Raw genomic sequence first — 57,671 nt, 5'->3', positions numbered from 1 at the left:
AACATGATTCGCACCGGCATTATCGTCGAAACCGACCTTAACGCCGGTCGCTGCCGCGTGCAGACCGGCGGCATGTGCACCGACTGGCTTCAGTGGCTGACCCATCGCGCAGGACGTTCGCGCACATGGTGGGCACCTTCCGTGGGGGAGCAGGTGCTGATTCTGGCCGTGGGCGGTGAACTCGACACGGCGTTCGTTCTGCCGGGGATTTATTCCGGCGATAACCCTCCGCCGTCTGCGTCGGCGGATGCCCTGCATATCCGTTTCCCTGACGGGGCGGTGATTGAGTATGAACCCGAAACCAGTGCTCTGACGGTAAGCGGAATTAAAACGGCCAGCGTGACGGCTTCTGATTCTGTTACTGCCACGGTGCCGGTGGTCATGGTGAAAGCATCAACCCGCGTCACCCTGGACACACCGGAGGTGGTCTGCACCAACAGGCTGATTACCGGCACGCTGGAAGTGCAGAAGGGCGGGACGATGCGCGGCAACATTGAACATACCGGTGGTGAACTCTCATCAAACGGGAAGGTACTGCATACCCATAAACACCCCGGCGACAGCGGCGGCACAACCGGGAGTCCTCTATGACAGCGCGTTATCTCGGAATGAATCGCAGTGATGGCCTGACTGTCACTGACCTTGAGCATATCAGCCAGAGTATCGGCGATATCCTGCGCACACCGGTCGGCTCACGGGTGATGCGTCGTGATTACGGCTCGTTGCTGGCGTCAATGATTGACCAGCCGCAGACCCCGGCGCTTGAGTTGCAGATTAAGGTCGCCTGTTACATGGCGGTACTGAAATGGGAACCCCGCGTCACCCTGTCATCTGTCACCACGGCGCGCAGTTTTGACGGGCGAATGACGGTCACGTTAACCGGCCAGCACAACGACACCGGCCAGCCACTTTCGTTAACCATCCCTGTGAGTTGAAACCATGCCGATTATCGACCTGAACCAGCTACCCGCACCGGATGTGGTCGAGGAGCTGGACTTTGAAACCATTCTCGCCGAACGCAAGGCGACACTGATTTCCCTTTACCCGGAAGACCAGCAGGAGGCGGTCGCCCGTACCCTGACACTGGAATCTGAGCCTCTCGTCAAACTGCTGGAGGAAAATGCTTATCGCGAGCTTATCTGGCGTCAGCGTGTGAATGAGGCCGCACGGGCGGTGATGCTGGCCTGTGCCGCCGGTAATGACCTTGATGTGATTGGTGCCAATTACAACACCACGCGCCTGACTATCACCCCGGCAGATGATTCGACCATTCCGCCGACACCGGCAGTGATGGAATCTGACACCGATTATCGTCTGCGTATTCAGCAGGCTTTTGAGGGCTTAAGCGTCGCCGGGTCAGTGGGAGCCTATCAGTATCATGGTCGCAGTGCTGACGGGCGTGTCGCGGATATTTCTGTCACCAGTCCGTCTCCTGCCTGTGTCACCATCTCTGTGCTGTCACGTGAAAATAACGGCGTCGCATCCGAAGACCTGCTGGCTGTGGTGCGTAACGCCCTTAATGGCGAGGACGTCAGGCCGGTGGCCGACCGCGTGACCGTGCAGTCTGCCGCCATCGTTGAATACCAGATAAACGCCACGCTTTACCTTTACCCTGGTCCCGAAAGCGAACCCATCCGCGCTGCTGCCGTGAAAAAACTGGAAGCGTACATCACGGCACAGCACCGGCTGGGGCGCGACATCCGTCTGTCTGCCATTTATGCCGCTTTGCATGTGGAAGGCGTGCAGCGTGTCGAGCTGGCCGCACCACTGGCCGACATTGTGCTCAACAGTACGCAGGCGTCTTTCTGTACCGAATACCGCGTCGTGACCGGAGGCTCGGATGAGTGATTCGCGCCTGCTGCCGACCGGCTCATCACCGCTTGAAGTTGCCGCTGCAAAAGCCTGTGCGGAAATTGAAAAAACGCCGGTCAGTATTCGTGAGCTGTGGAACCCGGACACCTGTCCGGCAAATCTGCTGCCGTGGCTGGCGTGGGCGTTTTCGGTCGACAGGTGGGATGAAAAGTGGCCGGAAGCGACAAAACGCGCCGTTATCCGCGATGCCTGTTTCATCCACTGTCATAAAGGCACTGTCGGCGCAATCCGGCGTGTGGTGGAGCCGCTCGGCTATCTCATCAATGTGACGGAGTGGTGGGAAAACAATGACCCGCCCGGCACCTTCCGGCTCGATATTGGTGTACTGGAAAGCGGCATCACAGAGGAAATGTATCTGGAAATGGAGCGACTGATTGCTGATGCCAAACCCGCAAGCCGTCACCTTATTGGTCTGAACATTACCCAGGACATTCCCGGCTACCTGTATACAGGCGGTGTGGTCTGTGATGGTGATGTTATTACTGTTTATCCCGGATAAGTGAGAAACAATGAGCACGAAATTTAAAACCGTTATCACTACTGCCGGAGCCGCAAAGCTGGCAGCCGCCACTGTCCCCGGCGGGAAAAAAGTAAACCTGTCTGCAATGGCCGTGGGTGACGGTAATGGCAAATTGCCGGTGCCGGATGCCGGTCAGACGAAACTGATGCATGAGGTCTGGCGTCACGCTCTGAATAAAGTCAGCGTGGATAACAAGAATAAAAACTATATCGTGGCTGAACTGGTTGTACCGCCAGAAGTGGGAGGCTTCTGGATGCGTGAACTTGGTCTGTATGACGATGCCGGAACACTGATTGCGGTCGCTAACATGGCAGAAAGCTATAAGCCTGAACTGGCTGAAGGCTCCGGGCGTGCGCAGACCTGCCGCATGGTTATTATTCTCAGCAACGTGGCGTCCGTTGAACTGAGTATTGATGCCAGCACGGTGATGGCGACGCAGGATTATGTCGATGACAAAATCGCAGAGCATGAGCAGTCCCGCCGCCATCCTGACGCCACGCTGACAGAAAAAGGTTTTACTCAGTTAAGCAGTGCAACAAACAGCACCAGTGAGTCATTGGCGGCAACGCCAAAAGCGGTCAAGGCAGCAAATGACAACGCAAATTCACGTCTGGCGAAAAATCAGAACGGTGCAGATATCCAGGATAAATCAGCTTTTCTGGACAATGTTGGCGTTACCAGCCTGACGTTTATGAAAAACAATGGCGAAATGCCGGTTGATGCCGACCTGAATACATTTGGTCCCGTTAAGGCTTATCTGGGGATCTGGTCTAAAGCTACCTCAACTAACGCAACACTGGAGAAAAATTTCCCGGAAGATAATGCTGTCGGTGTGCTTGAGGTTTTTGCTGCCGGCAATTTTGCAGGTACTCAACGCTTTACCACGAGAGACGGCAATGTATACATGCGTAAACTCGCCAATAAGTGGAATGGCACTGATGGTCCGTGGGGCGTATGGCGTCACACTCAATCTGCTACCCGCCCTTTGAGTACGACTATAGACCTGAATACGCTTGGAGCCGCCGAACATCTTGGTTTATGGCGTAACAGTAGCTCGGCTATAGCTTCATATGAACGCAATTATCCAGAGGAAGGCGGCTTTGCTCAGGGGACGCTTGAGATCCTCGAAGGCGGGAATTATGGAAGAACGCAACGTTATACCACTCGCCGTGGAAATATGTATGTCCGCTGCCTTGCGGCAAGCTGGGATGCATCAAATCCGCAGTGGGAACCGTGGTTAAGAGTCGGTCATCAGTCAGAGAGTCGTTATTACGACGGGGATTTGAATGATGTGACTTCACCAGGTATTTACAGCGTTACAGGTAAAGCGACCAACGGTCCAATACTGGACGGAAACGGCGTGACAGTCCTCGGTATTCTGGAAGTGTTGAGGCGCTTTGATGGTGTTAACGTATGGCAGCGTTATACAACTGCCGGAACAGGTGCAACCCTTAAAGGTCGCACGTTTGAGCGCGTCTATACCGGCAGCTCGTGGAGCGAATGGCGGGAAGTCTACACCTCGTATTCACTTCCCCTGAATCTGGGTATCGGCGGTGCAGTGGCAAAGCTCACCAGCCTGGACTGGCAGACCCACGACTTTGTGCCGGGCAGTCTGATAACCGTTCGGCTTGATAACATGACCAACATTCCCGACGGTATGGACTGGGGCGTCATTGATGGCAACCTGATAAACATCGCAGTTGGTCCGAGTGATGATTCCGGTACGGGGCGCTCAATGCATGTATGGCGCAGCACTGTAAGTAAAGCGAATTACCGCTTTTTTATGGTGCGTATTTCAGGAAATCCGGGAAGCCGCACGATCACGACAAGACGTGTGCCAATTATCGACGAAGCTCAGACATGGGCGGCGAAACAAACCTTCAGCGCCGGTATTTCAGGCGAACTGTCCGGCAATGCGGCTACAGCTACAAAGCTGAAAACGCCAAGGACAATTAACGGCGTAAAATTTGACGGCTCGGCAAATATTGAAGCGTTTCCGCCAGGTGTTCCGCTGCCGTGGCCATCAGATATACCACCTGCAGGCTATGCGATCATGCAGGGGCAGACGTTTGATAAGGCTGCATATCCGAAACTGGCTATTGCCTATCCTTCTGGTGTTATTCCTGATATGCGCGGCTGGACAATCAAGGGCAAACCCGCCAGTGGGCGTGCCGTATTGTCACAGGAACAGGACGGGATTAAATCGCATACTCACAGCGCCAGTGCGTCAAATACGGACTTAGGAACGAAAACGACCAGTTCATTTGATTACGGGACAAAAACAGTCAGTACGTTTAACCACGGCACAAAATCAACCAATACTTCTGGCAATCATACACATACCGTCGGTTTTGCTGTGAGCGTGCAATCAGGCGGTGCAGATTATGGTGTTCCGCGAAGTGATAAAGGTGCTACGACTACAAGTTCATCAGGCAATCATGCACATACAGTCGACATTGGAGCACATAACCATACTGTTGGTATTGGTGCACATTCACACACTGTTGCTATTGGCTCACACGGGCATTCCATTACCGTAAATGCTACTGGTAATACCGAAAACACCGTCAAAAACATCGCATTTAACTATATTGTGAGGCTTGCATAATGGCTTTCAGAATGAGTGCAGAAGCACAAACTATCCGCGTTTTCAATTTACTTGATGGAACCAATGAGTTTATTGGCGAAAGTGATGCATATATTCCGCCGTATACTGGCCTGCCTGCAAACAGTACAGATATTGCACCACCTGATATTCCTGCTGGTTATGCAGCCGTTTTCAATGCAGATGAAATGAAATGGGAGTTGATGGAAGATCATCGCGGAAAGACTGTCTACGAAACGAAAACGGGAGCAGCCATTTATATTTCTGAACTTGGCGCATTACCTCCAGACGTGACAGCCATTTCCCCGGAGGGGGATTATCAGAAATGGAACGGAAATGCGTGGGTGAATGATGAGAATGCAGAGCGTGATGCGCTTGTCAGAGCGGCGGAGTCTCAGAAGAAAGAGCAGATTGCATATGCAGGTGAAATCATTGCCACGCTGCAGGATGCTGTCGATTTAGATATGGCTACCGAGGAAGAAAAGTTAAGCCTGACACACTGGAAAAAATACCGTGTGTTACTGAATCGCGTTCAGCCGGAAGATGCTCCGGATATAGAATGGCCGGAAATGCCGCAATAAATTGTATTAGATCTGGTGTGAGATTACTCATCTATGGCACAGAGTAAAAACTAATCTGACAGTCCGCTCTGTGCCAAGAGTAGACGTCGCCAAGATCATTATTCATTCCTTGATGAGGCACAGAGCGACCAGACTTGCATGAACAGTACAGTCCATCATCATCGGTTTTTAATTTCAGACTATTCGCTGCATTGTAGGCCAAATCTGATGAAGGTTTATGCGATGCAGAACGACATTTTCGACGCAATTTGCGCCGGTATTACAGGTACAGAGAACGTCGTTGAGAGGGTGTTGTAGGTGAATCGGGAGCGGTGAATGAATTGGACTCAATGTGGAAAAAGTACGATATTTGTCATATATAGACTGGTAAAACGCCATTCAAGGGAATGGACTAACTACGTTAGCGATGAAAAACTTTAAATGTGTGATAGACAAGCAGGCATGGCTAATCAGTCAAGTAGTGCAAAGTCGTCTTAACGGAAACAGCTTCACGACGTGCTTAGTACTTGATGTTAAGGCTCCCGTATGTGGTATATGAGAGCATGAAGATACGCGGATGAATATTTTATATCTATTTGTTTTGTTTAGATTTAATAGGTATAATGCACGTATGGAAAATGTTCAAAGGTGATTGTTATGTTTCACTGTCATAAATGCTATCACATCGATCATGTTGTACGAGTCACTATTTTTCGGACATGACCAAAGGGCTGTTTAGTACTATCACCAGTGTGCAAATATTCACTAACGATCGTTTCAGTGTTTCTCCACACAGTAGCTCCCGACATGTTCAGTTCTGCAAAGAGAGAACTAAATGGGCGTAATATTATTCACTATAAATTTAAAAGAGGTATTTCCAAACTATTAGGGCAAGAAATTATTTGCAAAAACCAGGAGTTTATTAATTTTAATCACGGATTTAGCATTGATGTTGGGGCATATGTTTGAAATGCAACGCATGACAATGATATATTGCATTTCATATGCGCCATGTAATAAATGGTTATAATTCATCGTCTGCGAGGTTGATATGAAATTGATACATTTAAAAGTAAAAAAACTATTTGGTCTCCTTGATTATGAAATTCCCTTGGATAACAATGAAATTACTATGCTTACTGGTCCAAATGGATATGGTAAGACAATGATTCTTAAAATCATCAATAGTATTCTTACAAATGAATTAAATGCTCTCTGTAAACTTAATTTTGATTTTATTAAAATTGATTTTCAAGGTGGCTCTGTTTCAATTACTCATGACACCAATAAAGATGGTTTAATATTGAATCATCTGGATAATAGCTCAGGAAACAGAACGGAAGAAAGACTCAAGTTACAGACAGATGAATCTATTATGGAAGAATTATTTTATGTAAGCTTGCATAGGGGGGATGTTAAACCAAAACAAAAATTACGAACTGATAAACCATTATCTTCGGATGTGTTAAGTCATATTACATCGAAAGAAGACGTATCTTTTATATGTGCAGATCGATTACAAGTCAAAGCTGTTGATGAAACAGTCATTGACTTATGTGCTAGAAAATTAAAATATTTAATGAAAAATGCACAAGATGATTCCGCTGCATTATCACAAAAATTAGACGCTACATTTCCTATTCGATTATTTGAGCGTTTAGAGCAATCAAAACGATTTTCATCAGAAAATATTCAAGATCGCTTAAATGGTATTCAAGATAAACGTCGACATTATATGCGTTATGGCCTTATTCAGGCTGATAACGAGCTAATGCCTCAAAAAAGCACAAGTTTTTATAGTAGCAATGAATATCTAAGTGTGTTGGATCTATATATTGAAGATGCCCTTGGAAAATTGTCACCGTTTCAGACATTACATCAAAAAATTGATTTATTTGAATCAATTTTGAAAGAAAAGGTTTTAGCTTTTAAAAAAGTGATGATTGATAGAGATAACGGATTTTATTTCAAAAGTCACAATGGCGATGTTATTGATCGTAATTTGCTTTCATCAGGTGAACAGAACCAAATAGTTCTTCTTTTTAATTTGATTTTCGATTTTGTTTCACAAAAAGTAATTCTTATAGACGAGCCAGAAATATCATTACATGTCGCCTGGCAACAAACTTTCTTGGATTCTCTCAAAAAAATACAAAAGATTAACAAGTATGAAAAGGTCATTATTGCTACTCATTCACCACAAGTAATTAGTAAGAATTGGGAATTAACATACGATCTATATGAAATGATTAGAAATAGAAATGAAAGCCAACAGCTTTCAGAAGGAAACGAGTAAATGATGTCATTACGCAATGCTGTTCGCGAAGATGATTGGTTGAGTAGTATGATGCTTTTATTCAGAAATGAAATGTATCAACGTTGTATATTGATTGTGGTTGAGGGCATTTCAGATATCCGATTTTTCAATGCATATCGGCTTGATAATAGAATCATTTATGAATCACCTGAAAATGGAAAACGTGAAGTAATATTGGCTGTTAGTCAATTACGTCGTGCAGGTAATAATGCTGTGTATGGTGTATGTGACGCGGACTTTGATGAGTTAAGCGGAATAAATCACGAGGGGATTTTTTATACTGATGCTCATGACCTTGAAATGATGTTAGTAAAAGGTGGTGCGGTTGATAAATTCATTATGTCACATACAGATAGAAAATTAATTCAAGGGGAATTGGCCGATATATTCTGTCAGGATGTAAAGATGAACATCCTTTGTGCATGCTATAAAATCGGACTTCTCAAATGGTACAATTATCTTACACATAGCAATCTTAATTTCAAAGGAATGAATTACAGGAATTTTGTAAGTATTAACAGGACAGATGTTGTAGTTGATGAAACCAAATATATAAATCATGTGCTTAGCAGGAGTCGTACTGATAAGGATTTTAATGCGAAAAATTTATATAATGAAATACGTAAATTAGAATTAATGTCGCCAGATCATTTTTCTATATGCAATGGTCATGACTTTACATGTATATTAAAAATGATGTATGAAACTGATATATCTGTAAATAAGAACATGCGTCTGGATGAGATAGATAGTTATATGCGTATGAGTTACGATCATCATACATTTAGAACCACAAAATTACATAAGCGTCTGAATCAATTGTTAATTTTACATTAAGGCTAAAACTAACACCTATTGCGGTTTATGGAAGAACAAGCCTTGATGAGAGTAGTGCTATCTCCGGATTAGCACTACAGGGGCGGTGATGTATAACAGCTTCTACCTGCTGGTACAGATTACCGCAGTGGAAATATACATAGCTGTTGCAGTACCGCCCCAGTACAGATTACCACCTCATCTGCAAATTCTAGGCAATGAATATCTTTTGGCTCCCCGTGAGCCGATATAAGTCTTATTGTGCAGAAACCATACTTCCTAGAGCCCTTCGGCAGTAGATAGTTTTGTACTATTTACTACTCAAGATGTTAAGTGGCAGAAAAGTTGAAAATTGAGATGATTTATTATGTATCTCAATACCTGTTTTTCGCTCAAAGCAGACTGTCAGATTTGACAGAGTTTTGGTTACGTAATTTGTCAGTTGGAAACTGAGAGAGTACAAATCAAGGCAGGCGGGCTGATTGCTCGCCTTTTCTTTATCTGTTGTTTCATCCACTGACCAGCCAGGTCAAATAGCGTCTCATGCTCTGCACAACAGAAAATAGTTGCACCCATTAACCACGGAGTTAAACGGATGAGTGACTATCATCACGGCGTGCAGGTGCTGGAGATTAACGACGGCACCCGCGTCATTTCCACTGTATCCACTGCCATTGTCGGCATGGTCTGCACGGCCAGCGATGCGGATGCGGAAACCTTCCCCCTCAATAAACCTGTGCTGATTACCAATGTGCAGAGCGCAATTGCAAAGGCCGGTAAAAAAGGCACGCTGGCGGCGTCGCTGCAGGCCATCGCTGACCAGTCAAAACCGGTCACCGTTGTCGTGCGTGTGGAAGACGGCACCGGCGACGACGAAGAAACGAAACTCGCGCAGACCGTTTCCAATATTATCGGCACCACTGACGAAAACGGTCAGTATACCGGACTGAAAGCCCTGCTGGCGGCAGAGTCGGTAACCGGTGTTAAACCGCGTATTCTCGGTGTGCCGGGACTGGACACCAAAGAGGTGGCTGTTGCACTGGCATCAGTCTGCCAGAAGCTGCGCGCTTTCGGGTATATCAGCGCATGGGGCTGTAAAACCATTTCCGAGGTGAAAGCCTACCGCCAGAATTTCAGCCAGCGTGAGCTGATGGTCATCTGGCCGGATTTCCTCGCATGGGATACGGTCACCAGTACCACCGCCACCGCGTATGCCACCGCCCGTGCACTGGGGCTGCGTGCCAAAATCGACCAGGAGCAGGGCTGGCATAAAACGCTGTCCAACGTCGGGGTAAACGGTGTTACCGGCATCAGCGCATCTGTATTCTGGGATTTGCAGGAGTCCGGCACCGATGCTGACCTGCTTAACGAGTCAGGCGTCACTACGCTGATTCGCCGCGACGGTTTCCGATTCTGGGGTAACCGTACCTGCTCTGATGACCCGCTGTTCCTCTTTGAAAACTACACCCGCACCGCGCAGGTGATGGCCGACACGATGGCTGAGGCGCACATGTGGGCGGTGGACAAGCCCATCACCGCAACGCTGATTCGCGACATCGTTGACGGCATCAATGCCAAATTCCGTGAGCTGAAAACAAACGGCTATATCGTGGATGCGACCTGCTGGTTCAGCGAAGAATCCAACGATGCGGAAACCCTCAAGGCCGGAAAACTGTATATCGACTACGACTATACACCGGTGCCTCCTCTTGAAAACCTGACCCTGCGCCAGCGTATTACCGATAAATACCTGGCAAATCTGGTCACCTCGGTTAACAGCAATTAAGGAGCCTGACCGATGGCAATGCCGCGCAAACTCAAGTTAATGAACGTCTTTCTGAACGGCTACAGCTATCAGGGCGTCGCGAAGTCCGTCACGCTACCAAAACTGACCCGTAAGCTCGAAAACTATCGCGGTGCGGGGATGAACGGCAGCGCACCGGTAGACCTCGGCCTTGATGACGATGCGCTGTCAATGGAGTGGTCGCTCGGTGGCTTCCCGGATTCGGTTATCTGGGAGCTTTACGCCGCAACCGGTGTGGATTCCGTACCGATTCGTTTTGCAGGCTCTTACCAGCGCGACGATACCGGCGAAACGGTGGCCGTCGAGGTGGTCATGCGTGGACGTCAGAAAGAAATCGACACCGGCGAGGGTAAACAGGGAGAAGACACCGAGTCGAAAATCTCCGTGGTCTGCACCTATTTCCGGCTGACGATGGACGGTAAGGAGCTGGTCGAAATCGACACCATCAACATGATTGAGAAGGTGAACGGCGTCGACCGGCTGGAGCAACACCGCCGCAATATCGGCCTGTAATTTTCATCCGGTCAGTCAGGCTGACCGGTTAACCCCGATTCAGAAGTGAGAAAACCATGAACAAAGAAAATGTCATTATCCTGGACAATCCGGTTAAACGTGGTGAGCAGGTTATCGAACAGGTCACGCTGATGAAACCCAATGCCGGGACGCTGCGCGGTGTCAGTCTGGCTGCGGTCGCAAACTCCGAAGTCGATGCACTGATTAAGGTGCTGCCGCGCATGACGGCACCGATGCTGACCGAGCAGGAAGTCGCCGCGCTGGAACTGCCTGACCTTGTGGCGCTGGCCGGTAAGGTGGTCGGTTTTTTGTCGCCGAACTCGGTGCAGTAACGTTCCCGAAAAATCTGTCGGTCGATGACCTGATGGCGGATGTGGCAGTGATATTTCACTGGCCGCCATCAGAACTGTATCCCATGAGCCTGACCGAACTCATCACATGGCGCGAAAAGGCGCTCCGGCGAAGCGGAAACACGAATGAGTAACAATGTAAAATTACAGGTATTGCTCAGGGCTGTTGACCAGGCATCCCGCCCGTTTAAATCCATCCGCACAGCGAGCAAGTCGCTGTCGGGGGATATCCGGGAAACACAAAAATCACTGCGCGAGCTGAACGGTCACGCATCCCGTATTGAGGGATTTCGCAAGACCAGCGCACAGCTCGCCGTGACTGGTCATGCACTTGAAAAGGCACGGCAGGAGGCCGAAGCCCTTGCCACACAGTTTAAAAACACTGAACGTCCGACCCGTGCTCAGGCGAAAGTGCTGGAATCCGCAAAGCGTGCGGCGGAGGACTTACAGGCGAAATATAACCGCCTGACAGATTCCATTAAACGCCAGCAGCGGGAACTGGCCGCTGTGGGAATTAATACCCGCAATCTTGCACATGATGAGCAGGGACTGAAAAACCGTATCAGTGAAACCACCGCACAGCTTAACCGTCAGCGTGACGCGCTGGCGCGTGTCAGTGCACAACAGGCAAAACTTAACGCAGTAAAACAGCGTTATCAGGCCGGAAAGGAACTGGCCGGAAATATGGCCTCAGTGGGCGCTGCCGGTGTGGGGATTGCTGCTGCGGGAACGATGGCCGGAGTTAAGTTGCTGATGCCCGGTTATGAGTTTGCGCAGAAAAACTCAGAATTGCAGGCTGTGCTCGGTGTGGCAAAAGACTCCGCCGAAATGGCTGCACTACGCAAGCAGGCGCGCCAGCTCGGCGACAATACCGCAGCCTCGGCAGATGATGCAGCCGGTGCGCAGATTATTATTGCGAAAGCCGGTGGGGATGTTGATGCCATTCAGGCGGCAACGCCGGTCACGCTGAATATGGCGCTGGCGAACCGTCGCACGATGGAAGAAAACGCCGCCCTGCTGATGGGGATGAAATCCGCCTTTCAGCTTTCAAACGATAAGGTCGCTCATATCGGGGATGTTCTCTCCATGACGATGAACAAAACCGCCGCCGATTTTGATGGCATGAGCGATGCGCTGACCTATGCCGCACCTGTGGCAAAAAATGCTGGTGTCAGCATTGAAGAAACCGCCGCAATGGTCGGGGCGCTGCATGATGCAAAAATTACCGGTTCAATGGCGGGGACGGGAAGCCGTGCCGTGTTAAGCCGCCTGCAGGCACCGACGGGAAAAGCATGGGATGCACTGAAAGAGCTTGGCGTGAAAACCTCAGACAGTAAAGGGAATACTCGACCAGTATTTACCATTCTGAAAGAAATGCAGGCCAGTTTTGAGAAAAACCGGCTCGGTACTGCCCAGCAGGCTGAATACATTAAAACTATTTTCGGGGAGGAGGCCAGCTCAGCCGCCGCCGTGCTGATGACTGCCGCCTCAACTGGAAAGCTGGACAAACTGACCGCTGCGTTTAAAGCCTCAGACGGGAAGACCGCCGAGCTGGTAAATATCATGCAGGACAACCTCGGCGGTGACTTTAAGGAGTTTCAGTCCGCTTATGAGGCGGTGGGGACTGACCTGTTTGACCAGCAGGAAGGCGCACTGCGTAAGCTCACGCAGACGGCCACAAAGTATGTGTTAAAACTCGACGGCTGGATACAGAAAAACAAATCACTGGCGTCAACCATCGGCATCATTGTCGGTGGTGCACTGGCGCTGATTGGTGTCATCGGTGCCATTGGCCTCGTAGCCTGGCCGGTTATCACCGGCATCAATGCCATCATCGCGGCAGCAGGCGCAATGGGAGCAATCTTCACGACGGTTGGCAGTGCTGTTATGACGGCCATCGGGGCGATTAGCTGGCCGGTTGTGGCCGTGGTGGCCGCCATTGTCGCCGGGGCGTTACTTATCCGTAAATACTGGGAGCCTGTCAGCGCATTCTTTGGCGGTGTGGTTGAAGGGCTGAAAGCGGCATTTGCGCCGGTGGGGGAACTGTTCACGCCACTTAAGCCGGTGTTTGACTGGCTGGGCGAAAAGTTACAGGCCGCGTGGCAGTGGTTTAAAAACCTGATTGCCCCGGTCAAAGCCACCCGGGACACCCTGAACCGTTGCCGTGATACGGGCGTCATGTTCGGGCAGGCACTGGCTGACGCGTTGATGCTGCCGCTTAATGCGTTCAACAAACTGCGCAGCGGTATTGACTGGGTACTGGAAAAACTCGGTGTTATCAACAAAGAGTCAGGCACGCTTGACCAGACCGCCGCCAGAACTCATGCCGCCACGTATGGCACCGGTGGTTATATTCCGGCGACCAGCTCTTATGCAGGCTATCAGGCTTATCAGCCGGTTACGGCACCGGCTGGCCGCTCTTATGTGGACCAGAGTAAAAACGAATATCACATCAGTCTGACGGGCGGTACTGCGCCGGGGACTCAGCTCGACCGCCAGTTACAGGATGCGCTCGAAAAATACGAGCGGGATAAACGTGCGCGCGCCCGTGCCAGCATGATGCATGACGGTTAAGGAGGTGACGAAAAATGATGCTCGCGTTAGGTATGTTTGTTTTTATGCGCCAGACGCTGCCACACCAGACCATGCAGCGTGAATCAGATTATCGCTGGCCGTCAAATTCCCGTATCGGTAAACGGGATGCCTTTCAGTTTCTCGGTGTGGGCGAGGAAAACATCACGCTTGCCGGTGTGCTTTATCCCGAACTGACCGGCGGCAAGCTGACGATGACCACGCTCAGACTGATGGCAGAGGAAGGCCGGGCGTGGCCGTTGCTGGATGGCACCGGCATGATTTACGGTATGTATGTCATCAGCAAGGTGAGTGAAACAGGGAGTATTTTCTTTGCAGACGGCACACCCCGGAAAATTGATTTTACGCTGTCGCTCACCCGCGTTGATGAATCACTGGCCGCGCTTTATGGCGATATCGGTAAACAGGCGGAGTCGCTCATCGGTAAGGCCGGCAGTCTGGCGACCAGATTCACAGGTATGATGGGGGCGGGATAATGCTGGATGCGCTGACATTTGATGCAGGCAGTACGCTGACGCCGGATTACATGCTGATGCTCGACAGCAGGGATATTACCGGCAATATCAGCGACCGTCTGATGAGCATGACTCTGACGGATAACCGGGGCTTTGAAGCTGACCAGCTTGATATTGAACTGAACGATGCCGACGGGCAGGTCGGGCTGCCGGTTCGTGGCGCTGTCCTGACGGTGTATATCGGCTGGAAAGGTTTTGCCCTGGTATGCAAAGGGAAATTTACCGTTGATGAGGTTGAACACCGGGGCGCGCCGGATGTGGTCACCATCCGCGCCCGGAGTGCAGATTTCCGCGGGACGCTCAATTCCCGCCGGGAAGGCTCCTGGCATGACACCACGCTCGGTGCGATTGTTGAGGCGATAGCCTCCCGTAACAGGCTGGAAGCCAGTGTCGCTCCGTCACTGGCCGGAATTAAAATCCCGCACATCGACCAGTCGCAGGAGTCCGATGCGAAATTCCTGACCCGTCTTGCTGAACGCAACGGCGGTGAGGTGTCGGTAAAAATGGGAAAACTGTTGTTTCTCAAAGCGGGGCAGGGGGTGACGGCCAGCGGTAAAAAAATCCCGCAGATTACCATCACCCGCAGCGACGGCGACCGTCATCATTTTGCGATTGCTGACCGTGGAGCCTATACCGGCGTAACGGCAAAGTGGCTTCACACCAAAGACCCGAAGCCGCAAAAGCAGAAGGTAAAACTGAAACGCAAAAAGAAAGAGAAACACCTGCGCGCACTGGAGCACCCGAAAGCGAAACCGGTCACGCAGAAGAAAGCACCAAAAGTACCGGAAGCGCGCGAAGGTGAATACATGGCCGGTGAGGCTGACAACGTTTTTGCCCTGACCACGGTATATGCCACGAAAGCGCAGGCAATGCGCGCCGCTCAGGCGAAGTGGGACAAACTGCAACGGGGCGTTGCGGAGTTCTCCATCAGCCTTGCCACTGGTCGGGCTGATATTTACACGGAAACGCCGGTCAGAGTGTCAGGCTTTAAGCGCGTCATAGACGAGCAGGACTGGACAATCACTAAGGTGACACATTTTCTGAATAATGGCGGCTTCACGACGTCCCTGGAGCTTGAGGTCAGGCTTTCTGATGTGGAGTACGAAACAGAAGATGATGAGTGATGTTTTTATTTTATCTATTTGTTTTATAAGGATAAATTAACTAAAATGGCACCATCAACAAAACCGGAAGAGGTGCTCGCGATGTTTCATTGTCCTTTATGCCAGCATGCCGCACATGCGCGTACAAGCCGCTATATCACTGACACGACAAAAGAGCGTTATCACCAGTGTCAGAACGTGAATTGCAGTGCCACGTTCATCACTTATGAGTCGGTACAGCGATACATCGTGAAGCCGGGAGAAGTCCACGCCGTAAGACCGCACCCGTTGCCGTCAGGGCAGCAAATTATGTGGATGTAATTACAAACAGGAAGCCCCTCAGTCGAGGGGCTTTTTTGTCGATGTGGTCAATGTGTGGACGTGACCAGAAATAAATCCTTTTATTTCATTGTATTACGCGTAAAAAATAAGCCCGTGTAAGGGAGATTACACAGGCTAAGGAGGTGGTTCCTGGTACAGCTAGCATTTTATGGGTTATGTTTTTCAGCGAAACGGATGATAACCTTAATAAATGCAGCTGTATGTGATCGGTTTCTAAGAATTTTCCATCCGGGAAAAATAATCGAAATTAATCACTTACCGTGCGGGTTACGCGTGGTTTCACCAGAGAAATTACGCATCAGCAGTGCGTAATTGAGCTCAAGATCCTGCGGAACCGGGAGCCACACGGTATAACCATCGCCAGGCGCAACCGGCATCGCTTCACCTTTGGCGTTTTCCATATGCTCAAGGGTAAAGTTGATGTTGCCCTGTGGCGTCATCAGTTCAAGGCTGTCGCCAACGGAGAACTTATTTTTCACCGCTACCGCCGCGAGCTCACCTTTGCGTTCACCGGTAAACTCACCAACAAACTGCTGGCGGTCAGAAACGGAATAACCGTATTCGTAGTTCTGATAATCGTCGTGAGTATGGCGACGCAGGAAACCTTCGGTGTAACCGCGATGCGCCAGACCTTCCAGAGTTTCCAGCAGGCTGGTATCGAACGGTTTGCCCGCAGCGGCGTCATCGATAGCTTTACGATAAACCTGCGCGGTGCGTGCGCAATAATAGAAAGATTTGGTACGGCCTTCGATTTTCAGCGAATGCACACCCATTTTAGTCAGGCGTTCAACATGGGCGATGGCACGCAGATCTTTCGAGTTCATGATGTAAGTGCCGTGTTCATCTTCAAACGCGGTCATATATTCGCCCGGACGCTGGGCTTCTTCAATCATAAACACTTTGTCAGTTGGCGCTCCGATACCCAGCGTCGGTTCGACGTTTTGCACCGGAATCGGCTCGTATTTGTGTACGATGTTGCCGACGTCATCTTCTTTGCCTTCCTGGACGTTGTACTCCCAGCGGCAGGCGTTGGTGCAGGTGCCCTGGTTCGGGTCACGTTTGTTGATGTAGCCAGAGAGCAGGCAGCGACCGGAGTAGGCCATGCATAATGCGCCGTGAACGAAAATTTCGAGTTCCATATCCGGCACCTGATTGCGGATCTCTTCAATCTCTTCCAGCGACAGTTCGCGGGAGAGGATCACGCGAGTCAGGCCCATTTGCTGCCAGAATTTTACCGTCGCCCAGTTTACGGCGTTGGCCTGCACCGAAAGGTGGATCGGCATTTCAGGGAAGTGCTCACGCACCAGCATAATCAGCCCCGGATCGGACATAATCAGCGCATCCGGCCCCATTTCCACTACCGGTTTCAGGTCACGGATAAAGGTTTTCAGCTTAGCGTTATGCGGCGCAATGTTGACCACGACATAAAACTTTTTCCCCAGCGCATGGGCTTCATTGATGCCGAGCTGAAGATTTTCGTGGTTGAATTCGTTGTTGCGCACACGCAGGGAGTAACGCGGCTGACCCGCATAAACAGCATCTGCGCCATAAGCGAAAGCGTAACGCATATTTTTCAGCGTTCCCGCCGGGGAAAGGAGTTCCGGTTTAAACATAATTCTCTCGTTCTGATGACAGGTCAGATCCGCTCCACCTGATGAAGCGGTTAGGGGAGTGCCCCCACTTTAAGGGCGGGCATTGTAGCGCAATCGGCGGGTTTAGCTCCAGTGCAAATGTCTGGTAGCGTCCTGGTTTTGGTTAAGGATGCGAATGACGATAATTTCCCCTGGTGATTGCAGGAAATAAATGAGGTGGCGTTCAAAAGGAAGAACAAAAATGCCTTCGCCTAATTCAGGTCTGGGAGTACCAATATTATTGTTACTCAGAATCTGGAGAACGTCTGAAAGATGTTCAACATATTTGTCGGCTTGTGGTTCGCCGAAATGGTGATAACTGTAATACCAGATGCCTTCTAAATCCTCGTTGGCTTTTGGCATGAGCTTAATAATACGCACATTATTTCCTTATCCCTGCTTTCACCTTCCGTAAAAACGCATCCTTTTCCCACGGCTGAGCTTCACCACTATTCAACCCTTCTGCAAGCATGTCACGTAACGCTTGCAGGCGAGACTCTGCTTGTTTTTCTCGAAGTAAGCGCAGTGACTCACGGATCACTTCGCTTTGGGTGCGATAGTCGCCGGATTCAATCAAGGACTCGATAAATTCGCGCAACTCATCGCCGAGATCAACCGTCATCGTTCTGGCCATGTTTATGCTCTCTTGTAAGTAAAAATCTTACGTCAGTGTATGTCATAAACCGGATAGCGTCACGAAAAGTATTAGAAGATATTTTGCTATATGAACATGTTCAGGAGGATAAGGATGGGGAGTTTTAAACAAAGAGAGCAGAATGAGTGCTTGCCTATGCCTACTATTTTAATGGCGCAGATTAATCTTAATCATCAATAAATAAGTGTTTATTGGAAATAAAGCCGGACGCAACTGAGTTACGCCCGGCTTAACTATTAAGTATTGTCTTTCACCTTCTGACTTGCGCCATTGGTTTTTACAGAAGCAATTCCGACTTCGCGTGATTGAGCGGTGGCATACATCTGGCTGGAACCGATTATCTGATGATTGCCAGCTTTCAGATTGAAATAAAATTTGCCGTTGCTCGCTGTTTTTTTCTCATAGCGTTCGTCCTGCGGGCTGTTGCTTTGCACCGAGGCAATGCCCTTTTCCGCAGCGGCTTTTGAGGTATACAGTTCGCTGGTGAGAATGATCTCACCATTGCCCGCTTTTAGCACAAACCGGAACTGATTTTCACTGCTCTTATTGAGTTCAAACCAACCAGCCATAATGACTCCTTGATTGAAATTGCGTATCGAAAACAGTATGTAACGATTTAAGTATGGGTGATATTCAGTTGACTGCCAATCAGGGGAATACCCTCTAAAGGGTGGGGGAGATTACTGATAAATATGCAGGAATCTGAATGCGGATACGGTTTTATCCCTCTCCTTTCAGAGAGGGGCATGACGGGTTAATAAACAGGAAATTCAGCTCTCACCAGGGCAAAGATATATTAAACGATACGACAGGCGTCAGCTTCCCAGCGGTAACCAACACCGTAAACGGCACGGATAAAGGACTGCTCTTCGTCCAGCGCCTCCAGTTTACGGCGCAGGTTTTTAATGTGGCTGTCGATGGTGCGGTCGGTTACCACGCGGTAATCGTCATAAAGATGATTGAGTAATTGCTCGCGAGAGAATACTTTTCCCGGTTCATGGGAGAGCGTTTTCAAAAGGCGAAATTCTGCAGGTGTCAGATCAAGCATTTTGCCACGCCATGAAGCCTGAAAACGACCTTCGTCGATAATCAACGGGCTTTCGGCATCCTGTTGCTGCAACTCGCGCTGCGGTTTGCAGCGGCGCAAAATGGTCTTAACACGCGCCACCACTTCCCGTGGGCTGTACGGTTTGCAGATATAGTCATCGGCGCCAATCTCCAGCCCCAGCAAACGGTCGATTTCTTCGATTTTTGCCGTAACCATCACGATGGGGACATCGGAAAAACGACGAATTTCCCGGCAAAGTGTCAGACCATCAGTGCCTGGTAGCATCAGATCCAACAGGATCAGATCCGGTGGTGTCTGGCGCATATACGGCAGTACCTGATCACCGTGGCTGATAAGGGTCGGCGCATAGCTCGCAGCACGCAGATAATCAATGAGCAACTGCCCCAGCTTCGGTTCATCTTCCACGATCAAAATACGCGGTGTGTTTTCGTCGATTGGTAACTCGGTCATACTTCTCTCTGTAAATCCCGTTCCAGCGGTAACTCTACTGTAATGCTTACCCCGCCAAAAGGCGAATGAGTGGCAACAATGCGACCATTGTGCGCTTCAACAATGTTAAGGCAAATCGCCAGTCCCAGGCCGGAACCGCCGCTGGCACGGTTGCGGGAACCTTCGGTGCGGTAAAAACGCTCAAACAATTTTTGCAGTTGTTCGTCGCTGACGCCCGGCGCACTGTCGGCAAAAGTCAGACGTACCGTTTTGTCGCGCTGCTCGGCGGAGATTTGCAGGCTGCCGCCGCTGTCTGTGTAACGTAGACTGTTCTCCAGTAAGTTATTGAATAACTGCATTAAACGATCGCGATCGCCAAATACGGTGATGCTATCCGGCAGGGAAAATTGCAGCTTCAGGCCACGGCTGGCGAATCGTTCGCGAAATGCGCCGCCCGCCACTTCCAGCAGTGGGATCAGATCTACCGGTGCTTTTTGATAGGCGAGGGCACCTTCATCAGACATCGATAACTGATGGAGATCGTCAACCAGTTTGGTCAGTGTACCGACCTCCGCCTGTAAAGACGCCACTGTCTCGGGCGTAAATTTACGCACGCCATCCTGAATGGCTTCCAGTTCCCCACGCAGTACTGCTAAAGGCGTGCGCAGTTCGTGAGAGATATCAGCCATAAAATCGCGGCGCATCTGTTGGTTTTTCTCCAGCGTGCTGGCGAGCTGGTTAAAGTCCTGAGCCAGTTTTCCTAATTCATCTTCGCTGGTGGGCGTCACGCGAGTGGTAAAATCGCCCGCCGCAAGTTTGTGCGTGCCATCCACCAGTCGTTTCACTGGAGCCAGCAAACCGCGCGCCAGTGGGAATGTCGCCAGCGCCGCCAGTAAGGTAGATAAAGCGACAATCAGCCAACTGGTTTGCCGCTGTTGTTTATCGAAATTGATATCGGTATTGCGGGTTAACCGTTCAACGGGTGAGGCGATCACCGCGCCAACTTCAACACCATTGACCAGAATCGGCCGCCGTGTACCGTCCAGTGGAATGGGAGAGCGTGGGCCAACCAGCACTTTGTTGTTTTGATCAACCACCCAGAACTGAGTACGCCAGCCGTGTGGCGGCATACCGGGACCCGGTTTGTCTTCATTATTATCATGTTCAAATGAGCGCAGTATCTGAAATACAAAACGATCGTTATTACGCAGAAAGCGCCAGTTACCGTGCTGGGCGTACTGCTCGCCAAGTGCATCTCCGAGCATTTGCAGCCGCTGTTCATTACCATGCTTAATGTAATCGATAAAGCCGCGCTCAAAACTGATACGCACCGCCCAGTGCATACTGATCAGCAAGACAATGCAGGTGGCGAAAATCGCCAGAAACAGTTTGCCGGTAATACCAGGTCGCCAGAACTTCATTGCGCGCTCCTTTTTCGCCGCGAAATAGCTACATTTTGATGCGTATCGTTCGGCACTCTGGCAAAGATGAACGCCGGAAGGGCGATGATAAACGCCATGCTAAGCCAGGTGTACATAAAGACGGTTTGTGTGGTGCCGCTGTCGACGCTGACATGCTGCGAACCAAAAAGTCCCAGCAACAGCCCGGCGATGGTGACGCCGATACTCATCGACAATTGCATAATCATCGACAGCAGACTGTTGCCGCTGCTCGCCAGATTGTCCGGGAGATCTTTCAGCGTCAGGGTGTTCATGGAGGAGAAACGGGTCGAGTTGACCATCCCTTGTAAAAACAGGACGAACGGTAAAACGTAGTACCAGCCCAACAGAGCGGTAGTCATAAACAACAGGGTGACCAGCGACAGACCCAGCGTGGTCGCTACCAGTACCCGACGATAACCAAAGCGATTCACCACCTGTACAACAATCCGCTTCATCCCCATGCTGCCAAGCACCATCGGGATCATCATCAGTCCGGCATGAAACGGTGAGAAGCCAAGGCCAATTTGCAGGAAAACCGGCGTCATAAAGGGCAACATGCCGCTACCGATACGTCCGGCAAAGCTCCCCGCCAGGCCCAGCGAAAAGGTGCGAGTGAGGAACAGTTTCAGACTGAAAAGAGCGCGGTTGTTATTTCTGGCGTGCAGCAGATAAAGCACCAGTGCCACCACACCAACTGCGACCAGGCCAGTAATCGCCAGCGGCGAAAGTCCTGTGCCTTTACTGCCATCCAGCGCCAGCGTTAACACTGCCATGCCAACCGCCAGCAACAGAAAGCCGGAGAGATCGAAGCGCCGCGTCTGCATGGTATAGTTTGGCATTAACATTAGCGTGGCGATCGCACCGATAATCCCTACCGGAATGTTGATCAAAAAGATCCAGTGCCACGAGGCGTACTCCACCAGCAGACCGCCGAGCGCCGGACCGAGCAGTGGGCCGACCTGACCGGGCAGCGTGACAAAGGTCATCGCCGCCATATATTGCTCGCGCGGAACAATTTTCATCACCGTTAGCCTGCCAACAGGCACCATCATCGCACCGCCTACGCCCTGTAACGCACGTGCCAGCAACAGTTCATTAAGGGTGCCGGAAAGCGCGCAAAACAGCGAACCGAAGGTAAACAGCACGATAGCGGTAAAGAAAATATTGCGCACGCCAACTTTGTCCGCCAGCCAGCCGCTGGCAGGCAGCATCACCGCCACGGTCAGTACATAAGAGACAATGACCATGTGCATATGCAGCGGGCTTTCCCCCAGGCTTTGCGCCATCGAGGGAAGCGCGGTGTTGACGATGGTGGTATCCAGCGACTGCATAAAGAAGCCGAAAGCCACAATCCATAATTGCCAGCGGGTGCTGCCAGGAAGATCTGTCATTTACTCGGTTACCGTTTCTTTAGATTTTCGCGAAAAACGCAGCCGCAGACGGTCGAAAAAGAGATACACCACCGGCGTGGTATACAGCGTCAGGAGCTGACTCATTACCAGACCGCCGACAATGGTGATCCCCAATGGTTGACGCAGTTCCGAGCCGTCGCCGCCAGATAATACCAGCGGCAGCGCACCAAACAGTGCCGCGAGGGTAGTCATCATAATCGGGCGAAAACGCAGCAGACAGGCCTGGAAAATGGCTTCCTGTGGCGCCAGATTTCCATTTCTTTGAGCTTCGAGCGCAAAATCGACCATCATGATGGCGTTTTTCTTCACAATGCCGATTAATAACATGATCCCTATCAGGGCTATTAGGCTGAACGGGGCATTGAACAGCTCCAGCGCCAGCAGCGCCCCAACGCCCGCCGAGGGCAGGGTGGAGAGAATGGTCAGCGGGTGCACGTAGCTCTCGTACAACATTCCCAGCACGATATAGACCGTGGCGATCGCCGCGATAATCAGGATCACCTGCGAGTTCATCGTCTCCTGGAACACCTGCGCCGTTCCGGCAAAACTGCCGCGCACCGTCGAAGGCACGCCAAGCTGGGTCATTGCGCGATCGATTGCCGCACTGGCGTCCGAGAGCGATTTCCCGGTCGGCAGGTTGAACGAGATGGTCGAGGCCGCCGATAATCCCTGATGATTCACCGACAACGGGGCATTCGCCGGTTGCCATTTGGCAAAATACGAGAGCGGGATCGCTTTTCCTTCGTTATTAATGACGAACATTTTTTCCAGCGCGCTGATGTCCTGGGTATAGCGCGGATCCACTTCCATCACCACTTTATACTGGTTCATCGGCTGGTAAATGGTCGAGATTTGCCTCTGACCAAAGGCGTTATTCAGCAGACTGTTAGCGGCCTGCACGTCGATTCCCAGCCGCGCCATGGTGTCGCGATCGTAAACCAGGTTCATCTCCGCGCCGTTATCCTGTTGATCGGAGTTCACGTCCGCCAGTTCCGGCAATGTCGCCAGTTTTTTGCGGATTTTCGGCTCCCATTCGCGCAGTGCCGCCAGGTCGTCGGATAACAATGTGTACTGGTAGCTGGCGTTCGACTGACGTCCGCCAACGCGAATATCCTGTACCGCCATCAGGAACAGATTCGCCCCCGGCTCTTTTGCCAGCTTCACGCGCAGACGGTCGATAATTTGCTGCGCTGTTTCGCTGCGTTCGTCGCGGGGTTTCAGCGTGATAAACATCATTCCGCTGTTAACCCGCGAACCACCGGTAAAGCCGGTGACATTATCCACTGCCGGATCGTCACGGATAATTTTCATGAAGTCCTGCAACTTACCGCGCATCGCCTGGAACGAAATACTCTGATCCGCCTGTATCCCGCCCATCAGCACACCGGTGTCCTGCTCCGGGAAGAAGGTTTTCGGGATCGAGATATACAACCAGATATTCAGCGCAATGGTGCCAAGCAGCACCACGCCTACCAGACGGGTGTGATTGAGTACCCATTTCAGCGACTTACCATAGCCTTGTTGCAGCGCAACCAGCATCCGGCCAAAACCGCGTAGCCGTGTTTGTTCACGCGGCTTGCTGGCTTTCAGCATCCAGCCGCACATCATCGGCGTTAACGTCAGGGATACCAGCAACGAAATACCAATGGCAACAGAAAGCGTCACGGCAAATTCGCGTAACAGACGCCCCGGCAATCCGCCCATCAACAGCAGCGGCAGGAACACCGCCACCAGTGACAGACTCATCGACAGTACCGTAAAGCCGACTTCACGGGTGCCTTGCAGCGCGGCCTGTAGCGGTTTCATCCCCGCTTCCAGATGACGGGCAATGTTTTCCAGCACTACGATGGCGTCATCCACCACGAAACCAGTAGCGATGGTGAGCGCCATTAACGAAAGGTTATTGAGACTGAATCCGCACAGATACATCGCCGCAAACGTACCAATCAGCGAAACGGGCACCGCAACGGCAGGAATAATGGTGGCGCGACCTGAGCGCAGGAATAAAAAGACCACCAGAATAACCAGCGCCACCGAGATAATCAGCGTTTGCTCGACTTCTTCCAGCGAGGCGCGAATGGTGGGGGAGCGATCCTGGGCAATTTGCAGATCAATCGCCGCCGGAATGGTCTCCTGCAACTCCGGTAATTTTGCCCGGATGCTGTCTACCATCTGGATAATATTGGCTTCCGGCAGTTTGCGGATCATCAGCAAAATAGCTGGTTTGGCGTTGGTCATCCCGGCGTTGCGCACATCCTGCACCGAGTCGGTCACCGTCGCCACATCGCCCAGACGAACCGCGCCGCCGTTGTTGTAATGAATAATCAGCGGCTGATATTCAGCGGCTGTTTTCAGTTCATCGTTAGTCTGGATCTGCCAGCGGTGGGTATCATCTTCCAGCGCCCCTTGCGGTTTACGCACGTTGGCATTGCTGATGGCGGTGCGCACATCGTCCAGCGACACGCCCTGATTAAACAGCGCCTGCGGATTCAGCCCGACGCGCACCGCAGGCAGCGAGCTGCCGCCGACATCGACATCACCGACGCCATCGATTTGCGCAATCGTCGGCGCCAGCTGCGTCGAGGCGAAATCGTACAATTCACCCTGGGAATAAGTATCGGATGTCAGCGTCAGGATCATAATTGGCGCATCTGACGGGTTCGCTTTGCGATAGGTCGGACGGCTGGGCATCCCGCTGGGCAGCAAACTTTGTGCGGCGTTGATCGCCGCCTGCACATCGCGCGCCGCGCCGTTGATATCCCGGTCAAAATCAAACTGCAAAATAATGCGCGTGCTGCCGAGCGAGCTGCTGGAGGTCATCTCACTGACCCCGGCAATGCGCCCAAGTGAGCGTTCCAGCGGCGTGGCAACGGAAGACGCCATTGTCTCTGGCGACGCCCCAGGCAGCGAGGCGCTGACCATAATCACCGGAAAATCGACCTGCGGCAGCGGGGCGACCGGCAGCATACGGAAGCCCAGTATGCCGCACAGGGTAATGGCAACCGACAGTAAAATCGTCGCCACCGGGCGGTAAATGAAGAGAGCAAAAAACTTCACTTACGCCTCCTCTTCATGACGGGCAAAGCGGCTTTTGGTCCACAATGCCAGGCGGTCGAACAGCAAATAAATCACCGGCGTGGTAAACAGCGTCAGCACCTGGCTGACAATCAGACCGCCGACCATGCCGATACCTAACGGACGACGCAGTTCCGCGCCGACCCCGGTACTCAACATCAGCGGCAGCGCGCCAAGCAGTGCCGCCAGAGTGGTCATCAGGATCGGACGAAAACGCAACAGACAAGCCTGGTAGATTGCATCGCGCGGCGACATGCCTTGCTCACGCTCAGCAGCCAGCGCGAAGTCGATCATCATGATGGCGTTCTTCTTCACGATACCGATCAGCAAAATAATGCCGATAATCGCAATCACATCCAGTTCGCTACCGGCAATCATTAATGCCAGCAATGCACCGACCCCTGCGGTGGGTAGCGTCGAGAGAATGGTGATCGGGTGAATAAAGCTCTCGTACAGAATGCCGAGCACGATATACATCGCCACCACCGCCGCGACAATCAGCCAGACAGTGCTGCCAAGCGCCGACTGGAAGGCGAGGGTGCTGCCCTGGAATTGCGTGGTGATATCCACCGGCAGATTCAGCGTCTTCTCGGTGTCCATAATCGCCTGCACCGCATCGCCCAGCGAATAGTTATCCGGCACGTTAAAGGAGATGGTGGTGACCGGGAACTGATCCAGATGGTTGATGGAGAGCGGCGCAAAACGCTGCTCAATTTTGGCTATCGAGCTAAGTGGCACCACGCCGCCATCGCTGCTGGTCAGGCGAATGGTATCCAGCGCCGCCAGCCCAGGGGTATTTTCAGTGTTGTGCTCCAGCACCACGCGATACTGGTTGGCCTGAGTATAAATAGTGGAAATCAACCGCTGACCAAACGCGTTGTACAGGGCGTTATCGACATCCGCCATGCTGATACCCAGACGGCTGGCGCTGTCGCGATCAACATTGACATACGCCACCAGCCCTTTGTCCTGCCAGTCGCTGGAGACATCAGAAAGCTGTGGAAGCTGCTGGAGCTTTTCCATCAACTGCGGCACCCAGGTGCTGAGCGCATCCAGCGAAGTTGCCTGCAAGGTGAACTGGTACTGCGTGCGGCTGACCTGGGTATCGATGGTCAGATCCTGCGTCGGTTGCAGGAAGAGATCGACGCCCGGCACTTTATCCACCGCCGTTTGCAGACGGGCGATGACTTTTTGCACCCGGTCATCACGTTCATCCAACGGTTTGAGGTTGATCTGCAAACGCGCACTGTTCAGCGACGGGTTAGTGCCATCAACGCCAACAAATGAGGTCAAACTTTGCACCGCCGGATCCTGCAAAATCACGTCCGCAACCTGGCGTTGTCGCTGGGCCATATTGGCAAAGGAGCTGGATTGCGGTGCCTGCAAAGTGCCCTGAATAATGCCGTTGTCCTGCACCGGGAAGAAGCCTTTCGGAATGAACACCCACAGCAGTACGCTAAGCAGCAGCGTGCTGAGCGCCACGCTTAAGGTCAGCCACGGATGATTCAGCACTTTCGCAAGCCCCCGACCATAGGCGGCGATTATCCCGTCGAACATTTTCTCCGAGGCACGGGAGAAGCGGTTTTGTTTACGCAGCGACTCCTGGCTGAGCATCCGCGCGCACATCATCGGCGTCAGGGTCAGCGACACCACGGCTGAGATCAAAATCGCTACCGCCAGGGTAATGGCAAACTCGCGGAACAGTCGCCCGACGATATCGCCCATAAACAGTAGCGGGATCAGCACTGCAATCAGCGAGAAGGTCAGTGAGATAATGGTAAAACCGATTTCACCTGCGCCTTTGAGCGCCGCCGCCAACGGTTTTTCGCCTTTTTCGATATAGCGCGAAATGTTCTCGATCACCACGATGGCGTCATCGACCACGAATCCGGTGGCGATAGTTAACGCCATCAGCGTCAGGTTATTGATCGAAAAATCGAGAAATACCATGACTGCGAAGGTGCCGATTAATGACAGCGGCACCGCAACGCCAGGAATAATGGTTGCCGGAATATTGCGCAAAAACAGGTAGATAATCATGACTACCAGCGCGATAGCCATCATTAGTTCAAACTGGGTATCGTCGACTGATGCGCGGATGTTGGTGGTGCGGTCAGAAAGCACCGTCACTTTTACCGATTTCGGCAAACTCTCGGTAAGCTGCGGCAGCATCTGCCGGATGCTGTCGGCGGTGGAGATAATGTTAGCACCGGGCTGGCGCTGAACATTCATCACAATGGCCTGTTCTTTGTTCGCCCACGCGCCGAGCCAGCTGTTTTCCGCACCTTGCTCTACGGTTGCGACATCGCCCAGACGAATCGGCGCGCCGTTCTGGTAGGCGATGATTAGCTGGCGATACTCTTCGGCGGATTGCATCTGGTCGTTAGCGGAAAGCGTGACCGCACGGGAAGGGCCGTCGAGGCTACCTTTGGCTGAGTTAACGTTAGCGCCGGTAATGGCGGTGCGCACGGTTTCGCTAGTCAGGCCGAGGGCGGCAATCGCCTGGGCGTTAAGTTTGACGCGAACAGCCGGACGCTGACCGCCGGAAAGCGTCACCAGCCCGACGCCGGAAATCTGCGAGATTTTCTGCGCGACGCGGGTTTCCACCATATCTTCCACCTGCGTCATCGGCATGGCGGTTGAGGTGACGGCAAGCGTCATGATCGGCGGATCTGCCGGGTTCACTTTGCTGTAAACCGGCGGATTAGGCAGATCGCTCGGTAGCAGGTTAGTGGCGGCGTTAATCGCGGCCTGCACTTCCTGCTCGGCGACATCCAGCGGCAATGTTAGCTGGAACTGCAAGGTGATAACTGACGCACCGCCGGAACTCTGCGACGACATCTGTTTCAGGCCAGACATCTGCCCAAACTGGCGTTCGAGCGGCGCGGTAACGGCAGAGGTCATGACATCCGGGCTGGCGCCAGGGTAGAGCGTGACCACCTGAATAGTCGGGTAGTCCACTTCCGGCAGCGCCGAAACGGGCAGGGCACGATAGCCGATAATCCCGGCGAGTAAGATCGCCACCATCAGCAGCGTGGTGGCGACAGGACGCATAATAAACAGGCGCGACGGGCCGCCTGTGCTGCTCGGAGGTAACACCTGCATCAGGAACGCGCTCCTTTTTTCGCGTATTCGCGGCTGGTGGCTTTCTCTTCCGGTGCGGTGGCGCTCTGAGCTTCTACCACTTCCACTTTCGCTCCTTCGGTCAGGCGATCAATACCGTCTGTCACTACGCGATCGCCTGCGGAAATACCCGCGCGGATCACCACTTTCTGACTGTCCTGAATGCCCGGCGTCACCAGATGTTTGCTGACCTTGTTTTCGCTATTCAGCACCCAGACAAAGTGGCCTTCGTTACCCATTTGCAGGGCAGCGGTTGGGATCACCACGGCGTTTTGTTCGGTGTCGACTAACATGCGCGCGTTAACAAACTGGTTGGGAAACAGCGCATCATCCTGATTATTAAAGCGTGCTTTTACTTTAATGGTGCCAGTAGTGGTATCGATTTGGTTATCGAGACTTAACAGCGTACCTTCACTTAACTTCTTCGAGTTGGTGCGATCCCAGGCTTCTACCACCAGCGGTTTTCCGGCTTTTTGCGCCTGCACGACGGTTGCGATATCGCTTTCCGGCAGGGAAAAGAGCAAATCGATAGGATGCGTCTGGGTGATCACCACAATGCCAGTGGTATCGCCGCTGGAGATCTGGTTACCGACATCAACCTGCTTGAGGCCAACGCGACCATCGACTGGCGCAGTAATCCGGCTCCAGTCGAGTTGCAGTTGCGCGCTGGCGACACTCGCTTCATCAGCCTTAATGGTGCCTTCGGTTTCACTGACCAGCGCCTGTTGGGCATCCAGTTCCTGACGAGATACGAGATTGGTTTTTGCCAGTTGTTGATAACGCGCCAAATCACGGCGCGCGTTGGCAAGCGTGGCTTTATCTTTTGCCAGTTGCCCCTGTGCCTGGGCCAGTGCGACTTTGAACTGGCTGGGGTCAATCTCTGCCAGCAAATCGCCCGCTTTTACCTGCTGGCCTTCCTGGAAATGCAGCGCCATCAACTGGCCGTCAACGCGACTGCGCACCGTAACAGTATTAGCGGCGGTAATAGTGCCAAGCCCGGTGAGATAACGCGGAACGGCCTGTTCAATGGCGGTTGCCGCCTGTACTGGTGCTAAAGGGCCGGAACGCATACCACGGCGACCACCCGCTGGCGGCTGCTGTGCTTGTTTCGTCGCACCTGGCGCTGCGCTCTGGGATTCATTGCGGCCTTGCCAGAACCAGAATGCGGCGATGGCGGCGATAACCACCACGATTACGATTACCCAACGGGATTTATAACTGTCTTTCATCGTTAAGAGTTTCTCTTCCTGAAACGTTTCGCGCAATGTTACTAGTGTAGCCAGCCAATAAGGGAGAAAAATGGAGGAATTATGAAACAGTTTCGCGAATAGTCTGAATGGTGGTGCACTTTGCGAGCGCGCATCCAGTAATGACGCAGGAAACTATTTTCTCTGCAAGTTAGCGATAGACTGCGTACATGGCGAAAGGAGGTAAGCCGACGATTTCAGCGGGACGCTGAAACGGGAAAGCCCCTCCCGAGGAAGGGGCCTTAAATAAGGAAAGGGTCATGATGAAGCTACTCATCATCGTGGTGCTCTTAGTGATTAGCTACCCAGCATACTAAGACTACCAGGGCGGGGGAAACCCCGCTCTACCCTCACTCCTGAACTTATGTTACTCCACCCTTATTGTCAATCTGAAGCCCACGTTCTTGCGAGGCGAATAGCAAACTTATCTGCGCCGCCGGGCTTAATTCTGAAAGTATCTTCGCTTGCTCTTAATTTATTATTGCTCTCGGTATGATACCGAATCTCAATAATTCTCTAAGAAAGGATCTCTTGTGAGCGAACAAATCACCTTTGCCACCAGCGATTTTGCCAGTAACCCGGAACCACGTTGCCCCTGTATTTTGCTGCTGGATGTTTCTGGCTCGATGAGCGGTAGACCCATTAACAAACTTAACGCAGGATTGGTGACCTTTCGCGATGAACTGCTTGCCGATCCGCTGGCCTTAAAAAGAGTGGAACTCGGCATTGTGACTTTCGGCCCGGTGCATGTGGAACAACCATTTACCAGCGCCGCTAACTTTTTCCCGCCTATCTTGTTTGCTCAGGGCGATACGCCAATGGGCGCTGCAATTACCAAAGCCCTGAATATGGTTGAGGAGCGGAAACGTGAGTACCGTGCAAATGGTATTTCGTATTATCGCCCGTGGATTTTCTTGATCACCGATGGCGCGCCAACCGATGAGTGGCAGGCTGCTGCCAGTAAAGTGTTTCAGGGAGAAGAAGATAAGAAGTTTGCCTTCTTTACCATCGGTGTTCAGGGGGCAGATATGAATACTCTGGCACAAATCAGCGTCCGTCAGCCTTTGCCGTTGCAGGGATTACAATTCCGTGAACTGTTTAGCTGGTTATCCAGTTCGCTACGTTCGGTTTCCCGCTCCACGCCGGGAACGGAAGTTGTACTGGAAGCGCCAAAAGGCTGGACGTCAGTGTGAGCTGGCGTCTGGTCTATTCATCAGCCGTCGGAACGTCGCATATCAGCTCTGACTTACCTTGCCAGGATGCCTGCCAGATGCAGGTTGTCTGGCTAAACGACCAGCAACCATTACTGGTGATGTTTCTTGCTGATGGCGCAGGTAGCGTTTCGCAGGGTGGCGAAGGCGCGACGCTCGCCGTCAATGAAGCGATGGCGTTTATGATGCAAAAAGTACAGGGTGGTGAATGTGGTCTGAATGATGTGCTTGCGACAGATATTGTGCTGGCAATTCGCCACCGTATTACTGCCCGTGCACAAGCTGAAGAACTGGCGGTTCGTGATTTTTCCTGTACTTTTTTGGGCGTTATATCATCAGCGACCGGCACATTGATTATGCAGATTGGCGATGGTGGCGTGGTGGTGGATTTTGGTGAAGGGCTACAGCTACCACTAACGCCGATGAATGGCGAATATGCCAATATGACCTACTTCATTACTGATGAAGATGCTGTCACGCGCCTTGAGACTTACAGTTGCGATGCGCAGGTGATAAAAGTGGCTGCATTTACGGATGGTATTCAGCGGCTGGCATTAAATATGCTGGAAAATTCTCCCCATGTACCTTTTTTTGCGCCATTTTTCAATGGGCTGGAATCAGCGACGTCAGAACAACGCGATATATTGCCAGATTTGCTAAAGCAATTTTTGTCCTGCCCCGCAGTGAATGAACGCACCGATGATGATAAAACGCTGGCGCTGGCCATGTGGTTGCCGTGAAATCAACTATATATACCGCAGCTGGCGATTGCGTGACGCCAGGTCATGAATTAGGCAAAGGTGGCGAAGGCGCGGTTTATGATATCAATGAGTTTGTCGATAGCGTCGTCAAGATTTATCACACACCGCCACCCGCCTTAAAACAGGACAAACTCACCTTTATGGCCGCGACAGCCGACGCGCAGTTGTTGAATTATGTCGCCTGGCCGCAGGCAACGCTTCACGGTGGACGAGACGGAAAAGTTATCGGTTTTATGATGCCAAAAGTTTCTGGTAAAGAACCGATTCATATGATCTATAGCCCGGCACATCGTCGTCAACGTTATCCTCATTGTGCGTGGGATTTTCTACTCTATGTTGCGCGCAATATAGCGGCATCTTTTGCTACGGTGCATGAGCACGGGCATGTCGTGGGTGACGTCAACCAGAACAGCTTTATGGTGGGCCGCGACAGCAAAGTGGTGCTTATCGATAGTGACTCCTTTCAGATTAACGCCAATGGCACGCTGCATTTATGCGAAGTCGGCGTGTCGCATTTTACGCCGCCAGAGTTGCAAGCCTTACCGTCATTTGTCGGCTTTGAGCGCACCGTAAATCACGATAATTTTGGCCTTGCGTTGCTGATTTTTCACGTCTTGTTTGGTGGGCGTCACCCTTATTCCGGTGTGCCGCTTATCTCTGAAGCGGGTAATGCGCTGGAGACGGATATTGCCCATTTCCGTTATGCCTATGCATCAGACAATCAGCGACGTGGCTTAAAACCGCCGCCACGATCTATTCCGCTATCGATGTTACCGAGTGATGTTGAAGTCATGTTTCAGCAGGCGTTCACTGAAAGTGGCGTGGCAACCGGGCGTCCGACGGCTAAAGCGTGGGTAGCGGCACTGGATTCTCTACGCCAACAGTTAAAAAAATGTCCCGTTTCAGCAATGCATGTTTACCCCGGTCATTTAACTGACTGTCCGTGGTGTGCATTGGATAATCAAGGCGTTATCTATTTTATTGATCTCGGCGAAGAGGTCATTACCACAGGCGGGGATTTTGTGCTGGCGAAAGTCTGGGCGATGGTGATGGCGTCAGTGCCACCGCCAGCACTACAGTTACCATTACCCGCTCATTTCCAGGCTGCTGGCAGGCCGCTTCCTTTAGGCCTGTTACGGCGTGAATACATCATTCTGATTGAGATCGCGCTGTCAGCGTTATCGCTGCTGTTTTGCGGTCTTCAGGCGGAACCGCGTTATATCATTTTGGTTCCTGTGTTGGCGGCTATCTGGATTATTGGCAGCCTTGCAAGCAAAGCGCACAAAGCAGAAGTCCAGCGACGACGTGAGGCTTTTAATCGCGCGAAAATGGACTATGACCATCTAGTCAGCCAGATCCAGCAGGTGGGTGGGCTGGAAGGTTTTATCACCAAACGAACGATGCTTGAAAAAATGAAGGATGAGCTTTTGGGATTGCCGGAAGAAGAAAAACGCGCTCTGGCAGTACTTCATAACACCGCAAGGGAACGCCAGAAGCAGAAGTTTCTGGAGGGATTTTTTATTGATGTTGCTTCTATTCCCGGCGTTGGTTCCGCGCGTAAAGCGGCGTTACGGTCCTTTGGTATCGAAACAGCGGCAGATGTGACCCGGCGCGGCGTTAAGCAAGTGAAAGGATTTGGCGACCATCTGACCCAGGCGGTTATCGACTGGAAAGCGAGCTGCGAACGCCGTTTTGTATTCAGGCCGAACGAAGCGGTAACACCAGCAGACAGACAAGCGGTAATGGCGAAAATGACTGCTAAACGTCATCGACTGGAATCTGCGTTGACAGAGGGTGCGGCAGAGTTACAGCGATTCCGCCTTCATGCTCCCGCACGAACCATGCCGTTGATGGAACCGTTACGTCAGGCGGCAGAAAAACTGGCTCAGGCTCAGGCAGATTTAAGCCGCTGCTGAGCCATTTCTTATTTAACGAAATACCACTTCTGCCCAGCGCGCCAGCCCGGCAGTAACGGAACCAAAGTCGTCGCCACCTGCAATCGGGATGCCCGGCAACTGTTCCGCCAGTGCCTTTTTAATCAGCGGCGATCGGGCGCTACCACCGGTCAGATAGATGACGTCTGGTTTTTCCTGGGCGTTATCCAGCGCCAGTTGCACTTGTTCCAGAATCCGCGCCAGCGGCTGGTTGAGGGCACTTTCCAGTCCATGCTGGCTAATCAACGTTGCCAGTTCGTCACGGATAAACGGCAGCGACGCGCAGGTTTCCGCTGCGCTTGAAAGGGCAATTTTGCACTCTTCCGCGCTGCGCACCAGTCGGTAACTTAAACGTTGCCGCCAGACTTTCTGCAACAGGGCGACTTTCTCCGGCTCGCGGGCATCGCGTACCAGATCGTTAAGCAGGCGACCGTTGGCGCTACTGTAGAAATCACTCTGCGCAGGTACGTCGTTGATGGCAACCGCATTCCACCACGGCAGAATCGGCAGGGCGATACCTTTTTCGGTTTCGCCCCCCATGCCCAGCAGCGGCATCAGGTGTTTAAATGCCAGCGCGATATCCAGATCGTTACCGCCAATACGGCAACCACTGTGACCCAGCAGGCTGGCTTCACGATCGAGACGCGAACGCCACTGCGGCCCCATTAGCAGTAAGGAACAGTCAGTAGTACCACCGCCGATATCCACCACCAGCACCCGTTTTTCTTCCTGTAAGGTGGCTTCGTAATCCAGCCCTGCCGCTACCGGCTCGTACTGAAATACCACATCCTTAAACCCGGCACGTTTCGCCGCACGTTCCAGAATCCCTTGCGCCTGGGCGTTTGCTTCATCGCCGCCCAATCCCTGGAAGTTGATTGGGCGACCAATGACCGCCTGGGTAATTGTTTCTGGCAGTTGCGCCTGCGCTTGTTGGCGAATGTGCAACATCATTGCGCAGACCAGATCCTCAAATAGCGCCACCTGCTGCGGTTTTAACCCGCTGGCACCGAGGAACGATTTCGGTGATTTCACAAACCACACTTCCTCCGGATCATCAATGTACTGCGCCAGTGAGGAAAGACCGAACTGCACACTTTTCGCCGTGACGTCGATATCTTCTTCGCGGTTATAACGAATCGCCCGACGTAACAGCGCCTGCGTTTCATCATCGTTTGCCGGAACATCATGATGGCGGTACAGCCACTCGCTTACTGCTTCACGCGTTGGTGCACAAAGCATCGAGGGCAGCAGCGTGCTGTCATTTTCCATTTTCAACATCTGCGGTTTACTGTCGCGCATCACCGCCACTGAACAGTTTGCTGTACCGTAATCAAAACCAATAAACACGAAATAATCCCCATGCCGGTGAAGAAGGGGCGTGACTTTAGCGAAATGTTGCCGTCGCGACAACCGGAATATGAAAGCAAAGCACAGCGTCTGAATAACGTTTATGCTGAAAGCGGATAAAAAAGGAGATGCGATGTATACCCTGAACTGGCAGCCGCCGTATGACTGGTCGTGGATGTTGGGATTTCTTGCCGCTCGTGCGGTGAGTGGAGTGGAAACAGTTGCGGACAATTATTATGCCCGTAGTCTGGCGGTGGGCGAACATCGCGGCGTGATAACGGTGGTTCCTGATGGCAAAAATAATACGTTGCAAGTGAACATAAGTTCGGGATTAGAACCGGTGGCGACCGAGTGCCTGGCGAAAATGAGCCGCCTGTTTGATCTGCAATGTAATCCGCAGATTGTTAACGGTGCATTGGGCGAATTAGGCGCGGCGCGACCCGGATTGCGTTTACCAGGTTGTGTTGATGCTTTTGAGCAGGGCGTGCGCGCGATTTTAGGCCAACTGGTGAGCGTGGCGATGGCGGCAAAACTGACCGCCAAAGTGGCGCAGCTTTATGGCGAACGGCTGGATGATTTCCCTGAATATGTCTGCTTTCCCACTCCCCAACGACTGGCAGCAGCCGACCCGCAGGCACTAAAAGGGTTGGGGATGCCGTTGAAACGGGCAGAGGCGCTGATTCATTTAGCCAATGCGGCACTGGACGGCTCCTTACCGATGAAAATGCCGGGCGACGTTGAGCTAGCGATGAAAACGCTGCAAACATTTCCTGGAATTGGGCGCTGGACAGCAAATTATTTTGCCTTGCGTGGCTGGCAAGCGAAAGATGTTTTCCTGCCGGATGATTATTTGATTAAACAGCGATTTCCTGGAATGACGCCGGCACAAATCCGCCGTTATGCCGAACGCTGGAAACCCTGGCGTTCTTATGCGCTGTTGCATATCTGGTATACGGAAGGCTGGCAACCAGAAGAAGTATGATGCTGGTCGTCTTATCCAGCCTGGGGAATGAGCGAATTGTAAGCCTGATAAGACGCGTCAGCGTCGCATCAGGCAATACTCAGTTAATCGCGAAATAACTGCTATTAACCAGCAAATCCAGAGGTTGAGCGTCGGCAATGACATCGCCATAAATCAGATCAACACCCATGCCGGAAAGCGTATCCATCACCAGCGGCAACGCTACTGGCCCCGCGATGGTTTTCACCCCCAGCCGCTGGGCATGACCCTGAATGATCGATATCAGCATCTCATCCATCAAATTACCCTGTACGCTGGCGCATAACTCACCGTCGAGCAGCAGATAATCCGCCATATTTGCTTTCAGTGTGTTGAAGAGCTGCAGATCGCGCCCCACCTGACTGAGCACGATCCGGCAGCCTGCCAGCCGCAATTTATGCATATTTTCTGCGTGGTCGAAAATCGCTTCAGCCGGAATAATCAGATGTAATAATCGCGACGGTAGGGGGCTGCTTTCCAGTAGCTCAAGCAGTTCATTCACCAGCGGGGCGCTGCTTAACCCGGCAACGGAAAGGGGGAGGGCGATGCTTAAGCCTTTACTGGCAACCGCTTTTGCTGTCTGCTGGAAAAACTCATGTAATATCCGACGATCAAGGGCGTGATTGAGCGCCGGATCGCTGAAGCTACGACGAAATGCCAGTTCATCAATAATCTCACCTTCACTACTCCAGAGCTTAAGCGAAATCAGCCACAAATTACGCGTATCCGGGATTCGCGGTGAAGCGACGCCGTGGGCGATCATCATCAGTTGATTCTCTTTGATCATCCGCCACTGTTCATCGAGTGACATCACCGCCCGTTCGCTATGTTTAGCAGTTTGCTGTGGTTCGTAAACCGTCACCCGACCGCGCCCACCATTTTTCGAAGCATAACAGGCGATATCGGCCTGCGACATCACGTCTGCCGCCTGATGATTGCTGTCATCGATCAGGGTAATCCCTGCGCTGGCACCTACCCGATGCACACGGCCCTCCCACATAAAGTGGTAGTCATTAATCGCACTGATAATGCGTGTGGCGATAAAGCGGGCACTTTCAACATTACAGTCCGGTAGCAACAGACCAAATTCATCACCGCCGAGTCGCGCCAGCACGTCGCTGGAGCGCAGCATACTCAGCATCAACGACGCCAGTTCACGCAGTAAAGCATCGCCCGCCGCGTGCCCGGCGCTGTCATTCACCGCTTTAAAATGATCAAGATCGATAAACACCAGTGCATGTCGATGATGCGTGCTGCTTACCGTTTGCAGCAGTATTCGCAGTTGTTTTTCAAAACTGGCACGGTTAGTGAGATGCGTCAGGGCATCATGGGAGGCGCTATAACTAAGCTGGCGCAGCATTTTGCGTGACTCAGTCACATCCTGAATGACCAGTACTGAACCAATATTGCTGCCGTCCAGAGTACTTAACGGCGTAATGCTGTAATGGACGTCGTAGCTGCCGCCGCTGCGGCAGTGGAGAACGACATCTTGTTCAATAGCGGAACGCGAGGTGTCGGCACTGTAAATGTTCTCCATTAACGGCCCATTGTCGCCAAATGTAATTTGCAACACCGTTAATAGTGGAACGCCCAACGCCTCTTCTTGTGTCCAGCCGCTCATCTTCTCGGCAACCGGATTCATAAAGGTGATTTTCATCGCCATATCAATACAGACCACGGCTTCGCCGATGGAATCCAGCGTAATGTGCAGGCGCTCTTTTTCCTGAAACAGCGCCTCGTTCAGCTGTTTCACTTCGGTCATATCAATATTAATACCGAGCAATCGTTCGACTTCGCCTTCTTTATTCAGCACCCGATTGGCGAGGGCGCGGATATGACGAATACCGTCTTTCACGATGATGCGAAATTCCAGCTTAAAGGGCAAGCGAGCCTGTAATGAATCACGAATCACTTTTTCGGCGTGTTGGCGATCTTCCGGCAGCACGCAGTCATACCACACCTGCCAGTTCGGTTTGATATGTGGTGAAATTTCATATAGCTCGAACATCCGCTTATCCCAACTAAAAATATCCGGCTTCAGTTCCCACTCCCAGATGCCAATCCCACCCGCTTCATTAGCCAGCGTTATCCGTTCCATCAGGCGTTTGTTAATCTGTTCGGTGCGTTTAAGATCGTTTATGTCTTCAATCTGCGCAATAAAGTAGAGCGGCGTGCCATCGGTGTGGCGCACCAGCGAGACGGCAAGCAGCGCCCAGACAACGTCGCCATTACGGTTGTAATAACGTTTCTCCATCGAGTAGGTATTTATTTCACCGCTAATTAGCTTCTCAACGTGTTGTAGATCTTTATTGAGATCTTCCGGCCAGGTAAGTTGCTGGAAGGTGAGGGCGCGCAACTCTTCCTGGCTGTAACCGAGAAACTGGCATAGAGCTTTGTTGGATTGCAGCCATTGCCCCTCGGTGCCCACTAATGCCATGCCGATGGCGGAATATTCCATAGCGTTACGAAAGCGGGTTTCGCTTTCTGAAATATGCTTGCGTTCAGCGCGAAAGGCGTACATCACCATGGTCATGATGTTGGCGGGCAGCAGGATCAGCAAAAATGGCAGCCACGGTACGTGACTCATCAAGTAGGTTCGCGGCGTGGCGAGTAAAGTCGGATCGGCCGCCATCATCAGCGACACCATCATCACAGTGGTGAGGAAGATCAAAAAGGCTTCCATCCGTGGCAGGCGCACGGCGCTCCACATCAGCAGCACAATAATGAAAGTAAAAGGCCACGGTAGATATAGCATCGAGAGCCAGCTTAAGGTCAGCGTGATGGCTAATGTTAGTAGTGTTTCAAACAACAGCCGTGGATCACGGTGACGGAGCAGGTAATGTGGCTTAAATAACAAGCCTAGCGGTACTAGCGCCAGTGCGCCGATGGATTCGGAAAGTACCCAGATTAGAAACGCTCTAAGCGGATCGTCGTCTGATACCAGCAGGAGAACCAGCACGCCCCCCAATACTGGCGGCACGATGGCGCTGCCAAATGCGAGACGTAGCCAGTCAGCCAGATTTTGCAGTGGGTTATACCACGGCAGCAATTTCCGCAGCAGCATTGCCCCTACGACGGCCTCAACAATGTTGATTGCCGTCCACGCCATATTCAGCGAACTGGTAGAAAACAGTAGCACGGATGCGGCGATATTCCCCAGCGAGCAGGCCAATGCGATTCCCGGCCACATCCGCCCGGCATGGCGGTAAAATGCCACCATCATAATGGACGTGGGGAACCAGAGTGGCGCAAGTTGCGTACCAAACTGTGAAAGCTCAAGCGAGAAAAGGGTAAAGATGAATGAGACTAAACCTAAACTGATGAGGTGAAGCAGGGGATGAGGCAGGGTAATTAAAACACGTTGTGATGGTTTACTCATTACCGCTCTATCCGTATGACCAGGTCGTCAGTATTAGTATTAGTATTTGTATTTATGCTAGTACAAAAGTTTTACATTTTATATGCGGATTGTTCATAAAGTGACGTAATGGCGGATAATTTGTGCAACTTTGCACAACATTTTTTACCTTGCTTTAAAACCGAACAATTAAATTTGCGTCAGGGAATTGATCGTCAACACTTAACTCTAAGTGTGCGGCAACGCTATTCGACTGGTATCAGGCGGATGAAATCCCTATAATTGCCGCGTTTGGCGCTTCGGCGCCCCCTTCCTAACATCCAGGTTAATCAGGTCGCTAAATTTATGACTGATCAGTCTCATCAGTGCGTCATTATCGGTATCGCTGGCGCATCGGCTTCCGGCAAGAGTCTCATTGCCAGTACCCTTTATCGTGAATTACGTGAACAAGTGGGTGATGAACACATCGGCGTTATTCCGGAAGATTGTTACTACAAAGATCAAAGCCATCTGTCGATGGAAGAACGCGTTAAGACCAACTATGACCATCCGAGCGCGATGGATCACAGTCTGCTGCTTGAGCATTTACAAGCGTTGAAACGCGGCTCGGCTATCGACCTGCCGGTTTACAGCTACGTTGAACATACGCGTATGAAAGAAACGGTGAAGGTTGAGCCGAAGAAAGTCATTATCCTCGAAGGCATCTTGCTGCTGACGGATGCGCGTCTGCGTGACGAACTTAACTTCTCAATTTTCGTTGATACCCCGCTGGATATCTGCCTGATGCGCCGCATCAAGCGCGACGTTAACGAGCGTGGGCGTTCGATGGATTCCGTGATGGCGCAATATCAAAAAACGGTGCGTCCGATGTTCCTGCAATTCATTGAACCTTCAAAACAATATGCGGACATTATCGTGCCACGCGGTGGTAAAAACCGCATCGCGATCGATATATTGAAAGCTAAAATAAGTCAGTTCTTTGAATAAGCTTGATAAATTGTGTACCGTTCAGTGATAACCTGGTATGCCCTTGACGTAACTGGCGTTAAGGGAGTGATGCACGAAAGGAGAAAATGCCATGCGTCTGTGTGACCGAGATATTGAAGCCTGGCTTGATGAAGGCCGTTTGTCGATCAACCCACGTCCGCCGGTAGAGCGTATTAATGGCGCGACGGTAGATGTGCGCCTGGGCAATAAGTTTCGTACCTTCCGTGGTCACACGGCAGCGTTTATCGATCTGAGCGGTCCCAAAGATGAAGTGAGCGCCGCGCTCGATCGGGTGATGAGCGATGAAATCGTGCTCGACGAGGGCGAGGCGTTTTATCTCCATCCAGGGGAACTGGCGCTGGCGGTGACGCTGGAGTCGGTTACGCTGCCAGCCGATCTTGTGGGATGGCTGGATGGGCGTTCCTCACTGGCGCGTCTGGGGCTGATGGTTCACGTTACCGCGCACCGTATCGATCCAGGCTGGTCTGGCTGCATTGTGCTGGAGTTTTACAACTCCGGTAAATTGCCGCTGGCGCTGCGTCCGGGCATGTTAATTGGCGCGTTAAGTTTTGAACCACTTTCCGGCCCGGCGGCGCGGCCATACAACCGCCGTGAAGATGCGAAATATCGCAACCAGCAGGGCGCGGTTGCCAGCCGAATCGATAAAGACTAATTCAGGCTCATTGAGGATACCATGAGACGATTTCTGACGACGCTGATGATAATCCTGGTCGTGCTGGTGGCCGGATTATCTGCGTTAGTGTTGCTGGTGAATCCGAATGATTTCCGCGACTATATGGTCAAGCAAGTTGCTGCACGTAGCGGTTATCAATTGCAGCTCGACGGGCCACTGCGTTGGCACGTCTGGCCGCAACTTAGTATCCTCTCCGGGCGAATGTCCCTCACTGCCCAGGGGGCGAGCCAGCCACTGGTGCGCGCCGATAATATGCGCCTTGATGTGGCGTTATTGCCGTTGTTGAGTCATCAACTGAGCGTTAAGCAGGTGATGCTGAAAGGCGCGGTAATTCAACTTACGCCACAGTCGGAAGCGGTTCGTCGTGACGATGCACCCGTTGCGCCGCGCGACAATACGTTGCCGGATCTGTCAGAAGATCGCGGCTGGTCGTTTGATATCTCCAGTCTGAAAGTGGCGGACAGTCTGCTGGTGTTCCAGCATGAAGATGACGAGCAGGTGACAATTCGCAACATCCGTCTGCAAATGGAACAAGATCCACAGCATCGTGGCTCGTTTGAGTTCTCCGGGCGGGTTAATCGCGATCAGCGCGATCTCACGTTATCCCTCAAAGGCACGGTGGATGCTTCTGATTATCCACATGATTTAACCGCAGCCATTGAGCAAATTAGCTGGCAGCTGCAAGGCGCAGATCTACCACAGCAAGGTATTCAGGGGCAGGGGAGCTTCCAGGCCCAGTGGCAAGAGTCACATAAACGCCTTTCATTTAATCAAATCAATTTGACCGCGAATGACAGCACACTTAGTGGGCAGGCGCAGGTCACGCTGACTGAAAAGCCAGAATGGTTGTTAAGATTGCAGTTTTCGCAACTGAATCTTGATAATCTCATACCGCTTAATGAAGCCGTTAACAGTGAAAACGGAACCACGCAACAGGGGCAGAACCAGCCAATGCTGCCGCGTCCGGTTATTTCCTCGCGTATTGATGAACCGGCCTATCAGGGGTTGAAAGGTTTTGCGGCTGATATTTTGTTGCAGGCCAGTAACGTGCGTTGGCGCGGGATGAATTTTACTGATGTTGCTACGCAAATGACCAATAAATCGGGTTTGCTGGAAATCACCCAACTGCAAGGCAAACTCAACGGTGGACAGATATCGCTGCCGGGGACGCTGGACGCGACGGCAAAACATCCGCAGATAACCTTTCAACCTCGGCTGGAGAATGTCGAGATTAGTACCATTCTGAAGGCATTTAACTATCCGATTTCGTTAACCGGAAAAATGTCGCTAGCTGGTGATTTCTCCGGCGCTGACATCGATGCCGAAGCATTCCGCCACAACTGGCAAGGGCAAGCGCATGTTGAAATGACCGACACGCGCATGGAAGGGATGAACTTCCAGCAGATGATTCAGCAAGCGGTAGAACGTAACGGCGGTGATGTGAAGGCCGCTGAAAACTTCGATAATGTGACTCGTCTCGACCGTTTTACGACCGATCTCACCCTAAATAATGGCCTCGTGACGTTAAACGACATGCAAGGTCAATCGCCAGTGTTAGCTCTGACAGGGGAAGGCTCGTTGAATCTGGCAGAGCAGACCTGCGATACCCAGTTTGATATTCGGGTTGTGGGTGGCTGGAACGGTGAAAGCAAACTGATTGATTTCCTCAAAGAAACACCGGTTCCGCTGCGGGTTTACGGCAACTGGCAGCAACTCAATTACAGCCTGCAAGTGGATCAGTTACTGCGCAAACACTTACAGGATGAAGCCAAACGTCGCCTGCACGATTGGGCTGAGCGCAATAAAGATTCCCGCAATGGCAAAGATGTGAAGAAGTTGCTGGAGAAGATGTAAGTTTCCAGATGACATAATTTGTAGGCCTGATGCAACGCTTTACGCGTCTTATCAGGCCTACATACCATCACACCTCGTACTCCAAATTATCTTCCTTACGTAGCGGAATAATCTGCACCTTCTGCACGCGATGGCTTTCCACCTGCAACGTTTTAAGCAAATAATCCCCCACCTGAACTTCTTCACCAGGTTTTGGAATACGCTGTAAATATTCCATCAGCAGCCCGGCAATGGTGTGATATTCACGTTTTTCATCCAGCGGCAGCGGCACATATTGCACCAGATCTTCCAGCGGCATATGACCATTCGCCGTCCAGGAACCGTCGGCGTTTTTCTGAATATCATGACGGGCGTCGATCTCTTCCACTTCGTTCGGTAAGTTACCGGCAATGGTTTCGGTGACGTCACTTAATGTCACAATCCCTTCTACCGAGCCAAACTCATCCACTACAAAAGCAAAGTGCGTGCGGGCATTACGGAACTGCTCCAGGGCAGGTAGCAACGGCAAGGTTTCCGGGAATACCAGTGGCTGGCGAATCAACACACGCAGGTTGAGCGGTTCGCCGCGCAGCGACTGTTGTAGCAGGTCGATAACGTGAACAACACCGAGCAAATCTTCTGCGTCATCGCCGTCGGTAACCACCAGACGTGTATGCTGATTTCGCTCCAGCAACTGGCGGATCTCGTCTTCCGGCGCGTTGAGATCGATATGCTCAATATCGTGGCGCGACGTCATAATGCTGCTGACGGTACGCTGGTTAAGATTAAGTACCCGCTCAATCATCCGCCGTTCCTGCGGATTAAAGATCTGCTGGTTACCATGATCCACCAGCATGGACGCGGTTTCGGCATCCAGTTCCGCATCTTCTTTTTGCCCGCTTAACAGGCGCATTACCGCTTCGGTAGTCCGCTGGCGCAGCGTCTGGTTAGCGGAAAGAAAACGTCGCCGGTTAAAGATAGCCAACTGATTGAGCGCCTCGATCATCACCGAGAAGCCAATGGCGGCGTACAGGTAGCCTTTCGGAATGACGAATCCGAAACCTTCTGCCACCAGGCTAAAGCCAATCATCAACAGGAAACTTAAGCAGAGAATAACGATCGTCGGGTGACTGTTAACAAATTGCGTTAATGGCTTGCTGGCCATCAGCATCAGGCTGATAGCGATAACAACGGCAGCCATCATGACCAGCAAATGGTCGACCATCCCGACGGCGGTGATCACCGAGTCGAGTGAGAAGATGGCGTCCAGCACCACAATTTGTGTCACCACCCCCCAGAACTTCGCACCTTTCCGCTGCGTGGGGTTATTGCTGTCTTTCCCCTCCAGCCGTTCGTTCAGCTCCATCGTGGCTTTGAACAGCAGGAAGAAACCACCGAACAGCATGATCAAGTCGCGTGCGCTAAAGGTAAACGAGCGGAAGCTGAACAGCGGTTGAGTCAGGGTGACCAGCCAGGAGATTGACGCCAGCAGTAACAGGCGCATTAACATTGCCAGCAGCAGCCCGGTAACTCGTGCGCGGTCACGCTGCTTCGGCGGTAGTTTTTCGGCGAGGATGGCAATAAAGACCAGGTTATCAATGCCGAGGACCAGTTCGATCACAATCAGCGTGATTAACCCGGCCCAGATAGACGGATCGGCAATCCATTCCATAGTAAGTGCAATACCTATTCGTTGTATGACAAATGTCACAATTCGATCATGGATAAATCAGGGCAAAAATGCAATGTTGCAGCACTATTTATCTAACTTTATTTGAGAACTATAACATTGCATTATCCCTGAATTAAAAGTGGTAATAATAAAACATTATTTAAGAAATATCGCATATGGAGACGCAATATTAATTGCTGTCAACCTAAAGAAACTCCTAAAAACCATATTGAATGACACTTAATATAATTCTTAAAAATAGCCGATTGTCGAATTGTTACCTTGCCTGCTATTCCGTTAGCTGTAACACTTCCTCCTGCATTATTGGGGAGCCAATATTCAATTACCATAATGCTACCTTATATTCGGAAAATGAATTTCCTGAATAACCCTTTCTCATAAACGACTGTATGCTGAGAGGGTTTTAAAAACCAAACTAAATCAGTGTATTGGTAGCTAGAAAGCCAGGGGCGGTAGCGTGTCTGGATGCCTGAAAGACCAGTCTGAATTATTCTGTCAATAGCCTGCGGATGAAATCAATTTTTTTAGGACTGATGCCAGTTAAATTCTTATTCAATTAGCTGCAAGGTAAATGTGCATGTCGATAAATAATGCACAGGATAATTACTCTGCCAAAGTGATAAATAAACAATGATGAAATCCAAAATGAAATTGATGCCATTATTGGTGTCAGTAACCTTGATAAGCGGTTGCACAGTACTTCCGGGCAGTAATATGTCTACGCTGGGTAAAGACGTCATCAAACAGCAGGACGCTGATTTCGACCTCGACAAAATGGTGAATGTTTATCCGCTGACCCCGCGCCTGATTGATCAATTACGCCCACGCCCGAACGTGGCGCGCCCCAATATGACGCTGGAAAGCGAGATTGCGAATTACCAGTATCGCGTCGGGCCGGGCGACGTTCTTAATGTCACCGTCTGGGATCATCCGGAACTTACCACGCCCGCAGGTCAGTACCGCAGCTCCAGCGACACCGGCAACTGGGTACAGCCTGACGGCACTATGTTCTACCCGTATATCGGCAAGGTTCACGTCGTGGGGAAAACGCTCGCTGAAATCCGCAGTGATATTACCGGGCGCTTAGCGACGTACATCGCTGACCCGCAGGTGGACGTTAATATCGCCGCCTTCCGCTCGCAAAAAGCCTATATCTCAGGTCAGGTGAATAAATCCGGTCAACAGGCGATCACCAACGTGCCACTGACCATTCTCGACGCCATCAACGCCGCAGGTGGCCTGACCGACACCGCTGACTGGCGCAACGTGGTGCTAACACACAATGGTCGTGAAGAACGCATTTCTTTGCAGGCGCTGATGCAAAACGGCGACCTCAATCAGAACCGACTGCTTTACCCAGGCGATATTCTCTACGTGCCGCGTAATGACGATCTGAAAGTATTTGTGATGGGTGAAGTGAAGAAACAGAGCACCCTGAAAATGGACTTTAGCGGCATGACCCTGACTGAAGCTCTGGGCAATGCCGAAGGTATCGACATGACCACCTCCAACGCCAGCGGCATCTTTGTCATTCGTCCGCTGAAAGGCGAGGGGGGGCGTAACGGCAAGATTGCCAATATCTACCAGCTGGATATGTCCGATGCGACGTCGCTGGTGATGGCGACAGAATTCCGCCTGCAACCTTATGACGTGGTGTATGTCACCACCGCCCCGGTTTCCCGCTGGAACCGTCTGATCAATCAGTTGCTGCCAACTATTAGCGGTGTCCGTTACATGACGGATACAGCCAGCGACATTCATAACTGGTAATCGTCATGTTTAACAATATCTTAGTTGTCTGTGTCGGCAATATTTGCCGTTCCCCGACGGCGGAACGCTTACTGCAACGTTATCACCCGGAGCTAAAAGTGGAGTCCGCTGGACTCGGCGCGCTGGTCGGTAAGGGCGCTGATCCTACCGCCATCAGCGTCGCCGCCGAGCATCAACTCTCTCTGGAAGGCCACTGTGCCCGTCAAATCAGCCGCCGCCTGTGTCGCAACTATGACCTGATTTTGACCATGGAAAAGCGCCATATCGAACGCTTATGCGAGATGGCACCCGAGATGCGCGGCAAAGTGATGCTGTTTGGTCACTGGGATAACGAATGTGAAATTCCCGATCCGTATCGCAAAAGCCGGGAAACGTTTGCAGCGGTGTACACATTACTTGAACGGTCTGCCCGCCAGTGGGCGCAGGCATTGAACGCAGAGCAGGTATAAGAATGACAGAAAAAGTAAAACAACATGCCGCTCCGGTAACGGGCAGTGATGAAATCGATATTGGTCGCCTGGTCGGCACCGTCATTGAAGCGCGCTGGTGGGTGACTGGCATCACCGCCGTGTTCGCCCTCTGTGCTGTGATTTACACCTTCTTCGCCACGCCGATTTATAGTGCCGACGCGCTGGTACAAATCGAACAAAGCGGCGGCAATTCGCTGGTGCAGGACATTGGTTCGGCGTTAGCTAACAAACCGCCAGCCTCGGACGCCGAGATCCAGTTGATTCGTTCGCGTCTGGTGCTTGGTAAAACGGTGGACGATCTCGACCTCGATATTGCGGTGAGCAAAAACACGTTCCCGATTTTCGGTGCGGGCTGGGATCGCCTGATGGGACGCCAGAACGAGACGGTGAAAGTGACCACCTTTAACCGCCCGAAAGAGATGGCGGATCAGGTGTTTACGCTTAATGTGCTGGACAACAAAACCTACACTTTGAGCAGTGATGGCGGCTTTAGCGCCCGTGGACAAGCAGGCCAGATGCTGAAAAAAGAAGGCGTCACGCTGATGGTTGAGGCTATTCACGCCAGCCCGGGCAGTGAGTTTACCGTCACCAAATACTCCACGCTGGGGATGATCAATCAACTGCAAAACAGCCTGACGGTCACAGAGAACGGCAAAGACGCTGGCGTACTGAGCCTCACTTACACCGGTGAAGATCGCGAGCAGATCCGCGACATTCTTAACAGCATCGCCCGTAACTATCAGGAACAAAATATTGAGCGCAAATCGGCGGAAGCGTCGAAAAGCCTCGCTTTCCTCGCGCAACAGTTACCGGAAGTACGTAGCCGCCTTGATGTTGCCGAAAACAAACTGAATGCCTTCCGTCAGGATAAAGATTCCGTTGATCTGCCGCTGGAAGCGAAAGCGGTGCTCGATTCGATGGTGAACATCGACGCGCAGCTGAACGAACTGACCTTTAAAGAGGCGGAAATCTCCAAGCTGTACACCAAAGTTCATCCGGCGTACCGCACGCTGCTGGAGAAACGGCAGGCGCTGGAAGACGAAAAAGCCAAACTTAACGGGCGCGTAACGGCGATGCCGAAAACCCAGCAGGAGATTGTGCGCCTGACCCGCGATGTCGAGTCTGGTCAGCAGGTCTATATGCAACTGCTGAATAAAGAGCAGGAGCTGAAAATCACCGAAGCCAGCACCGTAGGCGATGTGCGCATTGTTGACCCGGCAATCACCCAGCCAGGTGTACTGAAACCGAAGAAAGGGCTGATTATCCTTGGGGCGATTATCCTCGGTCTGATGCTCTCTATCGTGGGTGTGCTGCTGCGCTCGCTGTTTAATCGCGGCATCGAAAGCCCGCAGGCGCTGGAAGAACACGGTATCAGCGTCTATGCCAGCATCCCGCTGTCGGAATGGCAGAAAGCGCGCGATAGCGTTAAAACCATCAAAGGGGTTAAACGCTATAAACAGAGCCAGCTACTGGCGGTGGGGAATCCAACCGATCTGGCGATTGAAGCCATCCGCAGTCTGCGTACCAGTCTGCACTTCGCGATGATGCAGGCGCAGAACAATGTGTTGATGATGACCGGGGTTAGCCCGTCAATTGGTAAAACTTTTGTCTGTGCCAACCTGGCGGCGGTCATTAGCCAGACCAATAAACGGGTGCTGTTGATCGACTGCGATATGCGCAAAGGCTACACCCACGAGTTGCTGGGCACCAATAACGTCAATGGCCTGTCGGAAATTCTGATTGGTCAGGGCGATATTACTACCGCTGCTAAACCGACCTCTATTGCCAAATTTGACCTGATCCCGCGCGGTCAGGTACCGCCAAATCCTTCTGAACTGTTGATGAGCGAACGCTTTGCCGAACTGGTGAGCTGGGCGAGTAAAAACTACGACCTGGTGTTGATTGATACGCCGCCGATTCTGGCAGTGACCGATGCGGCAATTGTTGGTCGTCATGTTGGAACCACGTTAATGGTGGCGCGTTATGCGGTCAACACCTTAAAAGAAGTGGAAACCAGTCTGAGCCGCTTTGAGCAAAACGGTATTCCTGTGAAAGGGGTGATTCTGAACTCCATCTTCCGCCGCGCCAGCGCGTATCAGGATTATGGCTATTACGAATACGAATATAAGTCGGATGCGAAATAACGAGATCCGCTGTCGGATGCGATGCTGACGCATCTTATCCGACCTACGTTCACGCCGCATCTGGCAACAGAACCCGTAAACAAGCTTATAAACCGGCAGAACATCTCGACACTCCGGGAGAACAACCTATGAAAGAAAATCCGCTGATCTCAATCTATATGCCAACCTGGAACCGCCAACAACTGGCGATTCGGGCGATAAATTCGGTCCTGCGCCAGGACTACAGCAACTGGGAGATGATCATCGTGGATGATTGCTCCACCTCCTGGGAACAGCTGCAACAGTACGTCACCGCCCTCAACGATCCGCGTATCACCTATATTCACAACGACATTAACAGCGGGGCGTGCGCGGTACGTAACCAGGCTATTATGCTGGCGCAAGGGGAATACATTACCGGGATCGATGACGATGATGAATGGACGCCCAACCGCCTGAGCGTCTTCCTCGCCCATAAACAGCAACTGGTCACTCACGCCTTTTTGTACGCTAACGACTACGTTTGCCAGGGCGAAGTCTATTCCCAACCGGCAAGCCTGCCGCTGTATCCCAAATCACCCTATTCACGCCGCCTGTTCTACAAACGCAATATCATCGGTAACCAGGTTTTTACCTGGGCGTGGCGTTTCAAAGAAAGTTTGTTCGATACCGAACTGAAAGCAGCACAGGATTACGACATCTTCCTGCGAATGGTAGTGGAGTACGGCGAACCGTGGAAAGTGGAAGAGGCGACGCAGATCCTGCATATCAATCACGGCGAAATGCAGATCACCTCGTCACCGAAAAAATTCTCCGGATACTTCCATTTTTACCGCAAGCACAAAGGCAAATTTGACCGCGCCAGCAAAAAATATCAGCTGTTTACCCTCTACCAGATCCGCAATAAACGCATGACCTGGCGGACTTTGTTGACGCTGCTGTCGGTGCGTAACGGCAAACGTCTGGCTGATGGCATACGGGGGCGCTAAAGATGCTGGAAGATCTGCGTGCCAATAGCTGGAGTTTACGCCCGTGTTGCATGGTTCTTGCCTATCGCGTTGCTCATTTTTGTTCGGTGTGGCGCAAAAAGAACGTCCTCAACAATTTGTGGGCGGCTCCGCTGCTGGTGCTGTATCGCATTATCACCGAAGGCTTTTTCGGTTATGAAATCCAGGCCGCCGCAACCATTGGTCGCCGCTTCATCATTCATCACGGTTACGCCGTAGTGATCAATAAAAACGTGGTGGCGGGGGATGATTTCACCATTCGCCACGGCGTCACCATCGGCAATCGGGGTGCCGATAACATGGCATGTCCACAAATTGGCAACGGTGTCGAACTCGGCGCCAACGTCATTATTCTTGGTGATATCACGCTTGGAAACAACGTCACCGTGGGCGCGGGCAGCGTGGTGCTCGATTCTGTCCCGGACAACGCGCTGGTGGTGGGAGAAAAAGCGCGAGTGAAGGTAATTAAATGAATATTCTGCAATTTAATGTGCGACTGGCGGAAGGCGGAGCGGCAGGTGTGGCGTTAGATCTCCACCAGCGCGCGCTGCAACAGGGGCTGGCGTCACATTTTGTCTACGGCTACGGCAAAGGCGGCAAAGAGAGCGTCAGTCATCAACACTATCCGCAGGTAATCAAACATACGCCTCGGATGACGGCGATGGCGAACATTGCGCTGTTTCGTCTGTTTAATCGCGATCTGTTCGGCAATTTCAATGAGTTGTACCGTTCTATTACCCGCACGTCGGGGCCGGTAGTTCTGCATTTTCATGTGCTGCACAGCTACTGGTTGAATCTTAACAGTGTGGTGCGCTTTTGCGAAAAAGTGAAAAACCACAAACCGGATGTCACCCTGGTCTGGACGCTGCACGACCACTGGAGCGTTACCGGGCGCTGCGCTTTTACCGACGGTTGCGAAGGCTGGAAAACCGGCTGCCAGAAATGCCCGACGCTAAATAACTATCCGCCGGTGAAGATTGATCGCGCACACCAGCTGGTGGCGGGCAAACGCCAGTTGTTCCGCGAGATGCTGGCGCTGGGCTGTCAGTTTATTTCCCCCAGCCAGCATGTGGCTGACGCTTTCAATAGCCTGTACGGGCCAGGGCGTTGCCGGATTATCAATAACGGTATTGATATGGCAACCGAAGCGATTCTGGCGGATTTGCCTCCGGTGCGCGAAACCCAGGGCAAGCCGAAAATCGCGGTGGTGGCGCATGACCTGCGTTACGACGGCAAAACTAACCAGCAACTGGTGCGCGAGATGATGGCGCTGGGAGACAAAATCGAACTGCATACCTTCGGTAAGTTCTCGCCGTTCACCGCTGGCAACGTGGTTAATCACGGCTTTGAAACTGACAAGCGCAAGTTGATGAGCGCGCTCAATCAGATGGATGCGCTGGTGTTCAGTTCTCGTGTCGATAACTACCCGCTGATTTTGTGTGAGGCGCTATCGATTGGCGTGCCGGTGATCGCCACCCATAGCGATGCGGCGCGGGAAGTGCTGCAAAAATCCGGTGGTAAAACCGTCAGCGAAGAAGATGTGCTGCAACTGGTGCAGTTAAGCAAACCGGAAATCGCACAGGCGATATTTGGTACCACGCTGGCTGAGTTCAGCCAACGCAGCCGCGCCGCCTACAGTGGACAACAGATGCTGGAGGAGTATGTCAACTTCTATCAGAATCTGTAGCTACCTGCTGCTGCCGCTGATTTACCTGCTGGTTAACGTCAAAATCGCCCAGCTTGGCGAAAGTTTCCCCATCACCATCGTCACTTTTTTACCCGTCTTGTTATTGCTGTTTTTAGAACGCATCAGCGTTAAAAAATTGATGATTGCCTTAGGGATTGGCGCGGGGCTCACGGCGTTTAACTACCTGTTTGGTCAGTCGTTGGATGCCAGTAAATACGTCACTTCAACCATGCTGTTTGTCTATATTGTGATCATTATTGGTATGGTGTGGAGTATTCGCTTTAAAACGATTTCTCCACACAACCATCGCAAGATATTACGTTTCTTTTATCTGGTGGTCGGGCTGGTGGTGGCGCTGGCGGCGGTGGAGATGGCGCAAATTATCCTCACCGGCGGCAGCAGTATTATGGAGTCGATTTCGAAATATCTGATTTACAGCAACAGCTATGTACTGAATTTCATTAAATTCGGCGGCAAGCGAACGACAGCACTTTATTTCGAACCAGCATTTTTCGCTCTGGCATTAATCTCAATTTGGCTCAGTATCAAACAGTTTGGTATCAAAACGCCTAAAACAGATGCTATGATTCTCGCAGGAATAATATTATCCGGATCGTTTTCAGGGGTTATGACCTTTATCCTGTTTTATTTGCTGGAGTGGGCATTTCAGTATCTGAATAAAGAGGCGATTAAGAAAAAGTTACCGTTAGCATTGATTTCTCTGGCTGTATTCCTGGTTGGTGTGGTAATTGCTTTTCCTTATATTTCCACCCGTCTGGGAGATTTAGGTACGGAAGGATCGTCATCGTATTATCGTATTGTCGGTCCGCTGGTGATGGTCGGTTATTCTTTGACCCATATTGACGGTGTAGTCAGATTTGGCTCACTTTATGAATATGTCGCATCATTCGGAATATTTAACGGTGCGGATGTCGGAAAAACCATAGACAATGGTTTGTATCTGCTGATTATTTATTTTTCCTGGTTCGCGGTGTTTTTATCGCTGTGGTACATGGGGAAAGTGATAAAAATGATGCTCAACGCTTTTGGCGATAATCGAAATTTTCGCGTGCAGCTCTATCTTTTTACGCCGGTATCACTGTTTTTTACCGGTTCGATATTTAGCCCGGAATATGCATTTTTAATCGTCTGTCCATTTATTTTGCGAAAAGCGTTAAATATATACCCTAAATAATTCGAGTTGCAGGAAGTTGGTGACGCAGCGAATCCCCAGGAGCGTACACGAGTACGTGACTGGGGTGAGCGAGGAAAACCAACGCACATGCAGCTTGAAGTATGACGGGTATTACGAGGTAAAACATGTTGCTTAGCATAATCACTGTCGCGTTTCGTAACCTGGAAGGGATAGTCAAAACACACGCCTCGCTGGCGCATCTGGCGCAGGCGGGCGATATCAGCTTCGAATGGATTGTAGTCGATGGCGGCTCCAATGACGGCACCCGTGAGTATCTGGAAAATCTCAATGGTGTCTATAACCTACGCTTTGTTAGCGAGCCAGATAACGGGATCTACGACGCCATGAACAAAGGTATTGAAATGGCACAAGGCAAGTTTGCGCTGTTTCTCAACTCGGGTGATATTTTTCATCAGGATGCCGCAAATTTTGTTCGTAAGTTAAAAGTGCAAAAAGATAACGTGATGATCACCGGCGATGCGCTGCTGGACTTTGGCGACGGTCATAAAATTAAACGTAGCGCCAAACCTGGCTGGTATATTTATCACAGCCTGCCCGCCAGTCATCAAGCGATATTTTTCCCGGTATCCGGCTTGAAAAAATGGCGTTATGACCTGGAATATAAAGTTTCTTCAGATTATGCGCTGGCGGCCAAAATGTATAAAGCTGGTTATGCATTTAAAAAACTCAATGGCCTGGTGTCTGAATTTTCGATGGGTGGGGTATCTACCACCAATAATATGGAATTGTGTGCCGACGCGAAAAAAGTCCAACGGCAGATATTACATGTGCCTGGCTTCTGGGCAGAATTATCCTGGCATTTACGCCAGCGTACGACGGGTAAGACTAAAGCCTTATATAACAAACTTTGAATATAAGGAATATCAATGCAAGATTTAAGTGGTTTCTCGGTGCCGAAAGGGTTCCGGGGCAGCAATGCTATTAAAGTGCAATTATGGTGGGCGGTACAGGCAACAATATTTGCCTGGTCGCCACAAATATTGTATCGCTGGCGGACATTTTTATTACGTTTATTCGGCGCAAAAATAGGAAAAAACGTAGTTATTCGTCCGTCAGTAAAAATTACCTATCCGTGGAAATTAACCTTAGGTGATTACGTGTGGGTCGGCGATGAGGTCAATTTATATACCCTCGGTGAAATAACCATTGGCGCAAATTCGGTGATATCGCAAAAAAGTTATTTATGCACCGGTAGCCACGACCATGCAAGTCAACATTTCACCATTAACGCCACACCTATTGTGATTGGCGAGAAATGCTGGCTGGCAACCGATGTCTTTGTTGCCCCTGGCGTCACGATCGGCGACTGCACCGTCGTGGGTGCGCGAAGCAGTGTTTTTAAATCGCTTCCGGCAAATGTGGTTTGCCGGGGGAATCCCGCAGTGGTGATACGCGAACGCGTTGAAACTGAATAAATTCAAAAAATACAGAGGAATAAGACATGTCAAAAGTCGCTCTCATCACCGGTGTAACCGGACAGGATGGTTCTTACCTGGCAGAGTTTCTGCTGGAAAAAGGTTACGAGGTGCATGGTATTAAGCGTCGTGCATCGTCATTCAACACCGAGCGCGTGGATCACATTTATCAGGATCCGCACACCTGCAACCCGAAATTCCATCTGCATTATGGCGACCTGAGTGATACCTCCAACCTGACGCGCATTTTGCGTGAAGTGCAGCCGGACGAAGTGTACAACCTGGGCGCGATGAGCCACGTTGCGGTCTCTTTTGAGTCACCAGAATATACCGCAGACGTTGATGCGATGGGTACGCTGCGCCTGCTCGAGGCGATCCGCTTCCTCGGTCTGGAAAAGAAAACCCGTTTTTATCAGGCTTCCACCTCTGAACTGTATGGTCTGGTGCAGGAAATTCCGCAGAAAGAAACCACGCCGTTCTACCCGCGATCTCCGTATGCGGTCGCCAAACTGTACGCCTACTGGATCACCGTTAACTACCGCGAATCCTACGGCATGTACGCTTGTAACGGTATTCTCTTCAACCATGAATCCCCGCGCCGTGGCGAAACCTTCGTTACCCGCAAAATCACCCGCGCAATCGCCAACATCGCCCAGGGGCTGGAGTCGTGCCTGTACCTCGGCAATATGGATTCCCTGCGCGACTGGGGCCATGCCAAAGACTACGTAAAAATGCAGTGGATGATGCTGCAACAGGAACAACCGGAAGATTTCGTTATTGCTACCGGCGTTCAGTATTCCGTACGTCAGTTCGTGGAAATGGCGGCGGCACAGCTGGGCATCAAACTGCGCTTTGAAGGCAAGGGCGTTGAAGAGAAGGGCATTGTGGTTTTCGTCACCGGACATGACGCGCCGGGCGTTAAACCGGGCGATGTGATTATCGCCGTTGACCCACGTTACTTCCGTCCGGCTGAAGTAGAGACGCTGCTCGGCGACCCGACCAAAGCGCACGAAAAGCTGGGCTGGAAACCAGAAATCACCCTCAGAGAGATGGTGTCTGAAATGGTGGCAAATGACCTTGAAGCGGCGAAAAAACACTCTCTGCTGAAATCTCACGGCTACGACGTGGCGATCGCGCTGGAGTCATAAGCATGAGTAAACAACGAATTTTTATCGCTGGCCATCGCGGGATGGTCGGTTCCGCCATCAGGCGGCAGCTCGAACAGCGCGGTGATGTGGAACTGGTATTACGCACCCGCGACGAGCTGAACCTGCTGGACAGTCGCGCGGTGCATGATTTCTTTGCCCGCGAGCGCATTGATCAGGTCTATCTGGCGGCGGCAAAAGTGGGCGGCATTGTCGCCAACAACACGTATCCGGCGGATTTCATCTATCAGAACATGATGATTGAGAGCAACATCATTCACGCCGCGCATCAGAACGACGTGAACAAACTGCTGTTTCTCGGATCGTCCTGTATCTACCCGAAACTGGCAAAACAGCCGATGGCAGAAAGCGAGTTGTTGCAGGGTACGCTGGAGCCGACCAACGAGCCTTATGCCATTGCCAAAATTGCCGGGATCAAACTGTGCGAATCTTACAACCGCCAGTATGGACGTGATTACCGCTCTGTCATGCCGACCAACCTGTACGGGCCACACGACAATTTCCACCCGAGTAATTCGCATGTGATCCCTGCATTGCTGCGTCGCTTCCACGAGGCGACGGCACAGAATGCGCCGGACGTGGTGGTGTGGGGCAGCGGTACACCGATGCGTGAATTCCTGCACGTCGATGATATGGCGGCGGCGAGCATTCATGTCATGGAGCTGGCGCACGAAGTCTGGCTGGAAAATACCCAGCCGATGCTGTCGCACATTAACGTCGGCACTGGCGTTGACTGCACCATTCGCGAGCTGGCGCAAACCATCGCCAAAGTGGTGGGCTTTAAAGGTCGGGTGGTTTTTGATGCCAGCAAACCGGATGGTACGCCGCGCAAACTGCTGGATGTGACGCGCCTGCATCAGCTTGGCTGGTATCACGAAATCTCACTAGAAGCGGGGCTTGCCAGCACTTACCAGTGGTTCCTTGAGAATCAAGACCGCTTTCGGGGGTAATGATGTTTTTACGTCAGGAAGACTTTGCCACGGTAGTGCGCTCCACTCCGCTTGTCTCTCTCGACTTTATTGTTGAGAACAGTCGCGGCGAGTTTCTGCTTGGCAAAAGAACCAACCGCCCGGCGCAGGGTTACTGGTTTGTGCCGGGAGGGCGCGTGCAGAAAGACGAAACGCTGGAAGCCGCATTTGAGCGGCTGACGATGGCGGAACTGGGGCTGCGTCTGCCGATAACAGCAGGCCAGTTTTACGGTGTCTGGCAGCACTTTTATGACGATAATTTCTCCGGCACGGATTTCACCACTCACTATGTGGTGCTCGGTTTTCGCCTGAAAGTGACGGAAGAGGAGCTGTTTCTGCCGGATGAGCAGCACGACGATTACCGCTGGCTGACGCCGGACTCGCTGCTCGCCAGTGACAATGTTCACGCTAACAGCCGCGCCTATTTTCTCGCTGAGAAGCGTGCCGGAGTACCCGGATTATGAAAATACTGGTCTACGGCATTAACTACTCGCCGGAGTTAACCGGTATCGGCAAATATACCGGTGAGATGGTCGAATGGCTGGCGGCACAAGGTCATGAGGTGCGGGTCATTACCGCACCGCCTTACTACCCGCAGTGGCAGGTGGGCGAGAACTATTCCGCCTGGCGGTACAAACGTGAAGAGGGCGCAGCCACGGTGTGGCGCTGCCCGCTGTATGTGCCAAAACAGCCGAGCACACTGAAACGCCTGTTACATCTCGGCAGTTTTGCCGCCAGCAGTTTTTTCCCGCTGATGGCGCAACGTCGCTGGAAGCCGGATCGCATTATCGGCGTAGTGCCAACGCTGTTTTGCACGCCGGGAATGCGCCTGCTGGCGAAACTCTCTGGCGCGCGCACGGTACTGCATATTCAGGATTACGAAGTGGACGCCATGCTGGGGCTGGGTCTTGCCGGAAAGGGCAAAGGCGGCAAAGTGGCACAGCTGGCGACGGCGTTCGAACGTAGCGGACTGCATAACGTCGATAACGTCTCCACCATTTCGCGCTCAATGATGAACAAAGCCGTTGAAAAAGGCGTG

The 57,671-nt window shown here is 51.7% G+C and carries 48 protein-coding genes and 4 pseudogenes (2 of these 52 only partly in view); 39 read left to right on the top strand and 13 right to left on the bottom strand.

Annotated features, from left to right (window positions below; genetic code table 11):
* The 18 genes and pseudogenes from BEG40_RS06960 to ogrK form a co-directional block, all read left to right on the top strand.
* Nucleotides 1-591, top strand: the 3' portion of a protein-coding gene (locus BEG40_RS06960; RefSeq protein WP_020233499.1) for a phage baseplate assembly protein V. It extends 45 nt beyond the left edge of the window; only the last 591 of its 636 coding nucleotides appear in the window; its start codon lies off the left edge, out of view; it ends in the stop codon at nt 589-591.
* Nucleotides 588-935: a GPW/gp25 family protein gene (locus tag BEG40_RS06955; protein ID WP_000127163.1), complete on the top strand. Its 348-nt coding sequence runs from the start codon at nt 588-590 to the stop codon at nt 933-935. Before BEG40_RS06960 ends, BEG40_RS06955 begins: the two co-directional genes overlap by 4 nt.
* Nucleotides 936-939: 4 nt before the next feature.
* Entirely contained in the window at nt 940-1,848 is a 909-nt protein-coding gene (locus BEG40_RS06950) for a baseplate assembly protein (protein WP_001121497.1), read from the top strand.
* Complete coding sequence (locus BEG40_RS06945) at nt 1,841-2,371, top strand: phage tail protein I (protein WP_105285130.1); 531 nt, start codon at nt 1,841-1,843, stop codon at nt 2,369-2,371. Before BEG40_RS06950 ends, BEG40_RS06945 begins: the two co-directional genes overlap by 8 nt.
* Nucleotides 2,372-2,381: 10 nt before the next feature.
* Nucleotides 2,382-2,954 (top strand): annotated as a pseudogene (locus BEG40_RS22335) (phage tail protein); the annotation flags it as partial.
* 1,425 nt (nt 2,955-4,379) lie between these two features.
* Nucleotides 4,380-4,677: pseudogene (locus BEG40_RS22330) on the top strand (phage tail protein); the annotation flags it as partial.
* 125 nt (nt 4,678-4,802) lie between these two features.
* A pseudogene (locus BEG40_RS22325) lies at nt 4,803-5,000 on the top strand (phage tail protein); the annotation flags it as partial.
* Nucleotides 5,000-5,578, top strand: a complete 579-nt coding sequence (locus tag BEG40_RS06935; protein WP_032190069.1) for a tail fiber assembly protein — start codon at nt 5,000-5,002, stop codon at nt 5,576-5,578. The pseudogene BEG40_RS22325 and the gene BEG40_RS06935, both read left to right, overlap by 1 nt.
* Before the next feature lie 1,030 nt (nt 5,579-6,608).
* Nucleotides 6,609-7,853, top strand: a complete 1,245-nt coding sequence (locus tag BEG40_RS06930) for an AAA family ATPase (RefSeq protein WP_001531543.1) — start codon at nt 6,609-6,611, stop codon at nt 7,851-7,853.
* The gene (locus tag BEG40_RS06925) at nt 7,854-8,711 is read left to right on the top strand and encodes a DUF4435 domain-containing protein (protein WP_105285128.1); all 858 of its coding nucleotides are present in this window, start codon (nt 7,854-7,856) and stop codon (nt 8,709-8,711) included.
* Nucleotides 8,712-9,285: 574 nt separating this feature from the next.
* On the top strand, nt 9,286-10,476 hold the full coding sequence (locus BEG40_RS06920) for a phage tail sheath protein (protein WP_001286719.1): 1,191 nt from the start codon (nt 9,286-9,288) through the stop codon (nt 10,474-10,476).
* 12 nt (nt 10,477-10,488) lie between these two features.
* Entirely contained in the window at nt 10,489-11,007 is a 519-nt protein-coding gene (locus BEG40_RS06915; protein ID WP_001251412.1) for a phage major tail tube protein, read from the top strand.
* A 56-nt stretch (nt 11,008-11,063) separates the two neighbouring features.
* The gene (locus BEG40_RS06910; RefSeq protein WP_021547836.1) at nt 11,064-11,339 is read left to right on the top strand and encodes a phage tail assembly protein; all 276 of its coding nucleotides are present in this window, start codon (nt 11,064-11,066) and stop codon (nt 11,337-11,339) included.
* Between the two features lie 32 nt (nt 11,340-11,371).
* A complete protein-coding gene (locus BEG40_RS06905) occupies nt 11,372-11,491 on the top strand; it encodes a GpE family phage tail protein (RefSeq protein ID WP_000785970.1) in 120 nt (39 codons plus the stop codon).
* Entirely contained in the window at nt 11,484-13,931 is a 2,448-nt protein-coding gene (locus BEG40_RS06900; protein ID WP_105285127.1) for a phage tail tape measure protein, read from the top strand. Before BEG40_RS06905 ends, BEG40_RS06900 begins: the two co-directional genes overlap by 8 nt.
* Before the next feature lie 14 nt (nt 13,932-13,945).
* Nucleotides 13,946-14,425, top strand: a complete 480-nt coding sequence (locus BEG40_RS06895) for a phage tail protein (RefSeq protein ID WP_001565024.1) — start codon at nt 13,946-13,948, stop codon at nt 14,423-14,425.
* Nucleotides 14,425-15,588, top strand: a complete 1,164-nt coding sequence (locus tag BEG40_RS06890) for a phage late control D family protein (RefSeq protein WP_105285126.1) — start codon at nt 14,425-14,427, stop codon at nt 15,586-15,588. The genes BEG40_RS06895 and BEG40_RS06890 overlap by 1 nt, the downstream gene beginning before the upstream one ends.
* An 81-nt stretch (nt 15,589-15,669) precedes the next feature.
* The gene (gene ogrK, locus BEG40_RS06885; RefSeq protein WP_000468308.1) at nt 15,670-15,888 is read left to right on the top strand and encodes a prophage transcriptional regulator OgrK; all 219 of its coding nucleotides are present in this window, start codon (nt 15,670-15,672) and stop codon (nt 15,886-15,888) included.
* Between the two features lie 272 nt (nt 15,889-16,160).
* Here the strand turns inward: ogrK and trhP are convergent, their stop codons facing one another.
* The 10 genes and pseudogenes from trhP to mdtA form a co-directional block, all read right to left on the bottom strand.
* A complete protein-coding gene (gene trhP, locus BEG40_RS06880; RefSeq protein WP_000476031.1) occupies nt 16,161-17,522 on the bottom strand; it encodes a prephenate-dependent tRNA uridine(34) hydroxylase TrhP in 1,362 nt (453 codons plus the stop codon).
* Between the two features lie 102 nt (nt 17,523-17,624).
* Complete coding sequence (locus tag BEG40_RS06875; RefSeq protein ID WP_021551026.1) at nt 17,625-17,921, bottom strand: type II toxin-antitoxin system RelE/ParE family toxin; 297 nt, start codon at nt 17,919-17,921, stop codon at nt 17,625-17,627.
* A 1-nt stretch (nt 17,922) separates the two neighbouring features.
* Nucleotides 17,923-18,220 (bottom strand): annotated as a pseudogene (locus BEG40_RS06870) (type II toxin-antitoxin system ParD family antitoxin).
* Nucleotides 18,221-18,431: 211 nt separating this feature from the next.
* Nucleotides 18,432-18,764, bottom strand: coding sequence for a YegP family protein (locus BEG40_RS06865; protein ID WP_000929406.1), 333 nt, complete (start codon nt 18,762-18,764; stop codon nt 18,432-18,434).
* A 227-nt stretch (nt 18,765-18,991) separates the two neighbouring features.
* Nucleotides 18,992-19,714: an envelope stress response regulator BaeR gene (baeR, locus tag BEG40_RS06860; protein ID WP_000137866.1), complete on the bottom strand. Its 723-nt coding sequence runs from the start codon at nt 19,712-19,714 to the stop codon at nt 18,992-18,994.
* Nucleotides 19,711-21,114, bottom strand: coding sequence for an envelope stress sensor histidine kinase BaeS (gene baeS, locus BEG40_RS06855; RefSeq protein WP_105285125.1), 1,404 nt, complete (start codon nt 21,112-21,114; stop codon nt 19,711-19,713). The genes baeR and baeS overlap by 4 nt, the downstream gene beginning before the upstream one ends.
* The gene (locus tag BEG40_RS06850) at nt 21,111-22,526 is read right to left on the bottom strand and encodes an MFS transporter (RefSeq protein WP_105285124.1); all 1,416 of its coding nucleotides are present in this window, start codon (nt 22,524-22,526) and stop codon (nt 21,111-21,113) included. The genes baeS and BEG40_RS06850 overlap by 4 nt, the downstream gene beginning before the upstream one ends.
* Nucleotides 22,527-25,604, bottom strand: coding sequence for a multidrug efflux RND transporter permease subunit MdtC (gene mdtC, locus BEG40_RS06845; protein WP_105285123.1), 3,078 nt, complete (start codon nt 25,602-25,604; stop codon nt 22,527-22,529).
* On the bottom strand, nt 25,605-28,727 hold the full coding sequence (gene mdtB, locus BEG40_RS06840) for a multidrug efflux RND transporter permease subunit MdtB (protein WP_105285122.1): 3,123 nt from the start codon (nt 28,725-28,727) through the stop codon (nt 25,605-25,607).
* The gene (mdtA, locus tag BEG40_RS06835) at nt 28,727-29,974 is read right to left on the bottom strand and encodes a multidrug efflux RND transporter subunit MdtA (RefSeq protein ID WP_000655414.1); all 1,248 of its coding nucleotides are present in this window, start codon (nt 29,972-29,974) and stop codon (nt 28,727-28,729) included. Before mdtA ends, mdtB begins: the two co-directional genes overlap by 1 nt.
* A 278-nt stretch (nt 29,975-30,252) precedes the next feature.
* Between mdtA and BEG40_RS06830 the strand changes: the two genes are divergently transcribed.
* The 4 genes from BEG40_RS06830 to BEG40_RS06815 all read left to right on the top strand — a co-directional run bounded on the left by BEG40_RS06830 (nt 30,253) and on the right by BEG40_RS06815 (nt 33,880).
* Nucleotides 30,253-30,309, top strand: a complete 57-nt coding sequence (locus BEG40_RS06830; RefSeq protein WP_001386901.1) for a type I toxin-antitoxin system Ibs family toxin — start codon at nt 30,253-30,255, stop codon at nt 30,307-30,309.
* 216 nt (nt 30,310-30,525) lie between these two features.
* Nucleotides 30,526-31,185: a vWA domain-containing protein gene (locus BEG40_RS06825; RefSeq protein WP_105285121.1), complete on the top strand. Its 660-nt coding sequence runs from the start codon at nt 30,526-30,528 to the stop codon at nt 31,183-31,185.
* Entirely contained in the window at nt 31,182-31,943 is a 762-nt protein-coding gene (locus BEG40_RS06820; RefSeq protein ID WP_105285120.1) for a PP2C family serine/threonine-protein phosphatase, read from the top strand. The genes BEG40_RS06825 and BEG40_RS06820 overlap by 4 nt, the downstream gene beginning before the upstream one ends.
* Complete coding sequence (locus BEG40_RS06815; RefSeq protein ID WP_105285138.1) at nt 31,940-33,880, top strand: helix-hairpin-helix domain-containing protein; 1,941 nt, start codon at nt 31,940-31,942, stop codon at nt 33,878-33,880. Before BEG40_RS06820 ends, BEG40_RS06815 begins: the two co-directional genes overlap by 4 nt.
* Nucleotides 33,881-33,892: 12 nt before the next feature.
* On the opposite strand, the gene yegD is transcribed toward BEG40_RS06815, so the two are convergent.
* Nucleotides 33,893-35,245: a molecular chaperone gene (gene yegD / locus BEG40_RS06810; RefSeq protein WP_105285119.1), complete on the bottom strand. Its 1,353-nt coding sequence runs from the start codon at nt 35,243-35,245 to the stop codon at nt 33,893-33,895.
* 133 nt (nt 35,246-35,378) lie between these two features.
* Between yegD and alkA the strand changes: the two genes are divergently transcribed.
* On the top strand, nt 35,379-36,227 hold the full coding sequence (alkA, locus tag BEG40_RS06800; protein WP_105285137.1) for a DNA-3-methyladenine glycosylase 2: 849 nt from the start codon (nt 35,379-35,381) through the stop codon (nt 36,225-36,227).
* 79 nt (nt 36,228-36,306) lie between these two features.
* Here the strand turns inward: alkA and BEG40_RS06795 are convergent, their stop codons facing one another.
* Nucleotides 36,307-39,624: a diguanylate cyclase gene (locus BEG40_RS06795; RefSeq protein ID WP_105285118.1), complete on the bottom strand. Its 3,318-nt coding sequence runs from the start codon at nt 39,622-39,624 to the stop codon at nt 36,307-36,309.
* 324 nt (nt 39,625-39,948) lie between these two features.
* On the opposite strand from BEG40_RS06795, the gene udk reads away from it, so the two are divergent.
* From udk to asmA, 3 genes are all read left to right on the top strand, one after another.
* On the top strand, nt 39,949-40,590 hold the full coding sequence (gene udk, locus BEG40_RS06790) for a uridine kinase (protein ID WP_000132077.1): 642 nt from the start codon (nt 39,949-39,951) through the stop codon (nt 40,588-40,590).
* A 91-nt stretch (nt 40,591-40,681) separates the two neighbouring features.
* Nucleotides 40,682-41,263 carry a dCTP deaminase gene (gene dcd / locus BEG40_RS06785; protein ID WP_001234767.1) on the top strand — a complete coding sequence of 194 codons (582 nt, stop codon included), beginning with the start codon at nt 40,682-40,684 and terminating at the stop codon, nt 41,261-41,263.
* 21 nt (nt 41,264-41,284) lie between these two features.
* Complete coding sequence (gene asmA, locus BEG40_RS06780) at nt 41,285-43,138, top strand: outer membrane assembly protein AsmA (RefSeq protein ID WP_001252249.1); 1,854 nt, start codon at nt 41,285-41,287, stop codon at nt 43,136-43,138.
* 67 nt (nt 43,139-43,205) lie between these two features.
* Here the strand turns inward: asmA and BEG40_RS06775 are convergent, their stop codons facing one another.
* Complete coding sequence (locus tag BEG40_RS06775) at nt 43,206-44,789, bottom strand: TerC family protein (RefSeq protein ID WP_010355864.1); 1,584 nt, start codon at nt 44,787-44,789, stop codon at nt 43,206-43,208.
* A gap of 651 nt (nt 44,790-45,440) precedes the next feature.
* On the opposite strand from BEG40_RS06775, the gene wza reads away from it, so the two are divergent.
* The 13 genes from wza to wcaI all read left to right on the top strand — a co-directional run.
* Nucleotides 45,441-46,580 carry a polysaccharide export protein Wza gene (wza, locus tag BEG40_RS06770; RefSeq protein WP_016158526.1) on the top strand — a complete coding sequence of 380 codons (1,140 nt, stop codon included), beginning with the start codon at nt 45,441-45,443 and terminating at the stop codon, nt 46,578-46,580.
* 5 nt (nt 46,581-46,585) lie between these two features.
* Nucleotides 46,586-47,029, top strand: coding sequence for a low molecular weight protein-tyrosine-phosphatase Wzb (gene wzb, locus BEG40_RS06765; protein WP_000482901.1), 444 nt, complete (start codon nt 46,586-46,588; stop codon nt 47,027-47,029).
* A 2-nt stretch (nt 47,030-47,031) separates the two neighbouring features.
* Nucleotides 47,032-49,194, top strand: coding sequence for a tyrosine-protein kinase Wzc (wzc, locus tag BEG40_RS06760; RefSeq protein ID WP_105285117.1), 2,163 nt, complete (start codon nt 47,032-47,034; stop codon nt 49,192-49,194).
* A gap of 128 nt (nt 49,195-49,322) precedes the next feature.
* Entirely contained in the window at nt 49,323-50,162 is an 840-nt protein-coding gene (gene wcaA, locus BEG40_RS06755) for a colanic acid biosynthesis glycosyltransferase WcaA (RefSeq protein WP_105285116.1), read from the top strand.
* Between the two features lie 2 nt (nt 50,163-50,164).
* The gene (gene wcaB, locus BEG40_RS06750) at nt 50,165-50,653 is read left to right on the top strand and encodes a colanic acid biosynthesis acetyltransferase WcaB (RefSeq protein WP_105285115.1); all 489 of its coding nucleotides are present in this window, start codon (nt 50,165-50,167) and stop codon (nt 50,651-50,653) included.
* The gene (gene wcaC, locus BEG40_RS06745; RefSeq protein ID WP_105285114.1) at nt 50,650-51,867 is read left to right on the top strand and encodes a colanic acid biosynthesis glycosyltransferase WcaC; all 1,218 of its coding nucleotides are present in this window, start codon (nt 50,650-50,652) and stop codon (nt 51,865-51,867) included. The genes wcaB and wcaC overlap by 4 nt, the downstream gene beginning before the upstream one ends.
* Entirely contained in the window at nt 51,842-53,062 is a 1,221-nt protein-coding gene (wcaD, locus tag BEG40_RS06740; protein ID WP_016158523.1) for a colanic acid polymerase WcaD, read from the top strand. Before wcaC ends, wcaD begins: the two co-directional genes overlap by 26 nt.
* Nucleotides 53,063-53,187: 125 nt before the next feature.
* Entirely contained in the window at nt 53,188-53,934 is a 747-nt protein-coding gene (gene wcaE / locus BEG40_RS06735; RefSeq protein ID WP_105285113.1) for a colanic acid biosynthesis glycosyltransferase WcaE, read from the top strand.
* A gap of 15 nt (nt 53,935-53,949) precedes the next feature.
* The gene (wcaF, locus tag BEG40_RS06730; RefSeq protein WP_105285112.1) at nt 53,950-54,498 is read left to right on the top strand and encodes a colanic acid biosynthesis acetyltransferase WcaF; all 549 of its coding nucleotides are present in this window, start codon (nt 53,950-53,952) and stop codon (nt 54,496-54,498) included.
* 26 nt (nt 54,499-54,524) lie between these two features.
* Complete coding sequence (gmd, locus tag BEG40_RS06725; RefSeq protein ID WP_105285111.1) at nt 54,525-55,646, top strand: GDP-mannose 4,6-dehydratase; 1,122 nt, start codon at nt 54,525-54,527, stop codon at nt 55,644-55,646.
* A gap of 2 nt (nt 55,647-55,648) precedes the next feature.
* Nucleotides 55,649-56,614 carry a GDP-L-fucose synthase gene (gene fcl / locus BEG40_RS06720; RefSeq protein WP_105285110.1) on the top strand — a complete coding sequence of 322 codons (966 nt, stop codon included), beginning with the start codon at nt 55,649-55,651 and terminating at the stop codon, nt 56,612-56,614.
* Between the two features lie 2 nt (nt 56,615-56,616).
* A complete protein-coding gene (gene gmm / locus BEG40_RS06715; RefSeq protein WP_105285109.1) occupies nt 56,617-57,096 on the top strand; it encodes a GDP-mannose mannosyl hydrolase in 480 nt (159 codons plus the stop codon).
* Nucleotides 57,093-57,671, top strand: the 5' portion of a protein-coding gene (wcaI, locus tag BEG40_RS06710; RefSeq protein ID WP_105285108.1) for a colanic acid biosynthesis fucosyltransferase WcaI. 645 nt of this gene lie beyond the right edge of the window; 579 of the gene's 1,224 nt are visible here — the first part of the coding sequence; it begins with the start codon at nt 57,093-57,095; its stop codon lies off the right edge, out of view. Before gmm ends, wcaI begins: the two co-directional genes overlap by 4 nt.

This window comes from Escherichia sp. MOD1-EC5495 (genome assembly GCF_002965965.1).
GTDB classification, from domain to species: Bacteria; Pseudomonadota; Gammaproteobacteria; order Enterobacterales; family Enterobacteriaceae; genus Escherichia; species Escherichia ruysiae.
The sequence above is the reverse complement of the archived record's forward strand: the minus strand, read 5'-3'. Positions and strand labels throughout refer to the sequence as shown.

Coding starts and splice junctions, on each gene's coding strand:
- wcaD (WP_016158523.1), top strand. CDS start 51,842: ATGTCAACTTCTATCAGAATCTGTAGCTACCTGCTGCTGCCGCTGATT.
- BEG40_RS06930 (WP_001531543.1), top strand. CDS start 6,609: ATGAAATTGATACATTTAAAAGTAAAAAAACTATTTGGTCTCCTTGAT.
- fcl (WP_105285110.1), top strand. CDS start 55,649: ATGAGTAAACAACGAATTTTTATCGCTGGCCATCGCGGGATGGTCGGT.
- udk (WP_000132077.1), top strand. CDS start 39,949: ATGACTGATCAGTCTCATCAGTGCGTCATTATCGGTATCGCTGGCGCA.
- wcaE (WP_105285113.1), top strand. CDS start 53,188: ATGTTGCTTAGCATAATCACTGTCGCGTTTCGTAACCTGGAAGGGATA.
- BEG40_RS06795 (WP_105285118.1), bottom strand. CDS start 39,624: ATGAGTAAACCATCACAACGTGTTTTAATTACCCTGCCTCATCCCCTG.
- wza (WP_016158526.1), top strand. CDS start 45,441: ATGATGAAATCCAAAATGAAATTGATGCCATTATTGGTGTCAGTAACC.
- wcaB (WP_105285115.1), top strand. CDS start 50,165: ATGCTGGAAGATCTGCGTGCCAATAGCTGGAGTTTACGCCCGTGTTGC.
- BEG40_RS06915 (WP_001251412.1), top strand. CDS start 10,489: ATGGCAATGCCGCGCAAACTCAAGTTAATGAACGTCTTTCTGAACGGC.
- BEG40_RS06850 (WP_105285124.1), bottom strand. CDS start 22,526: ATGACAGATCTTCCTGGCAGCACCCGCTGGCAATTATGGATTGTGGCT.
- BEG40_RS06925 (WP_105285128.1), top strand. CDS start 7,854: ATGATGTCATTACGCAATGCTGTTCGCGAAGATGATTGGTTGAGTAGT.
- BEG40_RS06775 (WP_010355864.1), bottom strand. CDS start 44,789: ATGGAATGGATTGCCGATCCGTCTATCTGGGCCGGGTTAATCACGCTG.
- BEG40_RS06955 (WP_000127163.1), top strand. CDS start 588: ATGACAGCGCGTTATCTCGGAATGAATCGCAGTGATGGCCTGACTGTC.
- BEG40_RS06865 (WP_000929406.1), bottom strand. CDS start 18,764: ATGGCTGGTTGGTTTGAACTCAATAAGAGCAGTGAAAATCAGTTCCGG.
- BEG40_RS06945 (WP_105285130.1), top strand. CDS start 1,841: ATGAGTGATTCGCGCCTGCTGCCGACCGGCTCATCACCGCTTGAAGTT.
- gmd (WP_105285111.1), top strand. CDS start 54,525: ATGTCAAAAGTCGCTCTCATCACCGGTGTAACCGGACAGGATGGTTCT.
- baeR (WP_000137866.1), bottom strand. CDS start 19,714: ATGACCGAGTTACCAATCGACGAAAACACACCGCGTATTTTGATCGTG.
- wzb (WP_000482901.1), top strand. CDS start 46,586: ATGTTTAACAATATCTTAGTTGTCTGTGTCGGCAATATTTGCCGTTCC.
- BEG40_RS06890 (WP_105285126.1), top strand. CDS start 14,425: ATGCTGGATGCGCTGACATTTGATGCAGGCAGTACGCTGACGCCGGAT.
- wcaC (WP_105285114.1), top strand. CDS start 50,650: ATGAATATTCTGCAATTTAATGTGCGACTGGCGGAAGGCGGAGCGGCA.
- BEG40_RS06900 (WP_105285127.1), top strand. CDS start 11,484: ATGAGTAACAATGTAAAATTACAGGTATTGCTCAGGGCTGTTGACCAG.
- mdtB (WP_105285122.1), bottom strand. CDS start 28,727: ATGCAGGTGTTACCTCCGAGCAGCACAGGCGGCCCGTCGCGCCTGTTT.
- BEG40_RS06950 (WP_001121497.1), top strand. CDS start 940: ATGCCGATTATCGACCTGAACCAGCTACCCGCACCGGATGTGGTCGAG.
- BEG40_RS06905 (WP_000785970.1), top strand. CDS start 11,372: ATGGCGGATGTGGCAGTGATATTTCACTGGCCGCCATCAGAACTGTAT.
- trhP (WP_000476031.1), bottom strand. CDS start 17,522: ATGTTTAAACCGGAACTCCTTTCCCCGGCGGGAACGCTGAAAAATATG.
- BEG40_RS06910 (WP_021547836.1), top strand. CDS start 11,064: ATGAACAAAGAAAATGTCATTATCCTGGACAATCCGGTTAAACGTGGT.
- wcaF (WP_105285112.1), top strand. CDS start 53,950: ATGCAAGATTTAAGTGGTTTCTCGGTGCCGAAAGGGTTCCGGGGCAGC.
- BEG40_RS06920 (WP_001286719.1), top strand. CDS start 9,286: ATGAGTGACTATCATCACGGCGTGCAGGTGCTGGAGATTAACGACGGC.
- BEG40_RS06935 (WP_032190069.1), top strand. CDS start 5,000: ATGGCTTTCAGAATGAGTGCAGAAGCACAAACTATCCGCGTTTTCAAT.
- wzc (WP_105285117.1), top strand. CDS start 47,032: ATGACAGAAAAAGTAAAACAACATGCCGCTCCGGTAACGGGCAGTGAT.
- ogrK (WP_000468308.1), top strand. CDS start 15,670: ATGTTTCATTGTCCTTTATGCCAGCATGCCGCACATGCGCGTACAAGC.
- BEG40_RS06895 (WP_001565024.1), top strand. CDS start 13,946: ATGATGCTCGCGTTAGGTATGTTTGTTTTTATGCGCCAGACGCTGCCA.
- dcd (WP_001234767.1), top strand. CDS start 40,682: ATGCGTCTGTGTGACCGAGATATTGAAGCCTGGCTTGATGAAGGCCGT.
- gmm (WP_105285109.1), top strand. CDS start 56,617: ATGTTTTTACGTCAGGAAGACTTTGCCACGGTAGTGCGCTCCACTCCG.
- wcaA (WP_105285116.1), top strand. CDS start 49,323: ATGAAAGAAAATCCGCTGATCTCAATCTATATGCCAACCTGGAACCGC.
- baeS (WP_105285125.1), bottom strand. CDS start 21,114: ATGAAGTTCTGGCGACCTGGTATTACCGGCAAACTGTTTCTGGCGATT.
- mdtA (WP_000655414.1), bottom strand. CDS start 29,974: ATGAAAGACAGTTATAAATCCCGTTGGGTAATCGTAATCGTGGTGGTT.
- asmA (WP_001252249.1), top strand. CDS start 41,285: ATGAGACGATTTCTGACGACGCTGATGATAATCCTGGTCGTGCTGGTG.
- alkA (WP_105285137.1), top strand. CDS start 35,379: ATGTATACCCTGAACTGGCAGCCGCCGTATGACTGGTCGTGGATGTTG.